This is a genomic window from Halomonas dongshanensis (genome assembly GCF_024790395.1).
Classification (GTDB): domain Bacteria; phylum Pseudomonadota; class Gammaproteobacteria; order Pseudomonadales; family Halomonadaceae; genus Vreelandella; species Vreelandella dongshanensis.
This window is the reverse complement of record NZ_JAJISC010000008.1, coordinates 1-57671: the sequence shown is the minus strand read 5'-3', so window position 1 is coordinate 57671 and position 57671 is coordinate 1. Positions and strand designations below refer to the sequence as shown.

48 protein-coding genes (1 of these 48 running past the window's edge) are annotated in these 57671 nt (G+C 62.0%); 39 read left to right on the top strand and 9 right to left on the bottom strand.

The annotated features are described in order from the left end of the window. From tsf to tilS, 17 genes are all read left to right on the top strand, one after another. Position 1 carries a 1-nt sliver of a translation elongation factor Ts gene (gene tsf / locus LLY24_RS15830; protein ID WP_259037276.1) on the top strand. It extends 869 nt beyond the left edge of the window, so a 1-nt sliver of its 870-nt coding sequence is all that appears in the window; its start codon lies off the left edge, out of view; the stop codon is cut by the window's left edge — 1 of its three bases falls inside, at position 1. A 132-nt stretch (positions 2–133) separates the two neighbouring features. Then, a complete protein-coding gene (gene pyrH / locus LLY24_RS15825) occupies positions 134–901 on the top strand; it encodes a UMP kinase (protein ID WP_259037275.1) in 768 nt (255 codons plus the stop codon). A 4-nt stretch (positions 902–905) separates the two neighbouring features. Then, entirely contained in the window at positions 906–1463 is a 558-nt protein-coding gene (gene frr, locus LLY24_RS15820; protein ID WP_259037274.1) for a ribosome recycling factor, read from the top strand. A 95-nt stretch (positions 1464–1558) separates the two neighbouring features. After that, positions 1559–2356: a polyprenyl diphosphate synthase gene (gene uppS / locus LLY24_RS15815; protein ID WP_259037273.1), complete on the top strand. Its 798-nt coding sequence runs from the start codon at positions 1559–1561 to the stop codon at positions 2354–2356. Next, entirely contained in the window at positions 2349–3152 is an 804-nt protein-coding gene (locus tag LLY24_RS15810; RefSeq protein ID WP_259037272.1) for a phosphatidate cytidylyltransferase, read from the top strand. The genes uppS and LLY24_RS15810 overlap by 8 nt, the downstream gene beginning before the upstream one ends. Then, positions 3149–4369 (top strand): 1-deoxy-D-xylulose-5-phosphate reductoisomerase, encoded by a 1221-nt coding sequence (gene ispC / locus LLY24_RS15805; protein WP_259037271.1) that lies wholly within the window; start codon positions 3149–3151, stop codon positions 4367–4369. Before LLY24_RS15810 ends, ispC begins: the two co-directional genes overlap by 4 nt. A gap of 22 nt (positions 4370–4391) precedes the next feature. Then, positions 4392–5750 carry an RIP metalloprotease RseP gene (rseP, locus tag LLY24_RS15800; RefSeq protein WP_259037270.1) on the top strand — a complete coding sequence of 453 codons (1359 nt, stop codon included), beginning with the start codon at positions 4392–4394 and terminating at the stop codon, positions 5748–5750. Between the two features lie 99 nt (positions 5751–5849). Then, positions 5850–8201: an outer membrane protein assembly factor BamA gene (gene bamA / locus LLY24_RS15795; protein ID WP_427854570.1), complete on the top strand. Its 2352-nt coding sequence runs from the start codon at positions 5850–5852 to the stop codon at positions 8199–8201. Between the two features lie 60 nt (positions 8202–8261). Beyond that, entirely contained in the window at positions 8262–8762 is a 501-nt protein-coding gene (locus LLY24_RS15790) for an OmpH/Skp family outer membrane protein (protein WP_259037269.1), read from the top strand. Between the two features lie 118 nt (positions 8763–8880). Then, positions 8881–9918, top strand: a complete 1038-nt coding sequence (gene lpxD / locus LLY24_RS15785; RefSeq protein ID WP_259037268.1) for a UDP-3-O-(3-hydroxymyristoyl)glucosamine N-acyltransferase — start codon at positions 8881–8883, stop codon at positions 9916–9918. Between the two features lie 162 nt (positions 9919–10080). After that, a complete protein-coding gene (gene fabZ / locus LLY24_RS15780; protein WP_259037267.1) occupies positions 10081–10524 on the top strand; it encodes a 3-hydroxyacyl-ACP dehydratase FabZ in 444 nt (147 codons plus the stop codon). Next, positions 10521–11288 carry an acyl-ACP--UDP-N-acetylglucosamine O-acyltransferase gene (lpxA, locus tag LLY24_RS15775; protein ID WP_259037266.1) on the top strand — a complete coding sequence of 256 codons (768 nt, stop codon included), beginning with the start codon at positions 10521–10523 and terminating at the stop codon, positions 11286–11288. The genes fabZ and lpxA overlap by 4 nt, the downstream gene beginning before the upstream one ends. A gap of 211 nt (positions 11289–11499) precedes the next feature. Further along, on the top strand, positions 11500–12699 hold the full coding sequence (gene lpxB / locus LLY24_RS15770; RefSeq protein ID WP_259037265.1) for a lipid-A-disaccharide synthase: 1200 nt from the start codon (positions 11500–11502) through the stop codon (positions 12697–12699). Beyond that, a complete protein-coding gene (gene rnhB, locus LLY24_RS15765; RefSeq protein WP_259037264.1) occupies positions 12692–13309 on the top strand; it encodes a ribonuclease HII in 618 nt (205 codons plus the stop codon). Before lpxB ends, rnhB begins: the two co-directional genes overlap by 8 nt. Positions 13310–13335: 26 nt before the next feature. Then, positions 13336–16836 carry a DNA polymerase III subunit alpha gene (dnaE, locus tag LLY24_RS15760; protein WP_259037263.1) on the top strand — a complete coding sequence of 1167 codons (3501 nt, stop codon included), beginning with the start codon at positions 13336–13338 and terminating at the stop codon, positions 16834–16836. A gap of 148 nt (positions 16837–16984) precedes the next feature. Continuing rightward, entirely contained in the window at positions 16985–17938 is a 954-nt protein-coding gene (locus LLY24_RS15755) for an acetyl-CoA carboxylase carboxyltransferase subunit alpha (RefSeq protein ID WP_259037262.1), read from the top strand. After that, a complete protein-coding gene (tilS, locus tag LLY24_RS15750) occupies positions 17922–19223 on the top strand; it encodes a tRNA lysidine(34) synthetase TilS (protein ID WP_259037261.1) in 1302 nt (433 codons plus the stop codon). The genes LLY24_RS15755 and tilS overlap by 17 nt, the downstream gene beginning before the upstream one ends. On the opposite strand, the gene ppx is transcribed toward tilS, so the two are convergent. After that, positions 19218–20762: an exopolyphosphatase gene (gene ppx / locus LLY24_RS15745; RefSeq protein WP_259037260.1), complete on the bottom strand. Its 1545-nt coding sequence runs from the start codon at positions 20760–20762 to the stop codon at positions 19218–19220. The genes tilS and ppx overlap by 6 nt on opposite strands. Positions 20763–21293: 531 nt before the next feature. Between ppx and rho the strand changes: the two genes are divergently transcribed. The 7 genes from rho (at position 21294) to LLY24_RS15710 (ending at position 27841) form a co-directional block, all read left to right on the top strand. Then, on the top strand, positions 21294–22553 hold the full coding sequence (gene rho, locus LLY24_RS15740; protein WP_259037259.1) for a transcription termination factor Rho: 1260 nt from the start codon (positions 21294–21296) through the stop codon (positions 22551–22553). A gap of 53 nt (positions 22554–22606) precedes the next feature. Then, complete coding sequence (gene ubiD, locus LLY24_RS15735; protein WP_259037258.1) at positions 22607–24118, top strand: 4-hydroxy-3-polyprenylbenzoate decarboxylase; 1512 nt, start codon at positions 22607–22609, stop codon at positions 24116–24118. Between the two features lie 24 nt (positions 24119–24142). Continuing rightward, the gene (locus LLY24_RS15730) at positions 24143–24898 is read left to right on the top strand and encodes an NAD(P)H-flavin reductase (RefSeq protein WP_259037257.1); all 756 of its coding nucleotides are present in this window, start codon (positions 24143–24145) and stop codon (positions 24896–24898) included. Positions 24899–25248: 350 nt separating this feature from the next. Next, positions 25249–25416: a hypothetical protein gene (locus LLY24_RS15725; protein ID WP_259037256.1), complete on the top strand. Its 168-nt coding sequence runs from the start codon at positions 25249–25251 to the stop codon at positions 25414–25416. A gap of 2 nt (positions 25417–25418) precedes the next feature. After that, positions 25419–26477 carry a 3-deoxy-7-phosphoheptulonate synthase gene (locus LLY24_RS15720; protein ID WP_259037255.1) on the top strand — a complete coding sequence of 353 codons (1059 nt, stop codon included), beginning with the start codon at positions 25419–25421 and terminating at the stop codon, positions 26475–26477. Between the two features lie 97 nt (positions 26478–26574). Next, complete coding sequence (locus LLY24_RS15715) at positions 26575–27087, top strand: DUF3087 family protein (RefSeq protein ID WP_259037254.1); 513 nt, start codon at positions 26575–26577, stop codon at positions 27085–27087. A 25-nt stretch (positions 27088–27112) separates the two neighbouring features. Then, entirely contained in the window at positions 27113–27841 is a 729-nt protein-coding gene (locus LLY24_RS15710) for an MliC family protein (protein ID WP_259037253.1), read from the top strand. Between the two features lie 7 nt (positions 27842–27848). Here the strand turns inward: LLY24_RS15710 and LLY24_RS15705 are convergent, their stop codons facing one another. After that, a complete protein-coding gene (locus LLY24_RS15705; protein ID WP_259037252.1) occupies positions 27849–28928 on the bottom strand; it encodes a metal-dependent hydrolase in 1080 nt (359 codons plus the stop codon). Positions 28929–29067: 139 nt separating this feature from the next. Here LLY24_RS15705 and gloA point away from each other — a divergent pair, with 139 nt between their 5' ends. Further along, the gene (gene gloA / locus LLY24_RS15700) at positions 29068–29508 is read left to right on the top strand and encodes a lactoylglutathione lyase (protein ID WP_259037251.1); all 441 of its coding nucleotides are present in this window, start codon (positions 29068–29070) and stop codon (positions 29506–29508) included. A 30-nt stretch (positions 29509–29538) separates the two neighbouring features. Then, positions 29539–29994 carry an META domain-containing protein gene (locus LLY24_RS15695; RefSeq protein WP_259037250.1) on the top strand — a complete coding sequence of 152 codons (456 nt, stop codon included), beginning with the start codon at positions 29539–29541 and terminating at the stop codon, positions 29992–29994. 95 nt (positions 29995–30089) lie between these two features. On the opposite strand, the gene LLY24_RS15690 is transcribed toward LLY24_RS15695, so the two are convergent. Continuing rightward, the gene (locus LLY24_RS15690) at positions 30090–30818 is read right to left on the bottom strand and encodes a phosphatase PAP2 family protein (RefSeq protein ID WP_259037249.1); all 729 of its coding nucleotides are present in this window, start codon (positions 30816–30818) and stop codon (positions 30090–30092) included. Positions 30819–30997: 179 nt separating this feature from the next. Beyond that, positions 30998–33844, bottom strand: coding sequence for a valine--tRNA ligase (locus LLY24_RS15685; RefSeq protein ID WP_259037248.1), 2847 nt, complete (start codon positions 33842–33844; stop codon positions 30998–31000). Between the two features lie 190 nt (positions 33845–34034). On the opposite strand from LLY24_RS15685, the gene LLY24_RS15680 reads away from it, so the two are divergent. The 3 genes from LLY24_RS15680 to LLY24_RS15670 all read left to right on the top strand — a co-directional run bounded on the left by LLY24_RS15680 (position 34035) and on the right by LLY24_RS15670 (position 38261). Further along, positions 34035–35054, top strand: a complete 1020-nt coding sequence (locus LLY24_RS15680; RefSeq protein ID WP_259037247.1) for an AI-2E family transporter — start codon at positions 34035–34037, stop codon at positions 35052–35054. A 149-nt stretch (positions 35055–35203) separates the two neighbouring features. Further along, positions 35204–36415 (top strand): YeeE/YedE family protein, encoded by a 1212-nt coding sequence (locus LLY24_RS15675; RefSeq protein ID WP_259037246.1) that lies wholly within the window; start codon positions 35204–35206, stop codon positions 36413–36415. 169 nt (positions 36416–36584) lie between these two features. Continuing rightward, positions 36585–38261, top strand: coding sequence for an NAD-dependent malic enzyme (locus LLY24_RS15670; protein WP_259037245.1), 1677 nt, complete (start codon positions 36585–36587; stop codon positions 38259–38261). A gap of 84 nt (positions 38262–38345) precedes the next feature. Here LLY24_RS15670 and acnA read toward each other — a convergent pair whose 3' ends face one another. Beyond that, the gene (gene acnA, locus LLY24_RS15665; protein WP_259037244.1) at positions 38346–41081 is read right to left on the bottom strand and encodes an aconitate hydratase AcnA; all 2736 of its coding nucleotides are present in this window, start codon (positions 41079–41081) and stop codon (positions 38346–38348) included. Positions 41082–41298: 217 nt separating this feature from the next. On the opposite strand from acnA, the gene trxB reads away from it, so the two are divergent. Then, on the top strand, positions 41299–42255 hold the full coding sequence (trxB, locus tag LLY24_RS15660; RefSeq protein ID WP_259037243.1) for a thioredoxin-disulfide reductase: 957 nt from the start codon (positions 41299–41301) through the stop codon (positions 42253–42255). A gap of 40 nt (positions 42256–42295) precedes the next feature. On the opposite strand, the gene LLY24_RS15655 is transcribed toward trxB, so the two are convergent. After that, positions 42296–42844 carry a GspH/FimT family pseudopilin gene (locus LLY24_RS15655; RefSeq protein ID WP_259037242.1) on the bottom strand — a complete coding sequence of 183 codons (549 nt, stop codon included), beginning with the start codon at positions 42842–42844 and terminating at the stop codon, positions 42296–42298. Between the two features lie 38 nt (positions 42845–42882). Here LLY24_RS15655 and thiO point away from each other — a divergent pair, with 38 nt between their 5' ends. Beyond that, positions 42883–44037, top strand: a complete 1155-nt coding sequence (gene thiO / locus LLY24_RS15650) for a glycine oxidase ThiO (RefSeq protein WP_345799662.1) — start codon at positions 42883–42885, stop codon at positions 44035–44037. Here thiO and LLY24_RS15645 read toward each other — a convergent pair. Further along, a complete protein-coding gene (locus LLY24_RS15645; RefSeq protein WP_259037240.1) occupies positions 43992–44270 on the bottom strand; it encodes a PP0621 family protein in 279 nt (92 codons plus the stop codon). The two genes, thiO and LLY24_RS15645, sit on opposite strands and share 46 nt — an antisense overlap. 113 nt (positions 44271–44383) lie before the next feature. Between LLY24_RS15645 and LLY24_RS15640 the strand changes: the two genes are divergently transcribed. Then, positions 44384–46018, top strand: coding sequence for an NAD+ synthase (locus tag LLY24_RS15640; RefSeq protein WP_259037239.1), 1635 nt, complete (start codon positions 44384–44386; stop codon positions 46016–46018). A gap of 105 nt (positions 46019–46123) precedes the next feature. Here LLY24_RS15640 and LLY24_RS15635 read toward each other — a convergent pair whose 3' ends face one another. Next, positions 46124–46945, bottom strand: a complete 822-nt coding sequence (locus LLY24_RS15635) for an outer membrane protein assembly factor BamD (protein WP_259037238.1) — start codon at positions 46943–46945, stop codon at positions 46124–46126. 157 nt (positions 46946–47102) lie between these two features. On the opposite strand from LLY24_RS15635, the gene rluD reads away from it, so the two are divergent. The 5 genes from rluD (at position 47103) to ilvN (ending at position 54270) form a co-directional block, all read left to right on the top strand. After that, the gene (gene rluD, locus LLY24_RS15630; RefSeq protein WP_259037237.1) at positions 47103–48062 is read left to right on the top strand and encodes a 23S rRNA pseudouridine(1911/1915/1917) synthase RluD; all 960 of its coding nucleotides are present in this window, start codon (positions 47103–47105) and stop codon (positions 48060–48062) included. Then, complete coding sequence (pgeF, locus tag LLY24_RS15625) at positions 48059–48826, top strand: peptidoglycan editing factor PgeF (protein WP_259037236.1); 768 nt, start codon at positions 48059–48061, stop codon at positions 48824–48826. The genes rluD and pgeF overlap by 4 nt, the downstream gene beginning before the upstream one ends. 154 nt (positions 48827–48980) lie before the next feature. Next, positions 48981–51575 (top strand): ATP-dependent chaperone ClpB, encoded by a 2595-nt coding sequence (gene clpB / locus LLY24_RS15620; RefSeq protein ID WP_259037235.1) that lies wholly within the window; start codon positions 48981–48983, stop codon positions 51573–51575. Positions 51576–52054: 479 nt separating this feature from the next. After that, the gene (locus LLY24_RS15615; RefSeq protein WP_259037234.1) at positions 52055–53779 is read left to right on the top strand and encodes an acetolactate synthase 3 large subunit; all 1725 of its coding nucleotides are present in this window, start codon (positions 52055–52057) and stop codon (positions 53777–53779) included. Then, positions 53779–54270, top strand: coding sequence for an acetolactate synthase small subunit (gene ilvN / locus LLY24_RS15610; protein ID WP_259037233.1), 492 nt, complete (start codon positions 53779–53781; stop codon positions 54268–54270). Before LLY24_RS15615 ends, ilvN begins: the two co-directional genes overlap by 1 nt. 75 nt (positions 54271–54345) lie before the next feature. Here the strand turns inward: ilvN and ilvY are convergent, their stop codons facing one another. Beyond that, positions 54346–55239: an HTH-type transcriptional activator IlvY gene (ilvY, locus tag LLY24_RS15605; RefSeq protein WP_259037232.1), complete on the bottom strand. Its 894-nt coding sequence runs from the start codon at positions 55237–55239 to the stop codon at positions 54346–54348. A gap of 214 nt (positions 55240–55453) precedes the next feature. Here ilvY and ilvC point away from each other — a divergent pair, with 214 nt between their 5' ends. Together ilvC and pssA are read left to right on the top strand one after the other, a co-directional pair. Further along, positions 55454–56470 carry a ketol-acid reductoisomerase gene (ilvC, locus tag LLY24_RS15600; protein ID WP_259037231.1) on the top strand — a complete coding sequence of 339 codons (1017 nt, stop codon included), beginning with the start codon at positions 55454–55456 and terminating at the stop codon, positions 56468–56470. Between the two features lie 197 nt (positions 56471–56667). After that, complete coding sequence (pssA, locus tag LLY24_RS15595; RefSeq protein ID WP_259037230.1) at positions 56668–57540, top strand: CDP-diacylglycerol--serine O-phosphatidyltransferase; 873 nt, start codon at positions 56668–56670, stop codon at positions 57538–57540. Positions 57541–57671: the final 131 nt, after the last annotated feature.

Sequence of the window (57671 nt, the reverse complement as noted above, 5' to 3'; positions counted from 1 at the left end):
AGGTCAGAGGTTCCAGTCGCATGATGGCGTGCGCGTAAGCGCACGCCTTTGCGTATCCGGGCCCTGGATAAATCGGGGCCACTCCCGCCCACCTGCGTTTCAAGATCGCCCTCAAGACTGCTAGGAGATAAAGATGTCACGCGATGTTCAAGAGCCCAACCAAGCGACGGTAGTGGCTAAAGGCTCCAAGTCGAAGTACAAGCGTATTTTGCTCAAGCTGTCTGGCGAAGCACTGATGGGCGAGCACGATTTCGGAATCGACCCTAAGGTCCTCGACCGTATGGCCCTGGAGATCGGCCAACTGGTGGGTATTGGGGTGCAAGTTGGCCTGGTCATTGGGGGCGGCAACCTGTTTCGGGGTGCGGCACTCAACGAAGCGGGCATGGACCGCGTGACGGGCGATCACATGGGAATGCTGGCCACGGTGATGAATGCGCTTGCTATGCGCGACGCGCTGGAGCGTTCCAACATTCGTTCGCGGGTGATGTCTGCGATTCCCATGAGTGGTGTCGTCGAACACTACGACCGGCGTACCGCCATTCGCTACCTCACCTCCGGTGACGTGGTACTGTTCTCTGCTGGGACGGGCAATCCCTTCTTCACCACCGACTCCGCCGCCTGCCTGCGAGGCATCGAGGTCGATGTCGACGTGGTGATCAAGGCCACCAAGGTGGACGGCGTCTACGACAAAGATCCCGTCAAATTCCCGGATGCCGTAAAATACGATCAGCTCTCCTACGACGATGCTCTGGATCAGAAGCTCGGCGTAATGGATTTGACCGCTATCTGCCTGGTGCGTGACCATGACATGCCGGTGCGGGTATTCGATATGAACAAGCCTGGCGCCCTGCTGAATCTCGTCGTAGGGGGCAAGGAAGGCACGCTGATAGACAGAGGTTAAAAACGTGATCAACGATATCAAGAAAGATGCCGAAACGCGGATGAAGAAGAGCGTCGAGGCGCTGCATCACAACTTCAACAAGATCCGTACCGGACGCGCCCATCCCAGCATCCTGGATGCGGTGATGGTGGACTACTACGGCGGCGACGTGCCACTGAATCAGGTCGCCTCGGTCAACGTTGAAGATGCGCGCACGCTGACGGTTTCTCCTTGGGAGCAGAACATGGTGCCCAAGATCGAGAAGGCCATCATGACCTCCGATCTGGGTCTCAACCCGTCAAGTGCAGGTAACGTAATTCGCGTGCCTATGCCGATGCTGACCGAAGAGACGCGCAAGAACTACATCAAGCAGGCCCGCAGCGAAGCCGAAACCGCGCGTGTGGCCGTGCGCAACGTGCGCCGTGACGCTAACAGTGACTTCAAATCCTTGCTCAAGGACAAAGAAATCACCGAAGACGACCAGCGTCAGGGCGAAGACGAAATCCAGAAGCTGACCGATAAGTACATCGCCGAGATCGACAAGGCGCTGGCGGCCAAGGAACAGGATTTGATGCAGGTCTAAGGCTTGCTTTACGACACTGCCGCGGGCAGCCTTGGCTGCCCGCTGTGCCGTTTGAGGCCGGCTTTTTTCATGCTTGATCTTGGGTGCAGGAACCGATGACGTCTACCCAGCTTCCCGACGAACGACCGGGCAAGACATCGCTCGCCTCTCCATCGCGATCTTCATCGCAGGAGGGGCTGCCGTCCCACGTGGCCATCATCATGGATGGCAACAACCGTTGGGCGCGCGCGCGCGGGCTCTCGGGCGTGCGTGGGCATCGCGCCGGGGTCGAGGCCGTGCGCGCGGTGATCCAGCGCGCCGCCGAACGGGGCGTGCGCACCCTGAGCCTGTTCGCGTTTTCCAGCGAAAACTGGAAGCGTCCGGCGTCGGAGGTCAATGCGCTGATGGAGCTCTTTTTGATGGCGCTCAAGCGCGAGGTCAAAAAGCTTCACGAGCGTAATATTCGCCTGACCATCGTCGGCGAGGAGCGCGGCTTCTCCCACGCAATTCAAAAGCACATCCATCGCGCCGAGACCCTGACCGCCAGCAATACCGGCATGCACCTGATCATCGCTGCCAACTACGGCGGTCAGTGGGACATCGCCCAGGCGGCGAGAACGCTCGCCAGACAGGTGAGCGAAGGGGTGCTGCACGCCGATGAGATCGACGAGGCGCGTATCGATGCGCTTCTCTGCCGCTCCATCCCGCCGGTGGATCTGTGTATTCGCACCAGCGGCGAGCAGCGGCTCTCCAACTTCATGCTCTGGCAGTTGGCCTACGCGGAACTGCATTTTTCACCGCTGCTGTGGCCTGATTTCGGCGCTCCGGCGTTGGATGCCGCGCTCGAGGATTTTTGCCAGCGTAAACGCCGATTCGGCATGACCGACGAACAAATAGAGGCGCAAGGTGCTTAGACAGCGGATCATCACAGCCGCCTGGTTGGCCCCCCTAATGCTGGTCGGGCTGTTCGGGCTCAGCGGCGGGGCGTTTGCCCTGTTCACGGCGCTCATCGTACTGCTGGGTGCCTGGGAGTGGAGCAACTTGGCAGGGCTTGGCGAAGGTAAGCGCATCTGGCCGGTATGGGCCCTGGCCCTGGTCATGCTGGTGCTGTGGTTTTCCGGCAACGCCACGGCGCTCTGGCCGCTATGGTTTGCTGCCATTGGCTGGGCGCTGAACTTCTACTGGGTATCGCGCTACCCCGAGCCCGACGCTGCCTGGCAGTCGACGGCCGGGCGCTTGGCGATGGGTGCCTGGGTGCTGCTGCCCTGCTGGATCGGCTTCAACGTGCTGCGTGAAAGCGGCGGCGTATGGCTGCTGTTCGTTCTGCTGCTGGTGTGGGCGGCGGATATCGGCGCCTACTTTGCTGGGCGTGCCTGGGGGCGGCGTAAGCTCGCACCTCGGGTTAGCCCCGGTAAATCCTGGGAGGGCGTGTACGGCGGCTTGGCAGCCACGGCGCTATTGGCCGTGGTGTTCGCCGTTTGGCAGCAGCTCAACTTTGCCACCGGACTTGCTCTGGTGGTGGCCAGCGCCTTGATCACGCTGGTGTCGGTGCTAGGTGATCTGCTCGAAAGCATGCTCAAGCGCTTTCGCGGCATCAAGGATTCGAGCCAACTGCTGCCCGGCCACGGTGGCGTGCTCGACCGTGTCGACAGCCTGACCGCCGCCATTCCGCTATTTGCTCTGCTCTACGTGCAGGTGCTGCCGTTATGACAGCGCCTTCCGTGCAGCGGGTCACCGTGCTGGGTTCGACCGGCTCCATCGGCACCAGCACGCTGGACGTGATTGGGCGCCACCCCGAGCGCTACCGCGTGCACGCCTTGACCGCCCACACCTCACGCGAGGCGCTGCATGCGCAGTGCCTGCGCCACCGCCCGGACGTGGCAGTGCTGGCTGGCGAGGAGGATGCTGCTTGGCTCGCCGCGCGTCTGCGGGAGGCGGGATTGAGCACTACGGTGCGGCACGGCGAGCAGGCACTATGCGCGGTGGCAGCGAGCGATGAAAGCGAGGTAGTGATGGCCGCCATCGTCGGTGCGGCGGGGCTTTTGCCTGCGCTGGCCGCCGCCGAGGCGGGCAAGCGCGTGCTGCTGGCCAACAAGGAAGCCCTGGTAATGAGCGGGGCGCTGTTCATGCAGGCCGTCGAGCGCGCGGGCGCCACACTTCTGCCCATCGATTCCGAACACAACGCGATTTATCAGTGCCTGCCCCGCGAACATCGCGGTGGGCTCGAGCGCCACGGTATTACCCAGCTACTGCTGACCGCTTCGGGCGGGCCTTTTCGCACTTGGGAGGCCGGGGCGCTTGAGGGCGTCACTCCCGAGCAGGCCTGCGCCCATCCCAACTGGTCGATGGGGCGCAAGATCTCGGTGGATAGCGCCACGCTGATGAACAAGGGGCTCGAACTGATCGAGGCGTGCTGGCTGTTCGACGCCACGCCGGATCAAATCCAGGTCGTCGTCCATCCGCAAAGCGTGATCCACTCCATGGCTGCCTATCAGGATGGTTCGGTGCTGGCTCAGCTCGGCAACCCTGACATGCGCACGCCCATCGCCTATGGGCTGGCCTGGCCCGAGCGCATCGAGGCGGGGGTCGAGGCGCTGGATCTATTTACCATTGCGCGGCTCGATTTCGAGCGCGCCGATGAAGCGCGCTTTCCCTGCCTGCGTCTGGCGCGCGAGGCGATGCAAGCGGGCGGTACGGCACCGGCGGCGCTCAACGCTGCCAACGAGATAGCTGTCGCCGCCTTTCTGGACGGTGACATCGGCTTTACCGCCATCGCCGAGGTCGTGGCGGAGGTACTGGTACATCACACGGTGGCACCCGCCGATACGCTCGATGCCATCTTGGCGGCCGACGCCGAGGCGCGTGAGCGCGCGCGCGCATGTATCGCCCGTCGGTTTGTGCATGGAGAAGCTGGGGCAAGGCCGTGAGCCGTGTAGCGAGGAGTAGAGCGTGAGTCTGATTCAGAACATTCTAGCGGTCATCGTCGTGCTGGGGGTGCTGGTCACTTTCCACGAGTTCGGTCACTTCTGGGTCGCGCGTCGCTGTGGCGTCAAGGTGCTGCGCTTCTCGGTCGGCTTCGGTAAGCCATTCTGGTCGCGGGTCGATCGTCACGGTACCGAGTTTGCGGTGGCGGCGATTCCGCTTGGCGGCTATGTCAAAATGCTCGACGAGCGCGAAGCGCCGGTGCCCGCCGACCAGCTCGACCAAGCCTTCAACCGTAAGAGCGTCTGGCAGCGTATCGCCATCGTGGCGGCGGGGCCGCTGGCCAACTTTCTGCTCGCCATCGTGGCGTACTGGCTGGTCTTCGTGGTGGGGACGACGACGGTTGCGCCCTGGATCGGCAGCGTCACGCCCGACTCACCCGCGTCTGAGGCCGGACTTTCACGAGGCGACGAAATCACCGCCATCCAGGGCGATGCCGTGCGCTCCTGGGAGGATATCAGCCTCAAACTCGTGTCGATGATCGGTTTTAGCGGCGAACTTAGCGTCGAAACGCGTGCCGAAGGTCGGCAGGCGCCGCGTGAACACGCCCTAGCGGTGAACGACTTTCTGGTGCGCCAGGACCCGCCCCAGCCGCTTGAGTCGCTCGGCATCACGCCCTGGCAGCCCGACTTTCCCGCCGTATTAGGGCAAATAGTGGCGGGCGGCAGCGCCGAGCAGGCGGGGCTTGCACCGGGTGATGAGATGCTTGCCATCGACGGTGAAGCCGTTGACGACTGGATGCACTTCGTCAATCTGGTGCGCGCCAACCCCGGTACCCCCTTGACGCTCGATTACCTGCGCGACGGCGAGCGGCGCCAAACGACGCTGACGCCTGGACGCAACGCTCTGGAGACTGGGGTCGAGATTGGCTATATCGGCGCGGGCGTGGAGCCGGTATCCTGGCCAGAAGAGATGCAGCGCGAGATTCGTTACGGGCCCATCGAAGCGGTAGGGCAGGCGGTTGCGCGTACCGGCGACATGACGCTTTTGACCCTGGATGCGATTCGCAAGATGCTGGTAGGGCTGATCTCGCCGTCGAACCTTTCAGGGCCGATCACCATCGCGCAGATTTCCGGTGACTCCGCGCGCGCCGGTTTTGAGGCGTTCGTCGGCTTTCTAGCGTATCTTTCCATCAGTTTGGCGGTGCTGAATTTACTGCCGATTCCCGTGCTCGACGGCGGGCATCTGCTTTATTATTTCGTGGAGGTCGTGCGCGGGCGGCCGGTCTCCGAACACGCCCAAGCCATCGGGCTACGCATCGGGCTTGCCATGGTAGGCACCCTAATGCTGATGGCTCTCTATTTCGATCTGATGCGCCTGTGGTAATGACGCGTGCAGCGATGAGATACCTTGTCATCTACCTGCACAAATGTATATGGTGCCTGTCTACCAAGACGGGCAGACCAACGCGAGCGAACTGACTGCATGAAAATCAAGACCCTCGGAATGGCGGCACTCTTATTGGCAGGAGCCAGCGGTGCCCAAGCACAATCCTTTGACGTTTCGGACATTCGTGTAGAAGGGCTGCAGCGGGTTTCCGCCGCCTCGGTCTTCAATGCGTTTCCGGTCAGCGCCAACGATCGCGTCGATGAACAGCAACTGGCCGCCGCCACGCGCAACCTGTTTGCCACTGGCCTTTTCGATGACGTATCGCTCGCCCGCGAAGGCGACGTGCTGGTGATCCAGGTCGTCGAGCGCCCGACCATCGCGCGTCTCAACATCACCGGTAACCGTCAGCTCTCCGAGGACGATCTGCGTAACGGTCTGCGCCAGTCTGGGCTCTCCGAAGGCCAGGTGCTGCAGCTGTCTACTCTGGACGAGATCCAGCGCGAGCTGGAGTCGGTCTATCAAGCGCAGGGGCGTTACAGCGCACGCATCGAGACCGACGTTCAGACAGTCGACGAAGGCCGTGTGCAGGTCAATATCCGTATCAACGAAGGCGAAGTCGCCAAGATCCGCCAGATCAACATCGTCGGTAACCAAGCCTTCGACGACGAGACACTGCGCGAGGTGTTCGAGCTCAACGACCGCCCGGGGCGTATCTTCGGCTGGTTCTCCAGTGACGAGTACTCGCGTGAGGCGCTCGCGGGCGACATCGAGCGCTTGCGCTCGTTCTATCTTGACCGTGGCTACGTCAACTTCGATGTGACCTCGACCCAGGTGTCGATCGGTCCTGACAAGTCGGACATCTACATTACTCTGAACGTCGATGAGGGCACCCAGTACCGCGTAGGCGACGTGCGCTTCGCTGGTGATCTGCAAATCGGCGAATCCGAGGCGCGTCAGCTACTTCAGGTGCAAAGCGGCGAGATCTTCTCGCGCAGCGATGTCAACGCCTCTACCGAAGCGCTGCGGCAGCGCTTGGGTGCCGAAGGTTTCGCCTTTGCCGAAGTGCGCGGCATTCCCGAAATGACTGCCGACAGCGATACCGTCGATATCGTCATCGCCGTCGAGCCGGGCCAGCGCACCTACGTGCGGCGTATCCAGTTCCTCGGTAACACCACGACCGAAGACGAAGTACTGCGGCGTGAAATGATCCAACTCGAAGGCGCACCCGCCTCGACCGACTCGATCACCCAATCGCGCCAGCGCCTGGAGCGCCTGGGCTTCTTCAGCCAGGTCGAAGTCGATACTCAACCGGTGCCGGGCCAACCCGACCAACTAGACGTGACCTACACCGTTGAGGAGCAACCCTCGGGCTCGGTGTCGGCAAGCGTTGGTTTCTCTCAGAGCGCCGGGGTCATTTACGGCGTGGGCCTCTCCCAGAACAACTTCCTGGGCACGGGTAACCGCGTCAACATCGGCGCCTCGCGCAGTGATACCTTCACTAGCGTGAACTTCGGTTTCACCGACCCTTACTGGACGCTGGACGGTATTTCGCGCGGCTACAACGTCTACTACCGCGAAACCGACTACGCCGACTCCGATATCTCGACCTACTCGACCGACGCCTACGGCGCTGGAATCAACTTCGGCTACCCGATCAGCGAGCTGTCGCGGCTCAACTTCGGCGCAACCCTGGAAGATCTGACGGTCAAGACTTACTTCGATACCGCCTCGGAGATTCGCCAATACGTCGAAGATCAGGGCGAAGACGCCCAGAGCCTCAAGCTCTCGGCCAGTTGGACGCGCAACAACCTCAACCGCGGTATCATGCCGACGGCGGGTAATTATCAGCGCCTGTCGCTGGAGACCAGCGTGCCGGGCAGCGATGCCGAATACTACAAGCTGCGTGCTCGCGCCCAGCAGCTCTTCCCGCTCAACGACAACCAGGATTGGGCGCTGAAGTTCACCGGTAACCTTGGCTACGCTAACACCTTCGATAGCAACGACCCCTATCCGTTCTACGAAAACTTCTATGCGGGTGGCTTGGGTTCGGTGCGCGGTTTCACCTCCAACACCCTGGGACAGCGCACCACGCCCTCGCGTGAAGGCGGCCGTGACCGTACCTTAGGCGGTAACGTGCTGGTCGAAGGCAGCGCCGAGATGATCTTCCCGATGCCTTTCATCGAAGATCAGCGCTCGATGCAGACCTCGCTATTCTTCGATGCCGGTAACACCTTCCTAAGCTCCTGCTACGACGTGGTGGCGGCCGATGCCGATCGTCAGCGCTGCAGCTCGGGTGTGGATCTGGGCGATCTGCGCTACAGCGTGGGCGTGGGTCTCTCCTGGCTGACGCCGGTTGGTCCCCTAACATTCAGCATCGCCGAGCCGCTCAATGACGAAAGCGGCGACGACACGCAATTCTTCCAGTTCTCGCTGGGTCAAACATTCTAAACGTACCGGCTCGGGCCGCGTCGCGGCCCGCGTCATTGGTTGGATTAAGGAGCCTTTTTCATGCGTAAACAGACAGCGATCGCATGTCTTTTGGGTGCCATGGCGCTTCCGGTACACGCCGCCGAGGTCGCCGTGTTGGATTGGCGTGCGGCGCTGATGAACACGCAGTCGGCGCAGAGCTCGCTGAGCCAGTTGCAAAGCCAGATCAGCAGTCAGCAGACCGAAGCCCAAGGCCTGGGTAACGAGCTACAGCAGCTGCAGGAGCGTCTTCAGCGCGAGGGCGAGACCATGTCGCAGTCCGAGCGTGACGCGCTAATTGGCGAGCTGCAGCAAAAGGGAGCGCGCTTCGAGCAGCTTCGTCGCGAGGTGATTCAGGCGCAGCAGCAGTCCGAGCAGCAATTCCTCGAAAGTGCGGAACCCAAGCTCGAACGGGCCGTCGAACAGGTCATCGAGCGTCACGGCATCGACGTGCTGGTGGAGCCACAAGGCGTGCTGCATTCGGCGACCGATCTGCCCAATTTGACTAACGAAGTCACGCAAATCTTCGATTCGCTGAACTGATGATGAATAGCCCGGCGCGGGGCGTAAACGTAGCCCTCGCCGCGCCGTTAACGTTAACACGCTTTATCTTTCGTATTTCGGTGCGGCTCTACCGCACCCAAGGTTCCTGGGCTCTCCCATGACGCACGCGCCAACACTCACACTCGCCGACATTGCTCGCCGTCTCGACATCGACTTCCAGGGCGACGGCGATACGCTCATTCGCGGTCTTGCCACGCTCAAGGAGGCGGGACCGGATCAAATCGCCTTTCTGGCCAATCGTGCCTACCTCAAGGATCTCGCCGAGACGCGGGCGGCGGCGGTGTTGCTGCACCCCGAGCACGGTAAGAACTGTCCGGTTCCGCAGCTGCCCATCGATAACCCCTACCTCGGCTACGCTCAGCTCTCGCAAATGTTCGATCCGCTAGAGGCGAGCAAGCAGACCGGCGTGCACCCTACGGCCGTGGTCGGCGATAACGTGACCCTGGGGGAGGGCGTCGAGATTCAGGCTCACGCCGTCATCGACGCGGGTGTGGTGCTGGGCGATCGCGTGGTGATTGGCGCCGGAAGCGTCGTGGGTGCCGACTCGATCTTGGGCGACGATACCCGGCTACACGCCAATGTCACCGTCTACCACGGCGTGGTGATTGGTAAACGGGCGATTTTGCACAGCGGCTGCGTGATCGGTGCCGACGGTTTTGGCTTTGCTCACGACGGCGCGCGCTGGCACAAGATCGCCCAGCTCGGCGGTGTAGTGCTGGGGGACGACGTCGAAGTCGGCAGTTGCTCGAGCATCGACCGTGGTGCATTGGGCGATACCCTGATCGGTAACGACGTCAAGATCGACAGCCAAGTGCAGATTGCGCACAACGTGCGTATCGGTGATCACAGCGCTCTGGCTGGCTGCGTCGGTATTGCCGGTTCCACCAAGGTGGGCAAGCATTGCATGCTGGGCGGTGGGGTCGGGCTCTCGGGTCACTTGACCATTGCCGACGGCGTGCAGGTGACGGGCATGAGCCTGGTGACCAACTCGATTCACGAGCCCGGCGTTTACTCTTCCGGCACGGGGGCCATGAACAACACCCAGTGGCGCAAGAATGCAGTACGTTTCAAACAGTTGGATGAGATCGCCAAGCGCCTGACGCGCTTGGAGAAGAGTAGCCGCGATAGCGCTTAGCCTTGTCGCTGAAAGCGCGAATGAGGCGCTTTAGCGGGGAATCCCAGCCAGTGGCTTGAGCTCCCCCCGCGGCACGCTATAATCCACTGCCTTTTGGCCAGCCTTGATGCTGGCACTTGCCTGAATGATGCCAGGCGTTTTGTCTTTTTAGAGGTCGCTACGATGGTTATGGATATCAACGAGATTCGCGAATACTTGCCCCACCGCTATCCGTTTTTGCTGGTGGACCGGGTCACTCAGTTGACCGAAGGCGAATCCATCGTGGCGTTCAAGAACGTCAGTATCAACGAGCCCTTCTTCAACGGGCACTTTCCCCATCACCCCATCATGCCGGGCGTGTTGGTCATCGAAGCTTTGGCTCAAGCCTGTGGCATTCTTGGCTTCAAGACGGTCAACAAGCTGCCCGCCGATGGCTACGTCTACTACCTCGTGGGTAGCGACAACGTGCGCTTCAAGCGTCCGGTGATGCCAGGTGACCAGCTGCGTCTGGAAGCCAACGTGATCAAGGGCAAGCGCGGCATCTGGAAGTTTGCCTGCAAGGCGACCGTGGGCGATGAGCTGGCCTGCGAAGCAGAAATCATCTGCGCCGAGAGGAAGGTGGCTTGATACATCCAACTGCACTGATCGACCCCAAGGCGCAGCTGGCCGACGACGTCGAGGTTGGCCCATTCAGCGTCATCGGCCCGGATGTCACCATAGGGGCTGGCTCCGTGATCGGCCCACACGTGGTGATCAAGGGGCCGACGGTATTGGGTAAGCGTACGCGGATCTTCCAGTTCGCCTCGGTCGGCGAAGATTGCCAGGACAAGAAGTACGCCGGTGAGCCGACGCGTCTGGTGATGGGCGACGACAACGTGGTGCGCGAGGGTGTCACCCTGCACCGTGGTACGGTTCAGGATCGCGGCGAGACCACCATCGGCTCGCGCAACCTGTTCATGGCCTACGTCCATGTGGGCCACGACTGCGTAATTGGCGATGACTGCATCTTGGCCAACCAGGTTACCTTGGCCGGACACGTCACGCTGGGTAACTTCGCCATCCTTGGCGGTCTCTCGGCGGTACACCAGTTCTGCCACTTCGGCGAGCACGCCATGGCCGGTGGAGGGTCGATCATCACCAAGGACACGCCTGCCTTCGTCATGATCAATGGCAACCCCGCCGAGGCCCACGGCTTGAACCTGATCGGGCTCAAGCGACGTGGTTTCGAGCGCGACGCCTTGAACGCCCTCGGTACTGCCTACAAACTCGTCTATCGCCAGGGGTTGACCATCGAGCAGGCACTGGAGCAGATTCGCCAGCGCTTCGATCTGCCCGAGACCGAACGCTTCGCTGCTTCGATCGAGCGCTCGACGCGCGGCATCATTCGCTAGGCTCTGTATGTAAAGTGCCTGCGCTCGACAATACGGCGTTAAAAATTGACTCAGAATACTCATTTACCACGTGTAAACTCCGTTTCTTCGTCAATTTTTGCCTTGTCTTGTCTTCGCTCGACGACTTTTCATACAGACCCTAACGTCGCGAGTCACTGATCAACGTTAGACTCGTTGACGCCAAGCAACATCGCAAACAGGCACCACCGCTATGACCGTGCAGCGCGTTTTTATCGTGGCGGGCGAGCTCTCGGGAGACATTCTCGGCGCTGGCCTAATGCAGGAGCTCAAGGCTCGCCATCCGGGCATTCAGTTTCGCGGCATTGGCGGCCCGCGCATGATCGCCCAAGGGCTTAAAAGCCGCTTTCCGCTCGAAACGCTGTCGGTCATGGGCTTGGTCGAGGTGATCAAGCATCTGCCCGAACTTATCGGCGTGCGCCGCACCCTGCGCCGTGAGGCGCTTGAGTGGCAGCCCGACATCATGATCGGCATCGACGCGCCGGACTTCACCCTTGGCCTCGAAAAGCAGCTGCGCCGGGCGGGCGTGCGCACGGCGCACTACGTTAGCCCCTCGGTATGGGCCTGGCGTCAAGGGCGGATTCACGGCATCGCCGAGGCCGTCGATGGCATGTTGACGCTGTTGCCCTTCGAGGCGGCGTTCTACCGCGCCCATAAGGTGCCGGTTGCCTTCGTGGGTCATCCACTTGCCGACGAGCTGCCACTTGTCAACGACCGCGTCGCCGAGCGGCGCGCGCTGGGCCTTGTCGAGGATGCGCTTATATTGGCGCTGCTGCCGGGCTCGCGGGCCAACGAGATTCGCTTTCTAGGCGAGACCTTCCTCGCCACCGCCGAGCGGCTCTGTGCGCGCTACGCCGATCTGCATATCGTCATGCCGGCGGCAAGCGCTGCCCGCCACGCCGAACTGACAGCGCTGCTGGCGCGTACGCCCGCGCTTGATGGACGCGTGACGTTAATCGAGGGGCAGTCACGCGAGGCTATGGTGGCAAGCGATGTGGTGCTGCTGGCCTCTGGCACGGCGGCGCTCGAAGCCATGCTGTGCCATCGCCCGATGCTGGTGGCCTACAAGATGGCGCCGACTACCCATTGGCTCGCCAAACGGCTGGTCAAGACGCGCTGGATTTCGCTGCCCAATTTGATCGCCCAGGAGGCGCTCGTGCCCGAGCTGATTCAAGACGCCGCTTCACCGGAGGCTATCAGCGACGGCTTGGCGGCGCTTTTTGATGACGCCGAAGCGCGGCGAGCACTGGAGGCGCGTTTTGCCGCGCTCCACGCTACCCTGCAGCGCAACGCCAGCCGCCGCGCCGCCGATGCCGTGACCGCCATTGCGACTGGGCAGCCGCTCGATGAGTTAGACGAGAGCGAACAGGAGCAGGAGTCTTGGCATGGCTGAGACGACGTTCGAACCGCTGGTTATCGCCTACGACGGCCTGCATCTGGCGGGCGTGGACGAAGTGGGGAGGGGCCCGCTGGTGGGCAGCGTGGTGGCCGCTGCGGTGATTCTGGATCCTGCCCAGCCCATCGAGGGGCTCACCGATTCCAAAAAGCTCAGCGCGCGGCGTCGCGAAATGCTCGATGGGCTAATTCGTCAGCGCGCCCTGGCCTTTGCCGTGGCCGAGGCGTCGGCCACCGAGGTCGATGCCTTGAACATCTACCACGCCACGCACCTGGCCATGCGCCGCGCCATCGACGCACTCACGCCTGCGGCAGAGTATCTTTTGGTGGATGGCAATCGCTTGCCGGGGCACGCCTTACCCGGTCAGGCGGTGGTCAAGGGCGACGCGCGCCATCCGGCCATTGCTGCTGCATCGATCTTGGCCAAGGTCGCCCGCGATGCCCAGATGCTCGCCCTCGATGCGGCGCATCCCGACTATGGCTTTGCCCGTCACAAGGGCTACCCGACGAAAGAGCACCTCGCGGCTCTTGAACGTTTCGGCCCCTTGGCCGACCATCGTCGAAGCTTTGCGCCGGTCAAGCGCACGCTAGTCGAGCACGCATTTTAACACCCCCCTTACCTGCCGAGAGTGACATGACGGTTCCATTCGTTCATCTACGCTTGCACAGCGAATACTCCCTGGTCGACGGCTTGCTCAAGATCAAGCCTCTGGTCGCCACCACGGCCGAGCAGGGCATGCCGGCGCTGGCGCTGACCGACGAAGCCAACCTCTTCGGTCTGGTGAAGTTCTACAAGAGCGCCCAGGGCGCCGGGCTCAAGCCGATCATCGGCAGTGATCTCTGGCTCACCAATCCCTACGACGATGCTCACCCCTACCGCATTACGCTGCTGGCGATGAACCAGCAGGGCTACCTCAACCTGACCGAGCTGATCTCGCGCGGGTGGATGGAGGGCCAGCGCCAGGGACGAGCGATTCTCGACAAGCGCTGGGTACTCGAACAGAGTGAGGGGCTGATTGCACTCTCCGGCGGGCGCGAAGGCGATATCGGCCGCCACCTGCTTTCCGAGCACGAGCGCGAAGCGCGTGCGTTGCTCGATGAGTGGCAGGCGGCCTTTCCCGACCGCTTCTATCTCGAGCTGACCCGCACTGGGCGAGCGCTGGAAGAGGCCTGTGTCCACGCCAGTGTGAAACTGGCCATCGACACCGGCACGCCCGTGGTGGCGACCAACGACGTGCGCTTTTTGACTCGCGACGACTTCTGGGCCCACGAGACCCGGGTCGCCATCGGCGAGGGCAAGGCGCTGGACGACCCGCGCCGCGAGCGCCGCTACACCGAAGAGCAGTACCTCAAAAGCCCTGAGGAGATGGCGGCGCTCTTCGCTGACATTCCCGAAGCGCTGGAAAACAGCGTGATGATTGCCGAGCGCTGCAGTGTCGACGTGCGCCTGGGTGAGATCTTTTTGCCCGAGTTCGAGATTCCCGAAGGGATGACCCTCGATGAGTTCTTCCGCAAGGTCTCCCATGACGGCCTCGACGACCGTCTGGATTTTCTCTTCCCCGCCGAGCGCTACCCGCGCGACGGTGACGAGTTCAAGGCCATCGATGCGCGCTACCGCGAGCGGTTGAACTTCGAGCTCGACATCATCATTCAGATGGGGTTTCCCGGCTACTTCCTGATCGTGATGGACTTCATCCAGTGGGCCAAGGACAACGACGTGCCGGTGGGCCCGGGGCGCGGCTCCGGGGCGGGGTCGCTCGTGGCCTACGCGCAGAAGATCACCGATCTTGACCCCATCGGCTACGATCTGCTCTTCGAGCGCTTTCTGAACCCCGAGCGGGTCTCGATGCCCGACTTCGACGTCGACTTCTGCATGGAGAAGCGCGACCGCGTCATCGACTACGTTGCCGACCGCTACGGGCGCAACGCCGTGTCCCAGATCGTCACCTTCGGCACCATGGCGGCCAAGGCCGTGGTGCGCGACGTGGCGCGTGCCCAGGGCAAGCCCTACTCGCTCGGCGATAAGCTCTCCAAGTTGATCCCCTTCGAAGTGGGCATGACGCTCGCCAAGGCCATCGAGCAGGAACCCGCACTCAAGGAGTTCATCGACGCCGATGAAGAGGCCGAAGAGATCTGGGAGATGGCGCTCAAACTCGAGGGCACCACGCGCGGCACCGGCAAGCACGCGGGCGGCGTGGTCATCGCGCCGACCAAGCTTACCGATTTCTCGCCGCTTTTGTGCGACGAGGAGGGCGGTGGCCTGGTGGTCCAGTTCGATAAGAACGACATCGAAGAAGCCGGCCTGGTCAAATTCGACTTCTTGGGGCTGCGTACCCTGACGATCATCGACTGGGCGCTGGAGATGGTCGATAAGGTGCGCGACGCCGCAGGCCAAGGGCCGCTCAACATCGATGCCATTCCGCTCGATGATGCCAAGACCTTCGAGATGCTCAAGCGCGCCGCTACCACCGCAGTGTTCCAGCTCGAATCGCGCGGCATGAAGGAGCTGATCAAGCGCCTGCTGCCTGACTCCCTCGATGACATGATCGCCCTGGTGGCGCTGTTTCGTCCCGGCCCGCTGCAGTCGGGCATGGTCGATGATTTCATCAACCGTAAGCACGGTCGCGCCGAGGTCTCTTACCCGCACCCGGACTACCAGCACGAGCTTCTGAAACCAGTGCTCAAGCCCACCTACGGCATCATCCTCTACCAAGAGCAGGTCATGCAGATCGCGCAGGTGATGGCGGGTTACACCCTGGGCCAGGCCGATATGCTGCGCCGGGCGATGGGTAAGAAAAAACCCGAAGAGATGGCCAAGCAGCGCTCGGGCTTCATGGAAGGCTGCGCGGCCAACGGCATCGACAAGGACCTGGCGGGTAACATCTTCGACCTGGTGGAGAAGTTTGCCGGTTACGGCTTCAACAAGTCGCACTCGGCGGCCTACGCGCTAGTCTCTTACCAAACGGCGTGGCTCAAGGCGCACTATCCTGGCCCCTTCATGGCGGCGGTGATGTCCACCGAGATGGACAACCTCGATAAGGTGGTGCCGCTGATCGAGGAGTGTCGCAACCTGCGCCTGACGGTCACGCCCCCCGACGTCAACGTGGGTGGCTACAAGTTCACCGTCGACGACGAAGGGCGCGTGGTCTACGGGCTGGGTGCTATCCGCGGCGTGGGTGAGGGGCCGATTGGTGCCATCGTCGAGGCGCGTGCTGCCGATGGGCCGTTCAAGGATCTGTTCGATTTCTGCCGCCGTATCGACCCCAAACGCATCAACAAGCGTACCCTGGAGGCGCTGATTCGCTCCGGCGCGCTGGATAATCTCGGCCCTAACCGCGCGGTGCTCGCGGCCGCGCTTGAAGATGCGCTCAAGGCGGCGGCGCAAAATCATGCCAACCAGAACCTTGGCATGCTCGATATGTTCGGCGACGCCTTTGCCGAGGAGAGCACCGAAGACGTCTACGCCGAGTACCGCCGGGTACGCGAGTGGACCGACCGCGAGCGCCTCTCCGGTGAGAAGGACACCCTGGGGCTCTATCTCACCGGCCACCCTATCGATGAGTACGAGCGCGAGCTCAAGCGCTTCGTCTCCACCCGCATCAGCGACTTGAAGCCCTCACGCGAGCCTCAGCGGGTAGCGGGGCTGGTAGTCGGCATGCGCACCATGCGCTCCAAGCGCGGCGACACCATGGCGTTCATCACCCTCGATGACCGCACCGGACGCATCGAAGCATCGCTGTTTGGGGAGCTTTTCGACCAGGTGCGCGGTCAGATCGAGTCCGACCAAGTGATCATCCTCGAAGGCGAAGTCTCCAACGACGACTTCTCCGGCGGGCTCAAATTGCGTGGCAAGGAGGTTACGCCCATGGTTGCCGCGCGCATTCGCTACGGTGATGCGGTGGAGGTAGCGCTGGATGCCGGCGCGATCAACGGGCGCTTGATCGATAGCCTGCGGGCAAGCCTTGCGCCCCACTGCGACCCGAAAGGGCTACCCGTTCGGCTGCAGTATCGTCACCCCGCTGCCGTCGGTTGGCTGAAACTCGACGACGCCTGGAAGGTCTCGCCCTGCGACGATTTACTCCTGGCGCTGCGCGACGTTCAAGGCCAGACCGGCGTTCAACTGCGCTATCGATAAGGTGGCGATAAGGTGGCGATAAGGTATCGATAAGGGCTGCGTTTACCCTCGCACCAGGGACAGCCTTGCGTGACAGGGCCAGGGTGCGATAATGCCGTCCCATGAGAAAGCTCGTTTTCGACCAGGCTTATTTTTACAGGCAGAGCCGATGAACCCCAATTACCTCGATTTTGAACAGCCCGTTGCCGAACTCCAGGCAAAGATTGAGGAACTGCGTCTTGTCAGTTCCGATAGCCAAGTCAATCTCTCCGATGAGATCGCCCGGCTGGAAGAGAAAAGCCGCAAGCTGACGGAATCGATCTTCAAGGATCTGACTCCCTGGCAGGTCTCGCAGCTTTCCCGCCATCCCCAGCGCCCCTACACGCTCGACTACCTCGAGCATGTGTTCAGCGACTTCGACGAGCTGCACGGCGATCGTCACTTCGCCGACGATGCGGCCATCGTGGGGGGCGTGGCGCGCCTGAACGACAAGCCGGTCATGGTCATCGGTCACCAAAAAGGCCGCGACGTGAAGGAGAAGGTGCGGCGCAACTTCGGTATGCCGCGCCCGGAAGGCTACCGCAAGGCGTGTCGCCTGATGGAGATGGCCGAGCGCTTCAAGATGCCGATCCTCACTTTCATCGACACCCCCGGCGCCTACCCCGGTATCGATGCCGAAGAGCGCGGCCAGAGTGAAGCCATCGCCTACAACCTGGCGGTGATGTCGCGGCTGAAGACGCCGATCATCGCCACCGTGGTGGGCGAGGGCGGCTCTGGCGGTGCTTTGGCCATCGGCGTGTGCGACGAGCTGCAGATGCTGCAGTACTCCACCTACTCGGTGATTTCGCCGGAAGGCTGCGCCTCGATTCTATGGAAGAGCGCCGAGCGGGCCTCTGACGCTGCCCAGGCGATGGGCATCACCGCCGAGCGCCTCAAGGAGCTGGGTTTCGTCGATACCCTGATCAAGGAGCCGCTGGGCGGCGCTCACCGCCATCCGCAGACCACCTCCGAGCGGATTCGCGACGCGCTGACCAAGAGCCTGGAGCGGCTTACCGCGCTCGATACCGAGACGCTGCTGGAGCGCCGCTACCAGCGCTTGATGAGCTATGGCGCTCCCGCCTGAGGCGTGCCTCGAACGCTTGTTGACCGACGCCCTGGCGGAGATCCCGCCGGGGCGTGTCGTTTGGGTGGCGCTCTCCGGCGGGCTCGATTCCAGCCTGTTGCTGACGCTGGCTCAGCGCTGTTGCTTGGCCTCCGGGCGCAAACTACGCGCACTGCACGTCAATCACGGCCTCCAGGGCGCAGCCAGCGCCTTCGAGGCCCACTGCCGTGCGCTGTGCGAGCGCCTCGTCGTGCCGCTCAGCTGCATCGAGGTAAGCGTCGATGCGACCCAGGGCGGGGTCGAGGCGGCGGCGCGCCAAGCGCGCTACGCTGCCTTTGTCGCCCATATTCCCGCCCAGGATACGCTGTGGCTCGCCCAGCACCAGGACGATCAGGCCGAAACCTTTCTGCTCAATGCCCTGCGCGGCAGCGGCCCACGGGGGCTTGGCGCCATGCCGCGGGTGCGCCACCACGCAGGCATTTGGCTCGTGCGGCCCTGGCTTTCGCAAAGCCGTCAAGCGCTCGAAGAGGCGGCGCGGGCGCTAAAGGTGCCGTGGTGCGATGACCCCACTAACGCCGACATTGCGTTCGATCGCAACCGTCTACGCCACCGCGTGCTGCCGCTGCTGCGCGAGCGCTGGCCGCAGGCGGGGGCGCAGCTAGCCGAAAGTGCCCGCCAAGCGGGCGAAGCCGATGCTCTTTTGAGCGCTTATCTAATGGCCGATCTCGATGCGCTGCTAACGCCGCGCAACACCCTGCCGCTTGCCGCACTGGCCCTAAGCGAACGCGAACGCCCTCGGCTGCGCGCCCTGCTGCGCGTCTGGTGCCAGCGCCAAGGGCTCCCTGCGCCACCCCGGCGCCGTTTGGAGAGCTTGCTCGACCAGCTCGATGCTCGCCTCGATGCCCAGGTGCAAGTGGCCTGGGAGGGCGCAGAAATGCGCTGCTGGCGGGGGGAGCTCTACCTGCTGCAAGAACGCGAAGTGGTGTCTGATGGGCAGGTCGAGTGGTCGGGACGCGCACCGCTAGCCACGCCTTGGGGGACGCTTACGAGTTCTCTTGTCAACGATGAGGCGGTACGGGCAGAGGCGCCATTTCTGCGGGTCACGCCGCGTCAGGGTGGTGAGGTGATCGATCTTGCCGGGCGAGGGCGGCGCGATCTCAAAAGGCTACTGCAGGAGAGCGCGCTGCCGCCCTGGGAGCGCGCCCGCGTGTTGACGCTATGGGCAGGGGCGACCTGTGTGGCCGCCTGCCACCCGCAAAGCGGTGCCACATGGTGCGCTAGCGGCTGGCGCTGGGTGGTGTCATGAGCTCACCTCGCTGATCGCCAGCGTAAATCCGGTGGCGGCGAGGTAGGTCTGCTCCTGTTCGAGATCGGTGCGCAGTAGCGGCGGCTCGTCGCCAGCGGGCAGGGTGATGATCAGGCACTCGCCGTCGACGCTCAATGCATCGAACGCGAAAGGCGTCTCGGGGCGTGAGTGGTTGAGCAGCACGGCCAGGCGTAAAAGCCGCGCCAGCCGCGCGGCAGTTGCTTGCTGACCTTGGGGCAGGGCCTGCCACTCCTTGAGTGGAAACTTGCGCCGGTGGGCACGCACGAGAAAGGCCAGTAGGCGCTGCTCGGGGCGTGAGAAACCGGCGAGGTCCGAATGCTCCATCAGGTAGGCGCCATGGCGATGGAACTGGCTGTGTGAGATGGCGAGGCCAATTTCGTGAATCTGGCTGGCCCAGATCAGCTGGCGCCGATGCTCATCGTTGAGCGCCCACGCCTCTCTCACGCGCGCGAAGAGCGCGGTGGCCGTGGCGCTGACGTTTTCGGCCTGGCGGGTATCGACGTCGTAGCAGCGCTTGAGCGTGTCGATGCTTTGCTGGCGTGAATCTTCAGCGCTGTTGCGCCCGGCGAGATCGAACAGCACGCCCTCGCGCAGGGCGCCATCGGCAAAGCGCATCTGCTCGAGCTCAAAAGCTTCGAAAATGGCGCTCAAGATCGCCACACCCGCCGGGAAGACGCGCGCGCGGTCGGGCTTGAGGCCGTCGAGCGCGACCTTGTCGAGGTGCTTGCATTTGAGCAGGCGCTCGCGCAGCGCCTTGAGCCCTGCCCGGGTGATCACGCCTTCGTGGCTGACGTCGCCGTGGGCGAAAAGAACGCTCGCCGCCGCTTTGATGGTGCCGCTGGAGCCCACCGGGTCCGCCCAGCCCAGGCGCTGGTAGGGGCGCTGGATGTTGGCAAGCTCGGAGAGCGCGGCAAGCTCGGCGCGGCGCATGCGTTTGTCACTCAAATCGCCATCGGGGAAGAAGCGCCGGGTGTAGGTGACGCAGCCCATGCGCAGACTCTCGAGCGCTAGCGGCGCAAAGGCCTCGCCGATGATGAACTCGGTGGAGCCGCCCCCGATATCGGCAATCAAACGGCGGCCGTTCTCCGCCAGGGCGTGGGCCGCGCCCAGGTAGATCAGCCGCGCCTCTTCGCGCCCGGCGATGATCTCGATGGGATGGCCCAACTGCGCTTCGGCGCGCTCGATAAAGACCTGGCTATTGTGCGCATCGCGCAGGGCGTTGGTGCCGACGATGCGCAGGTTGCCAGGCTCGATGTCGCTCAAAAACGGAGCAAAGCGAGCGAGGCAGTCGAGGGCGCGCTGCATGGCCTCTTCGCTGAGGTTGCCGTCGTCGTCGATTCCTGCGGCGAGCTGGACCTTTTCGCCTAGCCGCGCCACTACCTGTAGCCGCGCGTTGTGGTAGTTGGCGACCAGTAGATGGAAGCTGTTGGACCCTAGGTCGATGGCGGCCAAGCGCTGCGGTTCGAAGCTTTGGGCGTCCGTGCCGACCTCATGAGTAAGCATGGTGTCCTGGGTCATGGGCTATCCTTGAAAGTGACTGTGCCAAGGTTGCGGCGGCCCCTGCGCGTTGTCAATTGAGCGAGGCACCTAAACGCTCAACGGCTGATCAGCGCTATGCACTGAACTGCGTTCTGCGTTATAACAGTGGCATTCAAGAGAAGAACGAAAGGGCATTTGAGAAGGGCTTGCGTTTATCCCGTGGCTTGACTACCATCGTCCTACTGGCTTGAATCGACTTGGTTGTCGATTACTTCAAACGCTATCTTCGTATCCACCCGGTAGCGTTGGCCAGATTATCCAAGTCATCAGATTACCCAAGTCGTCAGATATCCCACTGATCCAGCCGCATTCCCATGCGGGTCAGCGTAAGCGAGTGTTAGCATTTGGCGCTGAGCTCTTTAGCTCAGCCAAGCTCGGTACGATTCGTGTCTTCATTATCGGAGTCTGAACGCATCACAAGGCGCTTAGCCACATCATCATTTGCTACGCCTCCTATCTCGTTCCCGGCGCCTGGCGCCCAGCTTTCATGAGCAACTTTCTAACACGCCGATGAATCTTACTGAACTCAAGCAAAAATCCGTTCCCGAGCTGCTCGAACTCGCCCGCGAAATGGGTATCGACAACCTAGCTCGCTCGCGCAAGCAGGACATCATCTTCGCCATCCTCAAAAAGCACGCCAAGAGCGGCGAGGACATCTACGGCGATGGCGTGCTGGAAATCCTCCAGGACGGCTTTGGCTTTCTGCGCAGCGCCGACAGCTCCTACCTCGCTGGGCCGGATGACATCTACGTCTCGCCGTCACAGATCCGTCGCTTCAACCTGCGCAAGGGCGACTCCATCTCCGGTAAGATTCGTCCGCCCAAAGAAGGCGAGCGCTACTTCGCGCTGCTCAAGGTCAGTCAGATCAACTTCGACCGGCCTGAGAACGCCAAGCACAAGATCCTGTTCGAGAACCTGACGCCGCTGTTCCCGGAAGAGCGGCTGCGTATGGAGATCGGTAACGGCTCCACCGAGGATCTCACCGCCCGCATCATCGACCTGACCGCGCCCATCGGCAAGGGCCAGCGTGGTTTGCTCGTTTCCCCGCCCAAGGCGGGTAAGACGTTGATGCTGCAGAACATCGCCACGTCCATCACGCGTAACAACCCCGAGTGCCATCTGATCGTATTGTTGATCGACGAGCGCCCGGAAGAGGTGACCGAAATGTCGCGTACCGTGCGCGGCGAAGTGGTGGCTTCTACCTTCGACGAGCCGCCCGCGCGCCACGTCCAGGTCGCCGAGATGGTCATCGAGAAAGCCAAGCGCTTGGTCGAACACAAAAAAGACGTGGTCATCCTGCTCGACTCCATCACCCGCCTAGCGCGTGCTTACAACACCGTGGTGCCGAGTTCCGGTAAGGTGTTGACCGGTGGTGTCGACGCTCATGCCCTGGAGAAGCCCAAGCGTTTCTTCGGTGCTGCGCGTAACATCGAAGAGGGCGGCAGCCTCACCATCATCGCCACGGCCCTGGTCGATACCGGCTCGAAGATGGACGAGGTGATCTTCGAGGAGTTCAAGGGTACTGGCAACATGGAAGCGCACCTGGACCGTAAACTGGCGGAGCGGCGTGTGTTCCCGGCGATCAACATTCGTCGCAGCGGCACCCGCCGTGAGGACCTTCTGGCCTCGGAAGACGAGATGCAGCGCATGTGGATTTTGCGCAAGCTGCTCAATCCCATGGAAGATACGGCGGCGACCGAATTTTTGATCGACCGCTTGAAAGACACTAAGACCAACCTCGAATTCTTCGAGGCGATGAAGCGCCGCTAAGCTAGCGGTGCCCTGGCGGTTAGATTCGTATTGGCAGACCGAGGAGCCGGCGGTTGAAGTATCACGACCTGCGCGACTTTATTGCCGCCCTGGAAGCCCAGGGCGAGTTGAAACGTATCACGGCGGAAGTCGATCCCTACCTCGAAATCACCGAGATTTGTGACCGCACGCTACGAGCCGGTGGCCCGGCGCTGCTCTTCGAAAACGTCAAAGGGCACGACATGCCGCTGCTGGGCAATCTCTTCGGCACGCCTCGCCGGGTGGCTCTAGGAATGGGGCAGGAGTCGGTGGAGGCGCTACGTGAAGTGGGCAAGCTGTTGGCCTTTCTCAAGGAGCCCGATCCGCCCAAGGGGTTGAAGGACGCTTGGGAGAAGCTGCCGATTTTCAAGCAGGTGTTGAGCATGGGCCCTAAGCTCGTGCGTAAGGCGCCGGTGCAGGAGGTGGTGTTCGAAGGCGATGAGGTCGATCTCGACCGCCTGCCGATTCAGCACTGCTGGCCGGGCGATGCCGCACCGCTGGTCACCTGGCCGCTAGTCATCACTCGTGGGCCGCACAAGAAGCGCCAAAATCTGGGTATCTATCGTCAGCAGAAGATCGGCAAGAACCGCTTGATCATGCGCTGGCTCTCCCATCGCGGCGGCGCGCTCGATTTTCAGGAGTTCCAGCAGGCGCACCCCGGCGAGCCTTTCCCGGTGGCGGTGGCCCTCGGTGCCGACCCGGCGACGATTCTCGGCGCCGTCACCCCGGTGCCCGATTCGCTCTCCGAATACGCCTTTGCCGGGCTCTTGCGCGGCTCGCGTACGGAGCTGGTCAAGTGTGGCGAGAGCGATCTCGAAGTGCCCGCCTCGGCGGAGATCATCCTCGAAGGGGTGATTCACCCCGACGACATGGCGCCCGAGGGCCCCTTTGGCGACCATACCGGCTACTACAACGAAGTCGACCACTTCCCGGTCTTTACCGTGACGCGCATCACGCAGCGCCGCGATGCCATCTACCACTCGACCTACACTGGCCGCCCACCCGATGAGCCTGCCGTTCTCGGCGTTGCGCTCAACGAAGTGTTCGTGCCCATCCTGCGTAAGCAGTTCCCCGAGATCGTCGATTTCTATCTGCCCCCCGAAGGCTGCTCTTATCGCATGGCCGTCGTGACCATGAAGAAGCAGTACCCCGGCCACGCCAAGCGCGTGATGATGGGGGTGTGGAGCTTTCTGCGTCAGTTCATGTACACCAAGTTCGTCATCGTGCTCGACGACGATGTCGATGCGCGCAATTGGGAAGACGTGATCTGGGCGATCACCACGCGGATGGATCCGGCCCGCGATACCGTGCTGGTAGAGAATACTCCCATCGACTATCTCGACTTCGCCTCGCCCGTTTCGGGCTTGGGGTCGAAGATGGGGATGGACGCGACCAGCAAGTGGCCGGGCGAGACCGACCGCGAGTGGGGCACGCCGATCGTCATGGACGAGGCGGTCAAAGAGCGCGTCGATGCGCGTTGGGAGGAGCTTGGCATCGATCTGCCGCTGCCCACCCCGCGCACCGGCGGGCATCAAGGCAACCCCTGAACGAATTCCCTGAACGAGGTTTGCATGAGCGCAAGGACGTTGACTTGCCAAGTCACCCAGGTGGAAGAGCTTAACCCCGACGTGCTCGGGGTCACCCTGGAGGGACGCGCCGAGGCGATGCAGCACGCCCCCGGCCAGTATCTGGAGCTTCAGCTCGACGAAAACGTTTGGATTCCCTTCTCCATTGCCAGCGCCGATCGCGGTAATGGCACTCTGGAGCTGCATATCCAACACTGGCCCGAGCGCGGCAGCTCCGCCCGGGTGCGCGAACTTCTCAGCGTCGCTAACCGCTTGACCGTACGTCTACCCAGCGGCGAGTGCGTCCTCGACGAAGCCAGCGAACGCCCGCTGCTGTTGATCGCCGCCGGTACCGGCTTTGCCCAGATGAAGGCCATCGTCGAAGCGTCGCTTGCGCGTAAGCCTGAAAGAGCCATCGAGCTTTGGTGGGCTGCCCGCGAGCACCGCGATTTCTACGCCGAGGCGCTGGTAACCCAATGGGCACAGCAGTTCGATAACGTCCACTTCCATGCTGTTACCGAGTTCCCTCTGACCGAGCCTCTGGCCGAGGGCGAGCGTATCGCCCACTATCAGGGGCGTATCGATTTCGTGCTGGAGAAAGCTTCGACCGCGTTCGAAGACTACGATATCTATCTCTCGGGCTCGCCCGGCATGGTGTATGCGTGTCTCGACGTACTCGAGCGCCGTGGTATCCGTCAGGAGCGCGTTTTCTCTGACGTCTTCGCCTACGCGCCACGCCCTGCCGCCTCTTTGGGCTGTTAATCGGGTTGGTTAATGCGCCGCAAGGGCTTGCCATTCGGCGCAGCGACAGGCAGGATAGATTTCTACGATTTTCGATAAGCGCAGCATCCAAGGCGATTCCATGACCTCAGCGGCTAACCGACACACGCATCGCTTTTTGCCTTCACGGGTGAGTGGCGCGTGCGCGGCAGCCGTCTATTTCTGGTATTGGTTTAGCCAAGGTGGTCCTGTGGGCGACGTCTGAGTCGCACTAGCAGGGGCACCCTCCGCGGATGACCTGCCAATCAAACGCCCTGGCGGGATCACCCGCCGGGGCGTTTGCGTTTTGGCCTCAATGAAAGATCGCTACTCTTTAGGAAAGGAGCTGCACCATGATCCATCGTTACGTCGCCTCAATTGCTGAGTTAGTCACGCCATTCTCTGGTTATGGTGACTATTGGCGATTTACCGACGCGCGATCGGTGCAGCTGACCACCTCCGATCGTGTGGCCCTGGGTGGTCAACAACTGACACGATGTCACTCGTTACCGGAGAGTTAACAATGAATGCCCCCGTTGCCACACTAAAAAAATCGCCCGTTACCCATTCCATTAGTACGGCGGTGCAGTTGCCGTCGCCCGCCGAGCTCAAGCGTAAGCATTCACTTTCGCCAGCGCTCGCCGGTCAGGTAGAGCGCCAGCGTCAGGCCGTTCAGGCCATTCTTTCTGGAGTCGACGACCGCCTACTGGTCGTCGTCGGCCCGTGTTCCGTGCATGATCCTAACGCCGCGCTCGAGTACGCCGACCGCCTGGCACGGCTAAGCGAAGAGATCGATGAGCGCATCCTGCCGGTAATGCGCGTCTACATCGAGAAGCCGCGTACCACCGTGGGCTGGAAGGGACTCGCCTACGACCCAGAACTCAACGGCAGCGGCAACATGGCACGCGGTGTGGCGCTCTCGCGTGAACTGATGACCGAGGTTGCGGCGCGCGGGCTGCCGATTGCCACCGAGCTTTTGCAGCCGATGCTCGCACCCTATCTTGACGATGTACTGAGCTGGGTCGCCATTGGCGCGCGCACCACCGAGTGCCAGCTTCATCGCGAACTGGCAAGCGATCTTGACGCCGCCGTGGGGTTCAAAAACGCCACCAGCGGTGACGTGCAGGTCGCCATCGATGCGATGAAGGCGGCGGCGCACCCGCATCAGCGCTTTGCCATCGACGCCGAGGGGCGGTCCGTCGTCCAGAGCACCTCAGGGAATCCCTACGCCCATGTGGTGCTGCGCGGTGGCCACGGCGAACCCAACTACCAGACGCACCACGTTCAGGCCGCGATTCGTGCCTTGCGCGAGGCGGGGCAGAATCCCCGGCTGATGGTCGACTGCAGTCACGCCAACGCGCGTAAGGATCATCGCCGCCAGAGCGAAGTGCTGCTCGATGTGTTGGCTCAGCGCCAAGCGGGCGAGACCAACCTCGTAGCGCTGATGCTGGAGAGCCACCTTCACGAGGGTAAACAGGCGCTAGGAAGCGCCCTGCGCTACGGTGTTTCGGTCACCGATGCCTGTATCGGCTGGGAAACCACCGAGCACCTATTACGCCTGGCCGCCGAGAAACTGCGCTAAGGCTCGTCCTCGTTTGGCTTTCTGATTAGGCACTTTCCCTTGCCAGCCAGGGTCGGCCCCGTATGATGAGCGTTTCAGCGTTCACACGAGGCCGATCATGGCGATTTTTACCTTCGAACCTATCGACCCCAACGCCTACCGCCGCAAGGCGCGCATGATCACCTTCGCTCTGCTGGGGCAACTGGTGATCTTCGGTTTGCTCTTCGCCATGCTACTGGCGTCGGCGTTCGGCCCTGGGCTCTGGCCCAACGTTTTCGGCGTCGTGCTGGGGCTTTTGGCTACCAGCGCGCTCTTTGCCGTGCTGCGCGAGCGCCCCTGGATGCGTGAGGTGCGCTACGTGGGCCAACTCAAACAGTCGCTGTCGCACATTAGCAGCTACCTACCGGCACTACGGCGTGGTGTCGAGGAGGACAACCGTAGCGCGCTGGATGTATTGGCTTTCTTTTACGCGGGCCTCGATCAAATGGCCGAACTCAACGGCCGTACGCGCGACGCCAACAGTGAGCGCGATGCCGAGCGCCGCCGCATCGACGCCAAACGCGAGGAGCTAGGGCTGCCTGCTCGCGTCGAGCACTTCGATCCTCAGGACCTCAGCGCCTTCACCCGATAACAATCACGCCTCAGGGAGCAATAAGATGGCGAACCAATATGGCCTTGTGGCCGCGACTTTGATGCTGGCGGCACTTACAGGCTGTGCTGCCACGCCTAACGCTCAGTCAGGCGGGCAGATAGGTGAACAGGAGAGGGCGGAGAACCGGGCGCCGCTATTGCCTTCGGCGCTCTTCGCCGGCGGCGCCGCGCGCTTCGAGAGCTGGCAGTGCCAGCCCGCCAATCAGAACCTGGTGACGGCGCAGGACGGCGAAACGCTTAGGCTGTGGTCGCTGTATGGCGCCTGGAAGCTGCCTCAGGCTAGGGTGGCGAGCGGTGCGCGCTATCAAGATAGCGATATCGGCTTTTGGGAGCGCGGCGAGCGCGCTCAGGTCGAGACCCCGCGCGGGCAGCTACAGTGCGAGAAGGGGAGCGCGCGTTCGCTTCTCACGCGGCGCGATCACCCCGAGGTGATGTTCTTCGCCCGCGGTAACGAGCCCGGCTGGTCGATTGCGCTACACAACACCACGCCTTCGCTTCACCTAGTGACCCGCTACGGCGAAGAGCAGCAGACACGGCCCTACGTGATCAGTGTGATGGACAACGCTGCCGGGCGCGTGGTGCTGGAAAACGTCGACGGGGATGATTTCTTTCGCGTGCGCATCGAAGCGGCGGCCTGCTTTGACGATATGAGCGGCGAGCCTTTTCCGGCCCGCGTCACCTTGAGCCTTAATGGCGAGCAGCTAAGCGGCTGCGGTCAGGGCATCGCACCCTGATAGCGTCTCAGCACACCTCGACGAGCGGCTCGGTGCGCCACTCGCGCGCCACGAAATCGCTGATGCACATCGCGCTAGGGTCGCCCAGGGCGCGCGAGGTCAGGCGCGACAGGGTTTCCAAACTCAGCCCGCGCGGCGCGCTGATCTGATCGGTAACGTCGGCAGGTAGCCATTCGTCGCTGCCCTCGCGCGTCGCTAGGGCAAAATTGAACGGATGAAAGCCGGGAAAACCGAGGCGAATGTCGGTGGCTAGCAGCGTCTCGCCTCGCTCTGACGGATCCTGGGCGACTTCAAAGCGCAGGAAAGGGCCGCTGAACCACGCCAAGCGCTGGCCCTGGGGCGAGGCCAGCGCGAAGGGCTCGAGCTCGGCATTGCGCGTCAGCGCCTCAAGGTGAGGGAGGTGATCGCCGTCGAAAACGCTGACCAGCCCTTCGTAGTAGCGCGTGTCGTTCATTACCGTAACCCGCCACAGGAGCACGTTGAACGGTGTCGGCTGGACCAAGCGCGGGGCCTCGGTAAGGCCGCGCTCGGCAAGCGCGGGCGCGAGTTGGCGCTCGACGTGCCACTTGGCCCCTGCGGCAAGTGTCAGGTAGAGCGTCGAGAGGGCCAGCCCCCAGGTACAGGCGCGGCGAACGTTTTGCGACAGTAGCCCCGCACCCAGTGCCGCTAGAAGCGGCAGCGTATAGAACGGGTCGATGATGAAGATGATCGGCCAAGCGACCGGCGGGCCTGCCAGCGGCCAGAAGAGCTGAGTGCCGTAGGTGGTCAAGGCATCGAGCAGCGGATGGGTCACCAGGCAGAGCACGAAGAACAGCCACCAGGCGCGAAAGGAAACGTCACGCGGCGGCGCAAAACGGTGGCAGATCAGCGCCAAAAGCGTGCCCACACCCGTCAGGACGAACAGCGAGTGGCTAAAGCCGCGATGCTCTGTCACGTTGGCCACGGCGTCACCGTAGTCGATCACCACGTCCAGGTCGGGCAGCGTACCCAGCAGCGCGCCGATGAGAATGGCCTTGCGGCCCAGGCGGCGCCCTAGTACGGCGCCTCCAACGGCGGCTCCCAGTGCAGCTTGCGTGACTGAATCCACGGTTTTCTCCTATGGGTAACCCAGCTAAGATAAACGCTGATCGTGATTATACAGCGTTGATAAAAGGTATGTCTTGTGTCGCATTTTTGTAACGAAAACGCACGCTGTTAGCGGCCAAGACCCCCTATAAGGAGTTCCCATGCAGTTTCTTCACACCATGGTACGGGTCAGCGACCTGGACGCCTCTTTGCACTTCTACTGCGACCTGCTGGGTCTAAAAGAGGTGCGCCGCAAGGAAAACGAAAAAGGCCGCTTCACCTTGATCTTCTTGGCCGCGCCCGAAGACGAAGCGCGCTCGGAGCGCCTGACCGCGCCAGAGCTCGAGCTTACCTACAACTGGGACCCGGAGAGCTACACCGGCGGGCGTAATTTCGGTCACCTGGCCTACCGCGTGGACGATATCTACGCCCTGTGTCAGAAACTGCAGGATAATGGTGTGACGATCAACCGCCCGCCGCGCGATGGTTACATGGCCTTCGTGCGCTCGCCGGACGGTATTTCCGTCGAGCTACTGCAAAAAGGTGATGCCCTGGCCCCTGCGGAGCCCTGGGCGTCGATGGAAAACAGCGGCAGCTGGTAAGGCCGCTCATCACGGTAGAAGGAAGGTGACATGCAACGCGCGATATTTCGTCTGGCAAGCGCTGGGCTTTTAGGGTTGGTGCTGGCCGGGTGTAGCAGTACGCCGAGCGAGACGCACTACCCAACGCCCTCGAGCGACAAAGGGTTGACTGGGGATGTCGTCGAGCAGCGGTGGAATCTTTTGCTCGTCGGCACCGACGAGCGTCTATCGATGCCGGAAACGCCCCACTTTCGTATTGGCCGCGACGGTAAGGTGAGCGGCAGCGATGGCTGTAACACCTTTACCGGGACGGCTACGCTTGGCGATAGTCAGCGTATCGAGATCAGTCGGCTGGCGAGTACGCGCATGGCCTGTCCTAAACAGGCCGACGCCCAGCGCGTCACCGGCATGTTGGAAAACGCCTACCGCTACCTGATCGACCACGATCGCTTAGTGCTCTTCGGCCCCGATAGTCGCGTACTGGGCGGCTGGCGCGAAGCCAAATAAACCGCCTTTTTGCATTAACAAACACGCCCGGCAGTTCCATGTGTACTGCCGGGCGTGTTTGTTTTAGCCGCTGCTTTAGGCGATGGCGCTTTCGGTCACCCCCCTTTCGAGCCAGTGAGCGAGGCGACGAGGCGGTGGAAGGACGCCTCGAAAAAGCGCGCCATCTGCTCGACCAGGCGCATGATGTAGGCGTTACACAGAATCCAGGGAAGCGCTACCAAGGCGATGGCAAGGGCGCCGAAGTATACGTCGCTGACCCAGTGTCCGCCCACCATGATACGCGGCAGCGTCACGAGGACCGCTACGGCCACCGACAGCGAAGCGATCAGGCGGTCAGCAAAGCGCAGCATAAAGGTAGCGAAGACCATGGCCAGAAGCCCGTGGTCGCTTGGGAAGCTGTTGGCCGCCTCGGCCTTGGCATTGATCAAGGTGTAGTCGGTGAGCAGGTTGGCGCCATCGTGAAACAGCGTGGGGCTCGGGCGCTCCATGAGCAGATGGACGTGCAGCATCTCACCAAATAGGGCCCCAACCGCCGCCATGATGAGACCGATGGCCAGCCACTTGGGCCAACGACCGCTTTTGTCGCGCAGCATGGCGAAAAACAGAATCACCACCAGCACGCCGAACATAACGTAATCGAAGGCGCGCGTGTTGAGCAGTGCCAATGCTTCGACCCAGCGCGGATAGACGGGACTGATGAACTGGTTGAAGAAAAAGAACACGTCATCATCGAGCTTGGTCCAGAACAGCACCGAAGGAAGCCACCAGCTCAGAATCAGGGCAAAGCCCAGCGCGTTGCAAAAAAGGATACGGCGAAGTTGCATAACGGGTCACCATGGGGAAGTAGCCAGTGATGGCGTCAGGATAGTTGATTAGCGTGTTAATGAACAGTGTTTGATAATGCCCGCAGGCGCTCAACCCAGGATATGAACGCGCAAGAAAAAGCCCGGCGCGAAGCCGGGCATGAGAGAAGTGGGAAAAAGTGGCGGTGAACGCCTGCTTTTTAGAGCGAGGCGATCTTCGCGCGCTGCTCTTCTAGAAGCTTTTTGGCGGACTGGAAGTCGGCGAGCTTACCGCGCTCTTTCTCGACCACAGCGGCTGGGGCCTTGGCCATGAAGCCTTCGTTGCCAAGCTTTTTCTCGATGCCACCGATTAGTTTGTCCTGCTTCTCGATCTCTTTGGCCAAGCGCGCAAGCTCGGCGTCTTTGTCGATGAGATCGGCCATGGGGACGAGCACTTCCATGTCACCAACAATTTGAGTGGCGGCAAGCGGGGCGTCTTCTGGGTTGGCGAGCCAAGTCACACTTTCGAGCTTGGCGAGCTTGGCCAGGAACAGGCGGTTGGCGTTCAGGCGCTCGGCATCGTTAGGCTGGCCTTTGGTCAACAGCACCTCCAGCGGCTTGCCGGGGGCGATGTTCATCTCGGCGCGAATGTTGCGCACGGCGATGATGACACCCTTGAGCCACTCGATGTCGCGCGTCGCCTGATAGTCGATCTTGCTCTCGTCCGCCACCGGCCAGGTCTGGGTCATGAGCGAGGCGTCGCCGCCTGGATGACGGCCCGCCAGCGGCGCAACGCGCTGCCAGATCTCCTCGGAGATGTAGGGCATCATCGGATGCGCCAAGCGCAGAATGGTTTCGAGCACACGCACCAGCGTACGGCGAGTGCCGCGTTTTGCCTCGGCGCTGGCGGCGTCGTCCCAAAGTACCGGTTTGGAGAGCTCAAGGTACCAGTCGCAGTACTCGTTCCAGACGAACTCATAGAGCGCTTGGGAAGCGTGGTCGAAGCGGTACTCTTCCAGCGCTTTGGTGACCTGGGCCTCAGTCTTCTGCAACTGGGAGATGATCCAGCGGTCGGCGAGCGAGAGCTCGACCGGCTCGTCCTGGGCGCCGCAATCCTCGCCTTCGGCGTTCATCAGTACGTAGCGCGAGGCGTTCCACAGCTTGTTGCAGAAGTTGCGGTAGCCATCCAGGCGGTTCATATCGAATTTGATATCGCGCCCGGTGGTCGCTTGGGACAGGAACGTGAAGCGTAGCGCATCGGTGCCATGGGGCTCGATGCCGTCCTTGAACTCTTCTTTGGTCGCCTTGGCGATTGCCTTGGCTTTCTGCGGCTGCATCATATTGCCGGTGCGTTTTTCCAGCAGCGCTTCCAGGCTGATGCCGTCGATCAAATCGATCGGGTCGAGCACGTTGCCCTTGGACTTCGACATCTTCTGGCCCTGACCGTCGCGCACCAGACCATGCACGTAAACAGTCTTGAAGGGGACCTCACCGGTGAACTTGAGCGTCATCATGATCATCCGGGCGACCCAGAAGAAGATGATGTCGAATCCGGTGACCAGCACGCTCGACGGATGGAAGGTCTCGAGTTCCGGCGTCTTTTCCGGCCAGCCGAGGGTGCCGAAGGTCCAAAGGCCCGAGCTGAACCAGGTGTCCAGCACGTCCTCGTCCTGGGTGAGCGTTACATCAGCACCAAGGCCGTGCTTCTCGCGAGCTTCCGCTTCGGAGCGCGCCACGTAGACGTTGCCTTGCTCGTCGTACCAGGCGGGAATGCGGTGGCCCCACCAGAGCTGACGCGAGATGCACCAGTCCTGCAGGTCGCGCATCCAGGAGAAGTACATGTTCTCGTAGTTCTTGGGTACGAACTGGATATCGCCGTTCTCGACCGCCTCGATGGCGGGTTTGGCTAGGCTTTCGACTGCTACGAACCACTGGTCGGTCAGAAGCGGCTCGATGACATCGCCCGAGCGGTCGCCATAGGGCAGGGTATTGCTGACGGTTTCTACTTCGACGAGCAAGCCGAGCGCGTCCATATCGGCGACGATCTGTTTGCGCGCTTCGAAGCGATCAAGACCTGCGTATTTTTCGGGCAAACGCGCATCTGCGTCTGGCTGTGGCTGGCCCTTGAGATCAAAAATCTCAGCGCGCTCGAGAATCGTTGCGTCTTTTGAGAAGACGTTAATCAGCAGGTGGTTATGGCGCTTACCGACTTCGTAGTCGTTGAAGTCGTGGGCTGGGGTGATCTTTACGCAGCCCGAACCTTTCTCCATGTCGGCGTGTTCATCGGCGACGATGGGAATGCGACGACCCACCAAGGGAAGCTCGATGTAATCGCCAATCAATGAGGCGTAGCGCGCGTCGTCCGGGTTCACCGCCACGCCGGTATCGCCTAAAAGCGTCTCCGGGCGGGTGGTGGCGACGATGATGTGATCCTTGCCGTCGGCGGTTTTGATGCCGTCGGCGAGCGGATAGCGGAAGTGCCAGAAGCTGCCCTGCTGGTCACGATTCTCGACTTCGAGATCGGAGATGGCGGTATGCAGCGTCGGGTCCCAGTTGACTAGGCGCTTGCCGCGATACACGAGGCCCTCTTCATGCAGACGCACGAAGACTTCCTGCACCGCCTTATAGAAGCCGTCGTCCATGGTGAAGCGCTCGCGGGACCAGTCGACGCTGGCGCCCATGCGGCGCAGCTGACGCGTGATGTGCCCGCCGGACTCCTCCTTCCACTCCCAGATTCTGTCGGTGAACGCCTCGCGGCCCAGATCGTGACGCGTCTTGCCCTCTTCCGCGGCCACCTTGCGCTCGACCAGCATCTGCGTCGCGATACCGGCGTGGTCGGTGCCCACCTGCCAAAGCGTGTTGTTACCCTGCATCCGCTTCCAGCGCGTCAGGGTATCCATGATGGTGTCCTGGAAGGCGTGGCCCATATGCAGGCTGCCGGTGACGTTGGGCGGCGGAATCATGATCGAGAAGGGCGCACCCTTGCCCGAAGGGGCAAAGCGGTTGTCGGCTTCCCAGCGCTGGTACCAGCGGGTTTCGATCTGTTCGGGTTGGTAGGTCTTTTCCATGCAAACGGCTCGCAGGCAGCGCCCCTGAGCGCGGGCAGGGGCGGCGGTGGTCGGTTGAAAAATGGGGTCAAGTATAGCGCGAACGGCGCCGCGCTTGAACGGATTGTTCTATAGTGGTCTTCGCCTGCTGCCCCACCAGTGGGTAGTGACGGATCGCTTCGACTTTCGCATTGACAAAGGAATGTATTGAATGCGCGCGACTTATCGACATCAACGCTTTACCGAGCGCGTACTGATCGTACTAGTGCTCGTTGCCGTGGTGCTGACGCTGTGGCAGCTCACGGGGTTATTGATTTTGGTCTTTGGCGCAGTGGTAGGGGCGAGCATCTTACAGGCCTGCATGGTGCCGCTGTTGCGGCTGGGGCTTCCGCGTTGGCTTGCGCTGATCATCGTTTTGGTGGTGCTAACCGCGGCGCTTTTGCTAATGAGCTGGGGCTTTGGCGCCCAGGTCTCGGCGGAGATGTCGTCGCTTGCCACGATGTTGCCGGATGCCTGGGAACAACTGCAAGCGCGGCTTGAGGACTCGCAGTTGGCGCCCTTGATCGACAACGCCGCCGAGAGTGCGGGAAGCATTATGGAGGGCGGCATCTCGCAAGTTGGCACCGTGGTAGTGGCCATGGGCGGGAGCGTGGTGAACTTCTTCGTGCTGCTGGTGGGTATGGTCTACTTTGCTGCGCAGCCGAGTCTCTATCGTCGCGGGCTTTTGCTGCTTGCGCCGGTGAAAAGCCGCAAGCGCCTGGGGGAGGCACTGGACGCAAGCGGCAAGGCGCTGCGCTTCTGGCTGGGTGGGCAACTGGTCGCCATGGCGGTAACGGGAATCTTGGTGGGCGTGAGCATGTGGCTGCTCGGTGTGCCCGCCGCCTTGGGGCTTGGGCTGATTGCGGGGCTTTTAGATTTCGTACCACTCATCGGCCCGATCGTCGCGGCCATTCCCGCGCTGCTCCTGGCCTATACGGTGAGCCCGGAAACGGCGCTGTTCGTGCTGATTGCCTACGTCATCATCCAACAGATCGAAGGTAACGTCCTGCAGCCGCTGGTGCAGCAGCGCGCGGTCAATTTGCCGCCTGCGCTGCTGCTGTTTGCGCTGTTGGCGACGAGCACGCTGTTCGGTCTGCCTGGGGTGATCCTTGCCGCGCCGCTGACCGTCGTGGCCTTTGTGCTAGTCAACGAGCTGTATGTAGTGCGCGAGGATGACGCGCAGGAGGGGTAGGGGCGGATGAAAGGAGCTTGCGCTGGGGTCGCCGAGCGTTAAGCTTGTAGGGTTATCCACACCGCCTTGGGGCTTTGTTCGTCCACAGGCCCAAGGCTTGGCAAGCGTTTGCGCAAGCCGCTTGCGTAAAATTAGAGATAGGTGCGTCTATGTCGACTACCACGGCCGCAGCGCCGGTTGCTTATCGTGTCCCCCTGATCGCCACGGCGGCGATCGTGCTCGGAGCACTGCTGATCGGCGTCTTCTTTGGCGCCAACACCGGCCTTTTGCTGATCGTTGGCGGGCTTCTGGGTATGGTGCTTTATCATGCCGCCTTCGGTTTTACCTCCGCCTGGCGGGTGTTCATCAAAGAGCGCCGGGGTCGCGGGCTGCGCGCTCAAATGGTGATGCTGGCACTGGCGGTGGTGCTGTTCTTCCCCGCGCTGGGGGCGGGTACGCTCTTCGGTACGCCGGTGAGCGGCTTCGTCTCGCCCATCGGTATTTCAGTGTTGTTCGGCGCTTTTCTATTCGGCGTCGGCATGCAGCTTGGTGGCGGCTGTGCCTCGGGTACGCTTTTCACCGCAGGCGGCGGTAATGCGCGCATGCTGATCACATTGCTCTTTTTCATCGTCGGCTCGGTGATCGGTTCGGCCCACTTCGGCTGGTGGCAGAGCCTGCCATCGTTCGATCCCATTTCGCTAGTCGATATCGCCGGAGTGAGCGGCGGCATTGCGGTGAGCTTGATTCTGTTTGCTGCTATCGCTGCCTTCACCGTGGTGATGGAGCGCAAGCGCCACGGCCAGCTGGAAGCCGCGCCTGCGGTTACCAAACCAAGCGCCGAGCGCTGGCTGAGTGGGCCCTGGCCGCTGCTCGCCGGGGCGGTGGCGCTGGCGCTGCTGAACTTCGCGACGCTGGCGCTTGCCGGTCGCCCTTGGGGCATTACCTCCGCATTCGCCCTTTGGGGGGCCAAGGTGTACGAGCTCTTCGGTGGCAGCGTCGGTGGCTGGAGTTACTGGCAGACGCCGGGCAACGCCGCGGCGCTGCAGTCGAGCATTTGGAGCGATATCACCACGGTGATGAACGTCGGTATCATGCTCGGCGCCCTGGTGGCCGCGCATCTGGCTGGACGTTTTGCACCCAACTTTCGCATTCCGCTGCGCTCAGGTGCGGCGGCCGTCATTGGCGGGCTGATGCTGGGTTACGGTGCGCGGCTCGCTTTTGGCTGCAACATCGGCGCCTATTTCAGCGGCATCGCCTCGGGCAGTTTGCACGGCTGGGTGTGGCTGGTGGCGGCCTTTGCGGGCAACATGGTCGGGGTGAAACTGCGCCCGCTGTTCTTTACCGGGGAGGCGGCACGGCAGCCAGCGGCAAAAAGCTGCTAAAGCGTAACATTTTGATTTCTCGCTGCCCCGGTAAAAACCGGGGCATTTTTTTGCCTGCAACGCGGTGTCTGTGCCACCTTTGCTCTACACGCGTGGTACATTAGTTTCATATAACCGTAAACGCTTGAAATTGCTGCGCTGCAGCAGCGATGGATGAGAAGAGATGCCCATGACGCAGAGCAAACGCCCCTTATACATTCCTTACGCCGGTCCTTCCCTACTCGAGATGCCGCTATTGAACAAAGGCAGCGCGTTTACTCAGGAGGAGCGAGTCGCCTTCAATCTCATTGGCCTGCTGCCGCAAAAGGTCGAGACCATCGACGACCAGCTCGAGCGCAGCTATCGCCAATATCAGCAGTGTCATAGCGATCTGGACCGCCATATCTTTCTACGCGCCATTCAGGACGATAACGAAACCCTCTATTTCCGCCTGGTCTCCGAGCATCTCGAAGAGATGCTGCCGATCATCTACACCCCTACCGTAGGTAAGGCGTGTCAGGAGTTTTCCAACATCTATCGCAACCACCGGGGGCTTTTCATCAGCTACCCGGACCGCGAGCATATGGATGATATGCTGCGCAGCGCCACCAAGGACAACGTCAAGGTCGTGGTGGTGACCGACGGCGAGCGTATTCTCGGCCTTGGCGACCAGGGCATCGGCGGCATGGGTATTCCCATCGGCAAGCTGGCGCTGTACACCGCCTGTGGCGGTATCAGCCCGGCCTACACGCTGCCGATCATGATCGACGTGGGCACCAACAATCAGTCGCTACTCGAAGACCCCATGTACATGGGTTGGCGCCACGAGCGTATCGGCCAGGAAGAGTACGACGCCTTCATGGCCGATTTCGTCGCCGCAGTGAAGCGCCGCTGGCCCAACGTATTGTTGCAGTTCGAAGACTTCGCCCAGGCCAATGCCGTGCCGCTGCTCGAGCGCTATCGCGATGAGCTGTGCTGCTTCAACGACGACGTCCAGGGCACCGCTTCGGTCGTGGTGGGTACGCTGATGGCGGCCTGTCAGGCCCGTGAGGAGACCATCGCCAGCCAGCGCGTGGTGTTCGTTGGTGGCGGCTCGGCCGGCTGCGGCATTGCCGAGCAGGTGGTGGTCGCCATGCAGGCCGAAGGCTTGAGCGAGGCCGAAGCGCGGGCGCGTATCTTTATCATCGACCGCGAAGGTTTGATGACCAGCGATCAGAGCTGGCAGCGCGATTTCCAGCGCCGCCTGGCCCACGACCCTGCGTTGGTGGCTAGCTGGAACGGTCAGGGCTTGGAAGAGACCATCGCTCAGATGAAGCCGACCGTCTTGATCGGCGTATGTGGGCAGAAAGGCATCTTCACTGAGCAGGTCGTGCGGACCATGCACGCGGGCTGCGAGCACCCGGTCATCATGCCGCTCTCCAACCCCACCTCCCAGGCCGAGGCCACTCCGGAAGACGTCATTCGCTGGACCGACGGTCAGGCGCTGGTCGCTACCGGCAGCCCCTTCGCGCCGGTGGTTTACAACGGTCGTACCTACCCGATCGCTCAGTGCAACAACGCCTACATCTTCCCCGGCATTGGCCTTGGGGTCGTTGCCGCCAACGCCAGCCGTATCACCGATGAGATGCTGATGAGCGCCTCTCGGGCCCTGGCGCGCGAAGCGCCGTTGGTCAAAGAGGGCAAGGGGGCGCTGCTACCGCCGCTTTCGCGCATCCGCGAGATCAGTAAGGCCATCGCCTTCGAAGTGGCGGCCACGGCGCAGCACAACGGCGTGGCGCTGACCACCAGCGGCACCACGCTGCGCGAGAACATCGAAAAGGCCAGCTGGTCGCCGGACTACCGCACCTATCGCCGCCGCGCGGTGTAAGCGCCTACTTGTAGCATCTATATAACTCAGCGCATAAAAAAGCCCCCACCAAAGGTGGGGGCGCGCAAGCATTGGGAGTGTTGCTTAGGCTGCGCCGATCATCTTGCGCAGCACGTAGTGAAGGATACCACCATGGTGGTAGTAAGCCATCTCATTTGCCGTATCAATTCGGCACTTGGCGTCAACGCTACGCTCGCCCTCGGCGTTTTTGATCGTCACCTTGACGTTGCCACCCGGCGTTAGCGCGTCCAATCCCGAGATCGAAATCGTCTCGTCGCCGGTCAATCTCAGGCTCTTGCGGTCCTCACCTTCGGGGAACTGTAGCGGTACCACGCCCATGCCGATCAGGTTGGAGCGGTGAATACGCTCGAAGGATTCGGCGATGACGGCGCGAACGCCGAGCAGGCGCGTGCCCTTGGCCGCCCAGTCACGGCTGGAGCCGGTGCCGTACTCCTTGCCCGCAATCACCACCAGCGGCGTTTTCTGCTCCTGATACTTCATCGCTGCATCATAGATGGCCATCTGCTCGCCGCTGGGTACGTGACGCGTTTCGCCACCCACGACGCCATCGAGCATCTCGTTTTTGATCCGCACGTTGGCGAAGGTGCCGCGCATCATCACCTCGTGGTTACCACGCCGCGAGCCGTAAGAGTTGAAGTCGACCGGTTTGACGCCGTGCTCCTGTAAGTAGCGTCCAGCGGGGCTGTCGGGCTTGATCGAACCGGCCGGTGAGATGTGGTCGGTGGTGACCGAGTCGCCGAGCATGGCGAGGATGTGGGCGTCGTGGACGTCTTCGATGGGGTCGGGCTCGCGGCCCATGCCGTCGAAGAAAGGCGGGTGCTGGATGTAGGTGGATTCCGGCCACTCGTAGACTTGGCTATCGGGCACCTTGATGGCTTTCCATGTCTCGTCGCCTTCGAAAACGGCGCCGTACTCCTTGCGGAACATCTCGGTGTTGACCTTCTCGACCGCCTGGGCGATCTCGGCCTGAGAGGGCCAGATGTCCTTGAGGTAGACCGGTTTGCCGTCGCTGTCTTCACCGAGCGGGTCTTTGGTCAGGTCGCACTGCACGTTACCCGCCAGGGCGTAGGCAACCACCAGAGGCGGAGAGGCCAGCCAGTTGGTCTTGACCAGCGGATGCACGCGGCCTTCGAAGTTGCGGTTACCCGAAAGTACCGAGGCGACGGTGAGATCTCCGGCGGTGATGGCCTTATCGATGGCTTCAGGCAGCGGACCCGAGTTACCGATACAGGTGGTGCAGCCGTAGCCGACCAGGTTGAAGCCCAGCGCGTCGAGGTCGTCGTCCAGCTCGGCGGCGGCGAGGTACTCGGTTACCACTTTGGAGCCAGGGGCGAGCGAGGTCTTGACCCAGGGCTTGGTGGTCAGTCCCTTCTCGCGTGCCTTACGCGCTAAAAGGCCTGCGGCCATCATCACGCTGGGGTTGGAGGTGTTGGTGCATGAGGTAATGGCGGCAATCACCACCGCGCCAGGGTTGAGGCGAAAAGAGCGGCCATCGAAGGTGACGTCTTGACTATCGTTGTGATCGAAGCTGCGGTCGATGCCTACGGCGGTTTGGCCGCCTTCGGAGGAGAGCTTGCCGGTTTCAGTAGAGGGGAGGCTCTTGCCGTCGTCCTCCATCACCTTGGCGAAGGTAGTGGCCATGTCCTTGAGCGCGACACGGTCCTGCGGGCGTTTAGGACCAGCGAGGCTGGCCTCGACCTCACCCATGTCCAGATGTAGGGTATCGGAAAAGATTGGCTCGTCGCCGGGCTCGCGCCACAGCCCTTGCGTCTTGCAGTAGGCTTCGACCAGGGCAATCTGATCGTCGTCGCGGCCGGTCAATCGCATGTAGTTGAGGGTTTCGTCATCGACCGGGAAGAAACCGCAGGTGGCGCCGTACTCGGGGGCCATGTTGGCGATGGTAGCCCGGTCGGCAAGCGGCAAGTCCTTCAGGCCGTCGCCGTAGAACTCAACGAACTTACCCACCACCCCTTTCTTGCGCAGCATCTCGGTCACGGTGAGTACGAGGTCGGTGGCGGTGATGCCCTCCTTGAGCTTGCCGGTGAGCTTGAAGCCGATGACTTCGGGAATCAGCATCGATACCGGCTGCCCCAGCATGGCGGCTTCGGCTTCGATGCCGCCAACGCCCCAGCCAAGTACGCCCAGGCCGTTGATCATGGTGGTGTGCGAGTCGGTGCCCACTAGAGTGTCGGGGTAGGCGAACTGCTTACCGTCCTCTTTTTTGGTCCATACCGCGCGACCCAGGTACTCAAGGTTGACTTGGTGGCAGATGCCGGTGCCGGGCGGTACTACGCTGAAGTTGTCGAAGGCCTTCTGACCCCAGCGCAAAAACTCGTAGCGTTCGCGGTTGCGCTGCATCTCGATCTCGACGTTCTCCTCGAAGGCGGTGGCGTTGCCGAACTTGTCGACCATCACCGAGTGGTCGATGACCAGATCGACCGGGGAGAGCGGGTTGATGCGCGCGGGGTCTTCGCCAAGCTTCTCTACTGCGGCGCGCATCGAGGCGAGATCGACCACCCCGGGCACGCCAGTGAAGTCCTGCATCAGCACGCGCGCCGGGCGATAGCCAATCTCGCGATCCGAGCGGCCCTCTTGCTGCCAGTCGACCAGCGCCTGCATGTCCTCACGCGCAACGCTCTCGTCATCCGCGAAACGCAGCTGGTTTTCGAGTAGAATCTTGAGCGTCTTGGGGAGTCGGTCGATGTTGCCCAGCGTGTGGGCGGCTTCGGGCAGGCTGTAGTAGTGGTATGACTGGCTGCCGATATCCAGCGTTTGGAGGGTATCTGGGGTGGTGCTCATGCGATTCTCCTCTCATTGCGATACATTGCGCGAGGTGCGACGGTCACTGTCTTTGTATAAGTATGGCCCAACTCTGTGATGACGACACAGGACGCTGCAGCGTATCTGACCCGGGCTAAGAAAACATGGGTCCAAACCGCGCCCGTTTCAAGCAGGCGGCCGATATTGTCCGCGCATCGCCGCCTCCATCATCGATTCGTTTTTTTAAGGTAGTGCCATGGAAACTCGTCACGAACGTCTGATTATTCTCGGCTCAGGCCCTGCCGGTTACACGGCGGCCGTTTATGCCGCGCGCGCCAACCTCAAGCCGCTACTGATCACCGGTATGCAGGCTGGCGGCCAGTTGACCACCACTACTGACGTCGACAACTGGCCGGGCGACGCCGAGGGAGTGCAGGGCCCTGAGCTGATGGAGCGCATGCAGCGCCACGCCGAGCGTTTCAACACCGAGGTGCTGTTCGATCACATCAACGAAGTCGCTTTGGGTGAGAAGCCCTTCACTCTGAAAGGCGATAGCGGCACCTATACCTGCGATGCGCTGATCGTTGCTACCGGCGCCAGCGCCCGCTACTTGGGGCTCGAATCCGAGCAGCAGTTCATGGGCCAGGGTGTTTCGGCCTGTGCCACCTGCGACGGATTTTTCTACCGCAACCAGGAGGTCGTCGTGGTGGGGGGTGGTAACACCGCGGTAGAAGAGGCGCTCTATCTCTCCAACATCGCCTCCAAAGTCACTTTGGTACACCGTCGCGATACGCTACGGGCAGAGAAAATTCTGCAGGACAAACTGTTCGAGAAAGTGGAATCCGGGCAGATGGCCGTCGAGTGGTTCCAGGAGCTCGACGAGGTGCTGGGGGATCAGAGCGGCGTGACCGGCGTGCGTTTGAAGTCGACCCAGGATGGCAGCACCAAAGAGATCAAGGCGCCGGGGCTCTTCATCGCCATCGGCCATACGCCCAATACTGGTATCTTCGCTGGGCAGCTGGAGATGAACGGCGGCTATATCAAGGTGAAGTCAGGGCTCGAAGGCAACGCCACGGCCACCAGCGTGCCCGGTGTGTTCGCCTGCGGCGACGTCATGGACCACGTCTACCGCCAGGCGATCACCTCGGCCGGAAGCGGCTGCATGGCGGCACTGGACGCCGAGCGCTATCTCGATAGCCTGAGTGACGTCTAACGCGCAGGGTAAGCGCCTTATCGCCATCGACCGATCGGTCTTAATCGCGCCCGGAGCAGCTTACTGCCTCGGGCGCGCTGCGTAGGCGCCCATACCGGCTCAAAATCAGTGCCTGCCCCATGGTATCGGCGCTCGTCTTCTGTGGGCAAACCGTAAAGCTGCCGTTGAAGCCGCTTGTGTGGCCAATACGGCTATAGCGCACCCGGTTGCGATCCGTGCGGTAGCGCGTCTGCGTGCCGCTCCCGGCGGGAAAAACACGCACAATATCCTCTGCGCTGACGGCGCCGCTGACGTCGCCTGTCATCACTAATAGCGCAGCGCTCCACTGCGAGGTGCAGTGGCTTCGTTCGGCGTTGGTGGGGCACACGGTGACCGGCGTTTGTCGGGTGATGGCAGTATGTCGAGCAAGCGTTAGTGCGCTTTGCAGGCGGCTGGTTTCGGCGCGCAGGGCGTTACGCTCGCTCACCCCACTGAGCGCGGGGAGCACCCACTGGGCGAGAATTCCCACCAGCAGCACCACGATCATGAGTTCGAGCAGGGTGAAGCCGCCCGTGGCGCGCCAAGACGGAGGCGCTATCGATCGCTGCATTCTTTCTCCTGGGCCGGTATGCTCACTCTCTTCGCGGTCTGTCGGGATGCTCGGCGGCGCGGCCAGCATGGGGAGGAAGTGTGAGCGATTTTTTGATTGTAGGCGGAGGCGTCATCGGCATGATGACGGCGCTACAGCTGGCCGATGCAGGCCAAAGGGTGACGCTCATCGAGCGCGGGCGCTGCGGCCGTGAGGCCTCCTGGGCCGGTGGCGGGATTGTATCACCGCTCTACCCCTGGCGTTATTCGGCGCCGGTTTCTGCGCTATCGCGCTGGTCGGAAGGCGCCTACCCAACGCTCTCGCTGCGTTTAGAGGAGGAGACCGGGATCAGCCCCGAGTATCGCCAGCGCGGGCTGCTCTATCTCAACGTCGATGATCCCGAACGGGCGCTGCCCTGGGCGCGTGAGCGCGGTGTGCCGCTTGAGCGGGTGGGGCGCGATGTCGTCGCCGCCAAGGAGCCCGAGGCCAACCCCGAGGGCGATCAGGCGCTGTGGATGCCGACCCTTGGCAGCGTACGCAATCCGCGGCTTGGTCAGGCGCTGCGCGCGCGGCTCGAGGCCATGGCGCAGGTCACCCTCGTCGAGCAGTGCAGCGTCACGGGGTTCATCATCCATGCCGGGCGCGTCGAGGGCGTGACCACCGAACAGGGCAGGTTAAGTGCCGGGAGTGTGATCGTCTGTGGTGGCGCCTGGGCGGCAGAGCTTTTGGCCAAGGTGGGCGTTGGCCTTCCAGTGCGTCCGGTGAAGGGGCAGATGATTGCTTACCAAACGCCGCCGGGGCTTGTTAGCCGCGTAGTGCTGAAAGACGGACGCTACGTCATCCCCCGTGCCGATGGCCTGCTGCTGGTAGGCTCGACCCTGGAAGAGGCCGACTTCGATAAGTCGACCGATGCCGAGGCGCGGGCGTCGCTCATGGCGAGCGCGGCGGATATCGTTCCGGCGCTTGCGCACTATAGCGTGGCGCATCACTGGGCGGGGCTGCGGCCGGGCTCGCCGGATGGCGTGCCCTTCATCGGCGCGGTGCCAGGGTGGGAAAATCTCTACGTCAACGCCGGGCACTACCGCAATGGCTTGGTGCTGGCGCCCGCGTCGACGCATCTCTTGGTGGATTTACTGCTTGGGCGTACGCCCTTGATCGACCCTAGCCCTTACCGGTTGGAGGGGCGGTCGTCGCTTGCGCGCTCGTTGGCGTAGCGGTCGCGATGGGCGCTTGAGCAGAACCAGCGCCCCTCGGCACGTAGCGCCTCGCTTTCGGGCACGTGAACGTCGCACCACTGGCAGCGCACCATCTGACCGCCTTCGTGGCGCTTGCGAGCGTGCTCGAGCGCTTGGCGGTCGTGCTGCCACTGGCGGTAGCGGCCATAGAGCTTGAGGCCGACGAAGAAGACGACGGCAAAAATGATCAACCGAATAATCAACAAATTCATCCTTATGCACTCCCAGCGCACCGCGGCAAATTTTGCTCCCCGGCGACCCATGCGGGACAATGCGCTATGGTGACCCTCAACGTATCAATGATTTTCGAGAGATTTGAACGCCCATGCAAGATTTAACGCTGGTCATGGCCCAACTCGACCCCTTGGTGGGTGACATTCCCGGTAACGCCGCGCGCGCCATCGAGGCGGTGCGCGAGGCGCGAATCGAGCATGGGGCGGACATCGTGGTGTTTCCCGAGCTATTTCTTTCGGGCTATCCGCCAGAGGATTTACTCCTGCGCGCCTCGATGGAGACGCGCCTGCGCGAGGCGCGGGCGCTGATGGCCGAGAAGGTCGCACGCGACGTTCTGGTTATCATCGGCTATCCCGGCGTGCGCGAAGGGCGCTGCTACAACCTTGCCGGTGTGCTCTATAACGGCCAGTGGGAGGCCGAATACGCCAAGCAGGCGCTGCCCAACTATCAGGTTTTCGACGAGCAGCGCTACTTCACGCCTGGCGCCGCGCCGCTGGTCTATGAGCATAAGGGCGCCAAGCTCGGCATCCTTATCTGTGAGGACATCTGGGACGGCGTACCCATCAACGCCGCCGTCGAGGCTGGCGCCGAGGTGCTGGTCAGCCTCAACGCCTCGCCCTACCACCAGGACAAGCCCAGCGAGCGCCGCCGCCTGCTCGAACAGCGCGCCAATGAGTTCGACCGGCCGCTGATCTACGTCAACACCATCGGCGGCCAGGATGAGCTGGTCTTCGACGGTGGCTCCTGCTGCGTCGATGCCCAGGGCGAACTCAAGGTGCTGGCACCCTACTGGCAGGCGGGCCTGATGCCGGTTCAACTGCTGCAAACCAGCGCGTCGACCTGGGCGCCCCAGGCCGGTGAGATCGAACCCGACGTCGAGGCCGAAGAGAGCCTTTACTGCGCGCTGGTGACGGGCGTGCGCGACTACGTCAACAAGAGCGGTTTCAAAGGCGTGGTGCTGGGGCTTTCCGGCGGTATCGACTCGGCGCTGTCGCTGGCGATTGCAGTAGATGCGCTGGGGCCTCAGCGCGTCCACGCGGTGATGATGCCTTACCACTACACCGCCGACATTTCCCGCGAAGACGCCGCCGAGCAGGCCAAGCTTCTCGGCGTGGGCTATGACATCCTGCCCATCGAGCCTATGGTCGAGGCCTTCACCGCTACGCTTGCCGAGAGCTTTGCCGGTACCGAGCGCGATACCACCGAGGAGAATTTGCAGTCGCGCTGTCGCGGCGTGCTGCTGATGGCGATCTCCAACAAGAAAGGACTGATGGTGCTGACCACCGGCAACAAGAGCGAGATGGCGGTGGGGTATGCCACGCTCTACGGCGACATGGTGGGCGGCTACAACGCGCTGAAGGACGTCTACAAGACCTGGGTCTACCGCTTGGCGCGCTGGCGCAATACCCAGTCGTTGGCTATCCCTGAGCGGGTCATTACCCGGCCGCCAAGCGCCGAACTTGCCCCCGGTCAGCAGGATAGCGATTCGCTGCCAGGCTACGACGTGCTCGATGCTATCCTGGCGCGCTATATCGAAGGCGACATGAGCGCCGAAGCGATCATCGCGGCCGGGTTCGCCCGCGAGGACGTCTATCTGGTGGTCAAGCTGGTCGACCGCTGCGAATACAAGCGCCGTCAGGCGCCAGTGGGCGTTCGCGTCACCCCGCGCGGCTTTGGCCGTGACCGCCGTTACCCCATCGTCAATGGCTGGCAGCCCGGCGACTGACCAAGGCGGTAGCCGCTTACGCCACTTAGCAAAACGCCCTGCCGGAATCGACTCCGGCAGGGCGTTTTGGCGTTTGGGTAGCGCGTATTCAGCTTGGCTATTGCCTCAGCTATCGCGCCCCAGATGCTTGGGCACGAAGCGGCCATTTTGCAGCTGCTCGTGGTTAGGGTCGTTTTCGCGCAGCACCGCCAGCACTTCCTGGGCGCGGTCGCGCATGCCCAAGCCCTGGTAGCCCTCGACCATGGTGGCCAGCGCATCGCGGGTGGCGTTGGACTCGGGGTAATGCTCGATCACCCAGCGGCCACGCTCGACGGCGGCGAGATAGGCGCCACGGCGCAAGTAGTAGTCGGCCACGTGGAGCTCTTGGCGGGCGAGCAACTCGCGCAGATAGACGATGCGCTGCTGGGCATCCGGGGCGTACTGGCTCTGCGGATAGCGCTGGATCAACTCGCGGAAGTCGTTGTAGGCATCGCGCGAAGCGCCGAGATCGCGCTTGGAAATGTCGATCATGCGCAGGCGCTCAAGGCTGAAACGTCCGGCCTGCCAAGCGGAGAGACCGCGCAGGTAGTAAGCGTAGTCGGCCTGAGGGTGATCGGGATGCAGACGGATGAAGCGACTGGCTGCGGCGCGTGCCTCTTCCCAGTTGCGGTTTTCGTAGTAGGCGTAGACCAGCTCGATCTGGGCTTGCTCGGCGTGTTGGCCGAACGGATAGCGGGTGTCTAGCGCTTCCAAACGCTCTATGGCCAGCGGGTAGCGATTGGTATCGAGCGCGGTGCGCGCCAATTCGTAGAGCTCGCGCTCGGCGACGTTGGCAAACTCGTCCGGCTCCTGCTCGTCGTCGGAGGTGCTATTGCTGGCACAGCCAGCCAGCAGGGCAAGGCTCAGGGCTAGAATGCCAAAGCGGTTGGCAGCAGAAAAAACGCGCATCATCTTCCTCGTTGCAAACAAGCCTCAATCACCGAAAAGCGACGATGGCCATAATTAGAAATGATAGAATGGGTCGCAATCAGCCCACTATAAATCACCTCGGCGGAAAACGCAGTCCCAGCGCGAGCCCGTCGGGTCGTTAGAAGGAAGCCTGTCCATGCCTCGGATCGTGGAAGCCTCTCACCGAGTCCCGCCTGCACTGGCTGGCAGCCGCTTGGACCAGGCGGCCGCAGAGTTGTTCAGCGACTACTCCCGTGAGCGGCTGAAAGCCTGGATCAACGCAGGCGAACTCACCGTCGATGGCGCCAAGGTAAAGCCCAAGGCCAAGCTCCACGGCGACGAACTCTTGACGCTCAACGCCACCCTCGAAGAAGAGACGCGCTTCAAAGCGCAAGACATTCCCCTGGATATCGTCTTCGAGGACGATGACGTCATGGTGATCAACAAACCGGCGGGGCTTGTGGTGCATCCTGCTGCGGGCAACCCGGATGGCACGTTGCTCAACGCGCTGCTTCATCATAGCCCTGCGCTTGCCGAGGTGCCCAGAGCGGGCATCGTGCATCGCCTGGATAAGGACACCACCGGACTCATGATGGTGGCCAAGACCTTGCCTGCGCAAACGACGCTGGTCGAGCAGTTGCAGGCGCGTACGGTATCGCGTCAGTACGACGCCGTGGTGATCGGCACGCCGGTGGCGGGGGGCAAGATCGATGCCCCCATTGGGCGTCACGCCAAGGATCGTAAACGTCAGGCGGTCACGTCGGGCGGTAAACCGGCGGTGACCCACTACCGCGTGGTCGAGCGTTTTCGCAAGCACACCCACGTGCGCTGCAACCTGGAAACCGGGCGTACCCACCAAATTCGCGTGCATATGGCCCACGTTCGCTATCCGCTTGTGGGGGACCCGCTCTATAGCGGGCGGGCGAAGCTGCCGCCGGGCGCCGATGACGCGCTCAAGGAGCTTTTGCGCGGCTTTCCGCGTCAGGCGCTGCATGCGCGTAAGCTCAGTTTCGTGCATCCGCGAAGCGGCGAGACGCTGACGTTTTATGCGTCCCTGCCGGATGATTTGCTCATGCTGCTGGATTACCTGCGCGAGGATAGCGAGGTCATGCAATGAGCGATGCCATCGATCTCAAACCCACGCTGATTCATCCCGACTGGGCAGCTCCCGCCGCGGTCAAGGCCTTCGTCACTACGCGCGAGACCGGTCCGAGCCAAGGCGACTTCGCCGCCTTCAATCCCGCCGCGCACGTTGGCGACAATCCCGACCACGTGGCGCTCTGCCGTCGCCTGCTGCAAAAAGAGCTTGGTGATGAGCGCCCGCTGCTGTGGCTCAACCAAACCCACAGCGCCAGGGTGCAGCAGAGCTATCACGAAAGCTTTCAAACCCACGCTCCCGAGGCGGACGCTGCCATCGCCACCAGCCGCGATTACGCCTGTGTGGTGATGACCGCCGACTGCCTGCCGGTATTTTTCTGCGATGCCACAGGCACTCAGGTGGCGGTAGCCCATGCGGGCTGGCGCGGGCTTGCCAGCGGCGTGCTCGAGGCGACCGTTGCGGGCATGAACGCCGATCCCGCCGAGGTGCTGGTGTGGCTGGGCCCGGCGATCTCCAACGCACAGTTCGAGGTGGGCCCGGAGGTCTACAACGCCTTCGTCGCCGTGCACCCTGACGCCGATCAGGCGTTCGACCATAGCCCTTACCGGCTAGGCCACCACATGGCCGATCTCTACCGCCTGGCACGCCTGCGCCTGGAGGCGCTTGGGGTGAGCCAGATCAGCGGCGGCCATTTCTGTACGGCCTGCGAGTCGCGCTTTTACTCCTACCGCCGCGACGGCGGCAGAACCGGACGCATGGCGAGCGTCATCTGGCTCGATTGATCGTCTCTCCCCTTGAAACGTTAGAAATCGGCGCCACTTAGTCTTTCAATGGCGAGGCTTGTCAATGGCGAGCGTGCGTTCTCGCCGCTTCCTCAGACAACGTTTCGGGTCACGCGGCCTGTCCGAACGGGCCGCCATCCCTGGAGGACACACTATGCGTTTCGATAAATTCACCGCCAAACTGCAAAGCGCCATCGCCGAAGCTCAGTCGCTGGCGGTAGGCCGCGGGCATAATCAACTGGAGCCTACGCACCTGCTGCTGGCGCTCGTCGATACCAAAGAGACCGGCATTAAAGCATTGGTCGAGAAGGCCGGAGGCCAGAGCGCCAAGCTTCGCAGCGCGCTCGCCCAGCAGCTCGATGACCTGCCCAAGGTAGGGCAGTTCACCGGCGAGGTGCAGCCCTCGCGCGAGTTCATCAAACTCTTCAACCTCACCGACCGCGAAGCGCAAAAGCGTGGCGATCAGTTCATTGCCAGTGAGCTTGTGCTCTTGGCGGCGCTGGAGCTGGGCGGCGGCGTGAGCAAACTGCTCAAGGAAGCCGGGCTTAGCCGCAAGGTGCTCGAAAGCGCTATCGATAGCCTACGCGGCGGCGCCAACGTCGACGATCCCAACGCCGAAGACCAGCGTGAAGCGCTCAATAAGTACACCCTCGATCTGACCGAACGGGCGCTGGATGGCAAGCTCGATCCGGTGATCGGTCGCGACGACGAGATTCGTCGCACCATTCAGGTACTCCAGCGGCGCACCAAGAACAATCCGGTGCTGATCGGTGAGCCCGGCGTAGGTAAGACCGCTATCGTCGAAGGGCTTGCCCAGCGCATCGTCAATGGCGAGGTGCCGGAAGGGCTCAAGAACAAGCGCGTGCTGTCGCTCGATATGGGCGCGTTGCTCGCCGGGGCCAAGTTCCGCGGCGAGTTCGAGGAGCGCCTAAAAGCCGTGCTCAAGGAGCTCTCCCAGGAAGAGGGGCGGGTAATCCTGTTCATCGATGAGCTTCACACCATGGTGGGCGCGGGTAAGGCCGAGGGCGCCATGGACGCGGGCAATATGCTCAAACCGGCCCTGGCTCGCGGCGAACTGCACTGCGTAGGCGCCACCACGCTGGATGAGTACCGCCAGTACATCGAGAAGGACGCCGCTCTCGAGCGCCGCTTCCAGAAGGTGCTGGTCGACGAGCCGAGTGAAGAGGACACCGTGGCCATTCTGCGCGGCTTGAAAGAGCGCTACGAAGTGCACCACGGCGTGGATATCACCGACTCCGCGATCATCGCAGCCGCCAAGCTCTCTACGCGCTACATCACCGACCGCCAACTGCCGGACAAGGCGATCGACCTGATCGACGAGGCCGCCTCACGGATTCGCATGGAGCTCGACTCCAAGCCCGAGGAGATGGACCGTCTCGATCGCCGCCTGATCCAGCTCAAGATGGAGCGCGAGGCGCTCAAGAAAGAGACCGACGAGGCGACCAAGAAACGCCTCGAAGCGCTCAACGATCACATTTTTGATCTCGAGCGTGAATACGCCGACCTCGACGAGATCTGGAAGGCGGAGAAGGCCAGCATCCAGGGCTCGGCGCAATTCAAGGCAGAGCTCGAACAGGCGCGCATCGATCTCGAACAGGCGCGCCGCCAGGGGGACCTAGGGCGGATGTCGGAGCTGCAGTACGGCAAGATTCCTGCACTCGAGAAGAAGATCGCCGAGAGCGGCGAAGGCGAAGCGGATACCACCAAGCACCAACTGCTGCGCTCCAACGTCACCGAAGAGGAGATCGCCGAAGTCGTTTCGCGCTGGACCGGTATTCCCGTATCGAAAATGCTCGAGGGCGAGCGCGATAAGCTCTTGCGCATGGAAGAGGCGCTGCACGAGCGCGTCATCGGCCAGCACGAGGCGGTCGAAGCGGTAGCCAATGCGGTGCGTCGCTCGCGCGCCGGGCTTGCCGACCCCAACCGGCCCAACGGCTCGTTTTTGTTCCTCGGCCCGACCGGGGTGGGCAAGACCGAGCTGTGCAAGTCGCTGGCGACCTTCCTCTTCGACACCGAAGAGGCAATGGTGCGCATCGATATGTCCGAGTTCATGGAGAAGCACTCGGTGGCGCGTCTGATCGGTGCGCCCCCCGGCTACGTGGGCTATGAAGAGGGGGGCTACCTGACCGAAGCCGTGCGCCGCAAGCCCTACTCGGTGCTGCTGCTCGACGAGGTGGAGAAAGCTCACCCGGACGTGTTCAATATCCTGTTACAGGTGCTCGAAGATGGCCGTTTGACCGATGGCCAGGGCCGCACGGTGGATTTTCGCAATACCGTGATCGTGATGACCTCCAACCTGGGCTCCGACGTCATTCAGCGCTTGGGAGGTGAAGCCGGCACCGACCAAGAGGGCGACTACGAGACAATGAAAGAGGCGGTAATGACCGTCGTGGGTAACCACTTCCGCCCTGAGCTGATCAACCGTATCGACGAAGTGGTGGTGTTCCACGCCTTGGGCCAAGAGCAGATCCAGGCAATTGCGGGTATTCAACTCGAACGCCTGAAGGCGCGTTTGGCCGAGCACGGCTTGAGCCTCGATATCAGCGAGGACGCCATGGCTCAGCTCGCAGTGGTAGGCTTTGATCCGGTGTTCGGCGCCCGCCCGCTCAAGCGCGCGATCCAAAGCCGCATCGAAAACCCGCTGGCCCAAGACCTTCTGGCGGGCAAATACGCGCCGGGCGATACCATTCACGTGCGTGCCGACGAGGGCAAGCTGGTGTTTAGCTGATACCTGCATACCGCATGCGCTGGTGATTGGCGCAATCGAAGTGACCCAAAACCCCTTCGGCGATGCCGAAGGGGTTTTTTTAGCGGCAAAATACGACGTTTGTTGCGTTTGCCCGAGGACGTGGTTGACAGCTTCGTTGGCTAATGGAATCTTTGGGACTCCTGATTTGCGGGCGCGGAACCCACGGGTAACCCCCTATCCCCGCGCGAAGGGTAGGCGTTGTGCCTCTACCCGCCGAAGGACTTCCGGGCCTGGGCTAACCGCCTGGTCTGGCCAACGCCCCGACACGGCAAACCGCCGTGCAGGAAGCGGCTTCAAGCGCTCAAGCGCGACGTTTCCGATGAGAGTGCAGGCCCTAACCGGGCCGTATGCCAGGGTTTGGCATCAGGTGCCGACGTGATCGGCAGCGGCATACCGCCGCACTCGATACTGCAGGCGTGCCTGCAGCTCGCACTCGAGACCTCCAGGGGAGAAACACAGTGGAATTGCTTTCCGGCGCAGACATGATCGCCCGCTTCTTAAAAGACGAGGGCGTTGAGTACATCTATGGCTATCCCGGCGGCGCGGCGCTGCATATCTACGATGCGCTGTTTCGCCAAGACGATGTGAAGCACATCCTCGTGCGTCACGAACAGGCTGCGACCCACGCCGCCGACGGCTACGCCCGTGCGACTGGCAAGCCGGGCGTGGTACTGGTCACCTCCGGCCCCGGCGCGACCAATGCGGTCACCGGCATTGCCACCGCCTACATGGATTCGATCCCGATGGTGGTGCTCTGCGGTCAGGTCATGAGCCACCTGATCGGCGACGACGCCTTCCAGGAAACCGACATCGTCGGCGTGACCCGGCCCATCGTGAAACACAGCTTCTCGATCAAGCACCCTTCCGAGATCCCGGAAGTGCTGAAAAAGGCCTTCTACCTGGCCGCGAGCGGCCGTCCGGGCCCGGTGGTGGTCGATATTCCCAAGGACATGACCGCGCCGACCGAGCGCTACGAGTACGTCTACCCGAAAAAGGTCAGGATGCGCTCCTACAACCCGGTCACGCGCGGGCATACCGGCCAGATCAAAAAGGCCGTCGAGCTGATGCTCAAGGCCAAGCGTCCGGTGTTCTATACCGGCGGTGGCGTGGTGACAGGACAGGCTAGCGAAGGGCTGACAAGCCTGGTGCAGAAGCTTGACTACCCGATTACTACCACGCTCATGGGCATTGGCGCCTATCCGCAAAGCGACAGGCAGTGCTTGGGCTGGCTCGGCATGCATGGCTCCTATGAGTCCAACATGGCGATGCACCACGCCGACTTGATCATCGCCATCGGCGCGCGCTTCGACGACCGGGTGACCAACAACACCTCGAAGTTCTGCCCGACGGCGAAAATCATTCACGTCGACGTCGACCCAAGCTCCGTCTCCAAGACCGTACGTGCCGACGTGCCCATCGTTGGGCCAGCGGCCAGCGTCATCGACGAGATGATCAGTCTGACCCAAGGGCGCGAGAACCCCAATCAGCAGGCGTTGACCGAGTGGTGGCGCCAGATCGACGGCTGGCGCGCTGAACGTGAAGGCAAGCTCTTCGAGCCTTCGCGTAAGGATGAGGCGATCAAGCCGCAGGAGGCCATCGAGGCGCTATGCCGCGTGACCCGCGGTGAAGCCTTCGTCACCACCGATGTGGGTCAGCATCAGATGTTCGCCGCGCAGTACTACAAGTTCGACAAGCCTAACCGTTTGATCACTTCCGGCGGGCTCGGCACCATGGGCTTCGGCTTTCCGGCGGCCATGGGGGTGAAGCTGAACTTTCCCGACGATCACGTCGTCTGCGTGACCGGTGAAGGCAGTTTCCAGATGATGATGCAGGAGCTGTCGACCTGTAAGCAGTTCGGCATTGGGGTCAAGATCCTCAACCTCAACAATGCGTCGCTCGGTATGGTGCGCCAGTGGCAGGACTTGAACTACAAGTCGCGCCACGCTCACTCCTACATGGAGTCGCTGCCGGACTTCCACATGCTGATCGAGGCCTACGGTTTTACTGCGATCACCGTCAATACGCTCGATGAGCTCGAACCGGCGCTCGAGCGCGCCTTTGCCGACAAACACGAGTTGGTGTTCCTCGACGTCAAGGTCGACCCCTTCGAGCACGTCTATCCCATGCATGTGCCGCTGGGCTCCATGCGCGACATGCTGCTGTCTAAAACGGAGCGTACCTGATGCGACATATCATCTCGATTCTGCTGGAAAACGAACCGGGTGCGCTGTCGCGGGTGGTCGGGCTCTTCTCGCAGCGTAACTTCAACATCGAAACGCTCAACGTCGCACCCACCGACGACCCGTCGCTGTCGCGCCTGACCGTCACCACCATTGGCGATGATCGGGTGGTGGAGCAGATCACCAAGCACCTGAACAAGCTCATCGACGTGGTCAAACTGGTCGATTTGACCGAAGGCAACCACATCGAGCGCGAATTGATGCTGGTGAAGGTGAAGGCGCTGGGCGCAGCACGCGAAGAGGTCAAGCGCACGGTGGATATCTTCCGCGCGCAGATCGTCGACGTGACGCCGAGTCTCTATACCGTGCAGATCACCGGCGATGCCAGCAAGCTCGATGCCTTTCTCCAGGCCATGGCGCCGGTCGGCGTTCTTGAAGTCGCTCGCACCGGGGTCTCCGGCATCGCGCGCGGCGACAAGGTGCTGTCGCTCTAAGTGCGCGAAAGACGCGAGCGCCGCCCTCAGCCGAGGGCGGCGCTTTTTTTCGTTGGGGCTAAAGGGTGCAAGCCTTCAGGGCAGGCGCTCGCTGACGGCAGCCCAAAGGGCCTCGGTCAACGGTGTCTTCAAACGTCGGTTGAGCACGCAGAGCCCGACATCGTAGTAGGGCAGCTCGGGTTTGACGTTGAGAATCTGTACGCGCTCGGCCAGCGGGCTGTTGTCGAGCACGATCTTGGGCACCACGCCGACCCCAAAGCCAAGCCCAACCATGCTGACGATCGCTTCGTGCCCGGCCACCTGGGCGTAGATACGCGGCGCGATGCCCAGCGCCTTGAACCAGGTGTTGGCGTACTCCCGCGATAGTCCCGCCTCCGACAAAATCATGGGAACGCTTTGCCACTGTTCGGCAGTGGAGCTCTCTGGCGCGCTAGGCAGCCAAGGCTCGGCGGCGAAAGGGGCGATGAAGACCAGCGACGAGCGGGTCAGCGACTTGAACGCAAGCGCCGGAGGCGGAATGCGCGGGCGAGGCGTGATCGCCATGTCGTCTTCGCCGGTGAGCACGCGGTTCATGGCGTCGGCGGGGTCGCCGGTGTGCAGCTTGAGCTCGATGCCGGGGTGCTGCTGACGAAAATCGCTCAAAAGCTCGTACAGGAAGCTGTAGCTGGCGGTCACCGAGCAGTAGATGCTGATCTCGCCAGTTAGCTGGGTGCCTTCGCTTGCGAGCGAGCGCTTGAGGTTTTCCCACTGCTCTAAGGCTTCGCGCGCATAGTGCTGAAAGGCGGTGCCGGTGGCGGTAAGAGTGACGTGGCGGTTGTCGCGCTCGAACAGCGTAGTGCCGAGCGTGCTTTCCAACTGCTGAATGGAGCGGCTAAGCGTCGAGGGGCTGACATGGCAAAGCTCGCTGGCGCGGCCAAAGTGCAGACACTCTGAAAGGGCGAGAAAGTGCTGGAACAGGCGAAAGTCCATAGAGCCTCGAAGCGGCGAGAACAAGTGTGATAGCAATTATTTCATAAATAGAAACGTATGATTGCAAATATAGCGTTTTACGCAACAGGTGAGGCGGCGTAGAGTTGATCCCAACGCCAGAGACCTAGTGTCGCGCTAGACGACACAGGTGGCCATCAACGCTGACACAGACAACAACCGTACCATCACGACACCACGCTATTTGGAGCTTGCCATGCGCGTTTATTACGACAAGGACTGCGACCTTTCGCTGATTCAGGCCAAGAAGGTCACTATCGTCGGTTACGGCTCACAGGGCCATGCCCACGCCAACAACCTGAAAGAGTCCGGCGTCGACGTCACCGTCGCCCTGCGTAAGGGTTCTGCCTCTGCGGCCAAGGCCGAAGCGGCGGGCCTGAAAGTGGCAAGCGTGCCGGAAGCGTGCAAAAACGCCGACCTGGTCATGATTCTCGCCCCTGACGAGAACCAGAAGGCCATCTACGAAAACGAAGTGGAACCGAACCTGAAAGAGGGCGCCACGCTTGCCTTCGCTCACGGTTTCAACATCCACTACAATCAGGTCTCTCCGCGTAAGGATCTCGACGTCATCATGATCGCGCCGAAGGCGCCGGGTCATACCGTGCGTTCCGAGTTCGTCAAAGGCGGCGGTATTCCTGATCTGATCGCGATCCATCAGGATGCCTCCGGTAGCGCCAAAGAGCTCGCGCTGTCCTACGCTGCTGGTGTCGGCGGCGGCCGCAGCGGCATCATCGAAACCACCTTCAAAGACGAGACCGAAACCGATCTCTTCGGCGAGCAGGCGGTTCTTTGCGGTGGTGCGGTAGAGCTGGTCAAAGCCGGTTTCGAGACCCTGACCGAAGCGGGCTATGCGCCTGAAATGGCCTACTTCGAGTGTCTCCACGAGCTCAAGCTGATCGTCGATTTGATGTACGAAGGCGGCATCGCCAACATGAACTACTCGATCTCCAACAATGCGGAGTACGGCGAGTACGTGACGGGCCCCGAAATCATCAATGACGAGTCGCGTGCGGCCATGCGCAATGCGCTCAAGCGTATCCAGACCGGTGAATACGCCAAGATGTTCATCAACGAAGGCAACTCCAACTACCCGTCGATGACCGCGCGTCGCCGCTTGAACGCCGAGCATGAAATCGAGCAGGTGGGTGCCAAGCTGCGCGGCATGATGCCGTGGATCGCGGCCAACCAGCTGGTCGACAAGTCCAAGAACTGATTTCGCCTAGCGCGAGTAGGTTCGATCGGCGGGGCGCGTTTATCGCGCCCCGCTTTTTTTGTGTCTGTGTTTTGTTTTTAGGTTGTATCGCTATGTCCTGCCTCCGTGGCGATAGCGGTGGCCGTGGCCTTGCCAGCGTGTAGAATGAAAATCATCACGGGGTATCCCCTTTCTTCAAGCCAACGGATGACGCTTATATGACCCAGGACAACCGCGACCAGGAGCCCACCACGCCGCCCGTGCACCCTGCGGAGGAGGCCTCGCGGCGCAGCGAAGAGGATCTTGCCGCTGCCTTTCTGCGCGATACCGAGGTGGTGGAGGAGGCCGTCGAAGACGGCAAGAAAATTCGCCGTAAAGGGATCTATCTACTACCCAATCTGTTCACGACCTCGGCGCTCTTCTCGGGCTTCTTTGCCGTGGTCGCGGGGATCAACGGCGAGTTCACCGCCGCAGCTGTGGCGGTCTTCATCGCCATGGTGCTCGATGGCCTGGATGGTCGCGTGGCGCGTATGACCAATACCCAAAGCGCCTTTGGCGCGGAGTACGATAGCCTCGCCGATATGATCTCGTTCGGTATGGCGCCGGCCCTGGTGGCGTTCAGCTGGATCTTGCAAGACATCGGCAAGACCGGCTGGGTAGTGGCGTTTTTGTATGTGGCCTGCGCAGCGCTGCGTTTGGCGCGCTTCAACGTTCAAATTGGCAGCGTCGACAAGAAGTGGTTCATTGGCCTGCCGAGCCCCTCGGCGGCGGCTTTGGTGGCCGCCTGCGTCTGGACCTTTCATAGCTTCGATGCCGACGCCGTGGGCTTCAAGCTTTTGATGCTCTTCGTGGTAGGCGCTGCAGGCATCCTCATGGTCAGCAACATTCGCTACTACAGCTTCAAGGATATCGATTTCAAAAAGCCGGTGCCCTTCGTCGTGCTGCTGGCGATCGTGCTCGGTTTTGTGATGATCTCGGTCGAGCCTTCGGTCATGCTGCTGCTGCTGTTTGGCGCCTACGTGGCCTCGGGCCCGGTATTGGCCGTGATGCGTAAGGCCAAACCCGATGCTGAAACGACCAAAGTGAAATAATTTTACAAAGCCCTTGCCAAGGCCGGGGGTAATCCGTAAAGTACGCATCCGCTGCCGGGGGACGCCAAGCGCACCGGCGGTGATGAGACTGAAAAGTCTTGGTTTGTCAGGGAGTTACCAGGGTGTTGAAC

Coding starts and splice junctions, on each gene's coding strand:
- pyrH (WP_259037275.1), top strand. CDS start 134: ATGTCACGCGATGTTCAAGAGCCCAACCAAGCGACGGTAGTGGCTAAA.
- uppS (WP_259037273.1), top strand. CDS start 1,559: ATGACGTCTACCCAGCTTCCCGACGAACGACCGGGCAAGACATCGCTC.
- ispC (WP_259037271.1), top strand. CDS start 3,149: ATGACAGCGCCTTCCGTGCAGCGGGTCACCGTGCTGGGTTCGACCGGC.
- bamA (WP_427854570.1), top strand. CDS start 5,850: ATGAAAATCAAGACCCTCGGAATGGCGGCACTCTTATTGGCAGGAGCC.
- LLY24_RS15790 (WP_259037269.1), top strand. CDS start 8,262: ATGCGTAAACAGACAGCGATCGCATGTCTTTTGGGTGCCATGGCGCTT.
- lpxD (WP_259037268.1), top strand. CDS start 8,881: ATGACGCACGCGCCAACACTCACACTCGCCGACATTGCTCGCCGTCTC.
- fabZ (WP_259037267.1), top strand. CDS start 10,081: ATGGTTATGGATATCAACGAGATTCGCGAATACTTGCCCCACCGCTAT.
- lpxB (WP_259037265.1), top strand. CDS start 11,500: ATGACCGTGCAGCGCGTTTTTATCGTGGCGGGCGAGCTCTCGGGAGAC.
- rnhB (WP_259037264.1), top strand. CDS start 12,692: ATGGCTGAGACGACGTTCGAACCGCTGGTTATCGCCTACGACGGCCTG.
- dnaE (WP_259037263.1), top strand. CDS start 13,336: ATGACGGTTCCATTCGTTCATCTACGCTTGCACAGCGAATACTCCCTG.
- LLY24_RS15755 (WP_259037262.1), top strand. CDS start 16,985: ATGAACCCCAATTACCTCGATTTTGAACAGCCCGTTGCCGAACTCCAG.
- tilS (WP_259037261.1), top strand. CDS start 17,922: ATGGCGCTCCCGCCTGAGGCGTGCCTCGAACGCTTGTTGACCGACGCC.
- ppx (WP_259037260.1), bottom strand. CDS start 20,762: ATGACCCAGGACACCATGCTTACTCATGAGGTCGGCACGGACGCCCAA.
- rho (WP_259037259.1), top strand. CDS start 21,294: ATGAATCTTACTGAACTCAAGCAAAAATCCGTTCCCGAGCTGCTCGAA.
- LLY24_RS15730 (WP_259037257.1), top strand. CDS start 24,143: ATGAGCGCAAGGACGTTGACTTGCCAAGTCACCCAGGTGGAAGAGCTT.
- LLY24_RS15725 (WP_259037256.1), top strand. CDS start 25,249: ATGATCCATCGTTACGTCGCCTCAATTGCTGAGTTAGTCACGCCATTC.
- LLY24_RS15720 (WP_259037255.1), top strand. CDS start 25,419: ATGAATGCCCCCGTTGCCACACTAAAAAAATCGCCCGTTACCCATTCC.
- LLY24_RS15715 (WP_259037254.1), top strand. CDS start 26,575: ATGGCGATTTTTACCTTCGAACCTATCGACCCCAACGCCTACCGCCGC.
- LLY24_RS15710 (WP_259037253.1), top strand. CDS start 27,113: ATGGCGAACCAATATGGCCTTGTGGCCGCGACTTTGATGCTGGCGGCA.
- gloA (WP_259037251.1), top strand. CDS start 29,068: ATGCAGTTTCTTCACACCATGGTACGGGTCAGCGACCTGGACGCCTCT.
- LLY24_RS15695 (WP_259037250.1), top strand. CDS start 29,539: ATGCAACGCGCGATATTTCGTCTGGCAAGCGCTGGGCTTTTAGGGTTG.
- LLY24_RS15690 (WP_259037249.1), bottom strand. CDS start 30,818: ATGCAACTTCGCCGTATCCTTTTTTGCAACGCGCTGGGCTTTGCCCTG.
- LLY24_RS15685 (WP_259037248.1), bottom strand. CDS start 33,844: ATGGAAAAGACCTACCAACCCGAACAGATCGAAACCCGCTGGTACCAG.
- LLY24_RS15680 (WP_259037247.1), top strand. CDS start 34,035: ATGCGCGCGACTTATCGACATCAACGCTTTACCGAGCGCGTACTGATC.
- LLY24_RS15675 (WP_259037246.1), top strand. CDS start 35,204: ATGTCGACTACCACGGCCGCAGCGCCGGTTGCTTATCGTGTCCCCCTG.
- LLY24_RS15670 (WP_259037245.1), top strand. CDS start 36,585: ATGACGCAGAGCAAACGCCCCTTATACATTCCTTACGCCGGTCCTTCC.
- acnA (WP_259037244.1), bottom strand. CDS start 41,081: ATGAGCACCACCCCAGATACCCTCCAAACGCTGGATATCGGCAGCCAG.
- trxB (WP_259037243.1), top strand. CDS start 41,299: ATGGAAACTCGTCACGAACGTCTGATTATTCTCGGCTCAGGCCCTGCC.
- LLY24_RS15655 (WP_259037242.1), bottom strand. CDS start 42,844: ATGCAGCGATCGATAGCGCCTCCGTCTTGGCGCGCCACGGGCGGCTTC.
- LLY24_RS15645 (WP_259037240.1), bottom strand. CDS start 44,270: ATGAATTTGTTGATTATTCGGTTGATCATTTTTGCCGTCGTCTTCTTC.
- LLY24_RS15640 (WP_259037239.1), top strand. CDS start 44,384: ATGCAAGATTTAACGCTGGTCATGGCCCAACTCGACCCCTTGGTGGGT.
- LLY24_RS15635 (WP_259037238.1), bottom strand. CDS start 46,945: ATGCGCGTTTTTTCTGCTGCCAACCGCTTTGGCATTCTAGCCCTGAGC.
- rluD (WP_259037237.1), top strand. CDS start 47,103: ATGCCTCGGATCGTGGAAGCCTCTCACCGAGTCCCGCCTGCACTGGCT.
- pgeF (WP_259037236.1), top strand. CDS start 48,059: ATGAGCGATGCCATCGATCTCAAACCCACGCTGATTCATCCCGACTGG.
- clpB (WP_259037235.1), top strand. CDS start 48,981: ATGCGTTTCGATAAATTCACCGCCAAACTGCAAAGCGCCATCGCCGAA.
- ilvN (WP_259037233.1), top strand. CDS start 53,779: ATGCGACATATCATCTCGATTCTGCTGGAAAACGAACCGGGTGCGCTG.
- ilvY (WP_259037232.1), bottom strand. CDS start 55,239: ATGGACTTTCGCCTGTTCCAGCACTTTCTCGCCCTTTCAGAGTGTCTG.
- ilvC (WP_259037231.1), top strand. CDS start 55,454: ATGCGCGTTTATTACGACAAGGACTGCGACCTTTCGCTGATTCAGGCC.
- pssA (WP_259037230.1), top strand. CDS start 56,668: ATGACCCAGGACAACCGCGACCAGGAGCCCACCACGCCGCCCGTGCAC.